General features: G+C 65.8%; 55 protein-coding genes, 1 tRNA gene, 4 pseudogenes and 1 other annotated feature (1 of these 61 running past the window's edge). Of the genes and pseudogenes, 34 read left to right on the top strand and 26 right to left on the bottom strand.

Going from position 1 to position 54,929, the window contains the following annotated elements; translation table 11 throughout:
- Window positions 1-330: the end of a tRNA pseudouridine(38-40) synthase TruA gene (truA, locus tag C8K14_RS13800; RefSeq protein ID WP_107717071.1), read on the top strand. The gene continues 420 nt to the left of window position 1, outside the view; 330 of the gene's 750 nt are visible here — the last part of the coding sequence; its start codon lies off the left edge, out of view; the stop codon is at window positions 328-330.
- A gap of 101 nt (window positions 331-431) precedes the next feature.
- Here the strand turns inward: truA and cobS are convergent, their stop codons facing one another.
- On the bottom strand, window positions 432-1,424 hold the full coding sequence (gene cobS, locus C8K14_RS13795; RefSeq protein WP_107717070.1) for a cobaltochelatase subunit CobS: 993 nt from the start codon (window positions 1,422-1,424) through the stop codon (window positions 432-434).
- 202 nt (window positions 1,425-1,626) lie between these two features.
- On the opposite strand from cobS, the gene C8K14_RS13790 reads away from it, so the two are divergent.
- From C8K14_RS13790 to C8K14_RS13760, 7 genes are all read left to right on the top strand, one after another.
- Window positions 1,627-2,430 (top strand): VOC family protein, encoded by an 804-nt coding sequence (locus C8K14_RS13790; protein ID WP_107717069.1) that lies wholly within the window; start codon window positions 1,627-1,629, stop codon window positions 2,428-2,430.
- Between the two features lie 33 nt (window positions 2,431-2,463).
- Window positions 2,464-3,012 (top strand): GFA family protein, encoded by a 549-nt coding sequence (locus C8K14_RS13785; RefSeq protein ID WP_233251088.1) that lies wholly within the window; start codon window positions 2,464-2,466, stop codon window positions 3,010-3,012.
- 213 nt (window positions 3,013-3,225) lie between these two features.
- Entirely contained in the window at window positions 3,226-4,365 is a 1,140-nt protein-coding gene (locus C8K14_RS13780) for an acyltransferase (RefSeq protein ID WP_158271916.1), read from the top strand.
- A gap of 316 nt (window positions 4,366-4,681) precedes the next feature.
- A complete protein-coding gene (locus tag C8K14_RS13775; protein ID WP_158271915.1) occupies window positions 4,682-5,305 on the top strand; it encodes a calcium-binding protein in 624 nt (207 codons plus the stop codon).
- Window positions 5,306-5,465: 160 nt separating this feature from the next.
- Window positions 5,466-5,822: a hypothetical protein gene (locus C8K14_RS13770; RefSeq protein ID WP_022677196.1), complete on the top strand. Its 357-nt coding sequence runs from the start codon at window positions 5,466-5,468 to the stop codon at window positions 5,820-5,822.
- A gap of 5 nt (window positions 5,823-5,827) precedes the next feature.
- Window positions 5,828-6,034, top strand: coding sequence for a hypothetical protein (locus tag C8K14_RS13765; protein WP_062785178.1), 207 nt, complete (start codon window positions 5,828-5,830; stop codon window positions 6,032-6,034).
- Window positions 6,035-6,189: 155 nt separating this feature from the next.
- The gene (locus tag C8K14_RS13760; RefSeq protein ID WP_062785180.1) at window positions 6,190-6,927 is read left to right on the top strand and encodes a bifunctional 2-polyprenyl-6-hydroxyphenol methylase/3-demethylubiquinol 3-O-methyltransferase UbiG; all 738 of its coding nucleotides are present in this window, start codon (window positions 6,190-6,192) and stop codon (window positions 6,925-6,927) included.
- A gap of 21 nt (window positions 6,928-6,948) precedes the next feature.
- Here C8K14_RS13760 and C8K14_RS13755 read toward each other — a convergent pair whose 3' ends face one another.
- Window positions 6,949-7,539, bottom strand: a complete 591-nt coding sequence (locus C8K14_RS13755; protein ID WP_233251087.1) for a J domain-containing protein — start codon at window positions 7,537-7,539, stop codon at window positions 6,949-6,951.
- Between the two features lie 39 nt (window positions 7,540-7,578).
- Here C8K14_RS13755 and C8K14_RS13750 point away from each other — a divergent pair, with 39 nt between their 5' ends.
- Both C8K14_RS13750 and C8K14_RS13745 read left to right on the top strand, forming a co-directional pair.
- The gene (locus tag C8K14_RS13750) at window positions 7,579-7,851 is read left to right on the top strand and encodes a BolA family transcriptional regulator (protein ID WP_062785183.1); all 273 of its coding nucleotides are present in this window, start codon (window positions 7,579-7,581) and stop codon (window positions 7,849-7,851) included.
- The gene (locus C8K14_RS13745) at window positions 7,848-9,155 is read left to right on the top strand and encodes a low temperature requirement protein A (protein WP_084390907.1); all 1,308 of its coding nucleotides are present in this window, start codon (window positions 7,848-7,850) and stop codon (window positions 9,153-9,155) included. The genes C8K14_RS13750 and C8K14_RS13745 overlap by 4 nt, the downstream gene beginning before the upstream one ends.
- Here the strand turns inward: C8K14_RS13745 and C8K14_RS13740 are convergent.
- On the bottom strand, window positions 9,146-10,252 hold the full coding sequence (locus C8K14_RS13740) for a DUF2332 domain-containing protein (protein WP_233251086.1): 1,107 nt from the start codon (window positions 10,250-10,252) through the stop codon (window positions 9,146-9,148). The genes C8K14_RS13745 and C8K14_RS13740 overlap by 10 nt on opposite strands.
- Between C8K14_RS13740 and hisG the strand changes: the two genes are divergently transcribed.
- The 3 genes from hisG to nusB are packed head-to-tail and all read left to right on the top strand — an operon-like array spanning window position 10,251 to window position 12,660.
- Window positions 10,251-10,925: an ATP phosphoribosyltransferase gene (gene hisG, locus C8K14_RS13735; protein WP_062785185.1), complete on the top strand. Its 675-nt coding sequence runs from the start codon at window positions 10,251-10,253 to the stop codon at window positions 10,923-10,925. The genes C8K14_RS13740 and hisG overlap by 2 nt on opposite strands.
- The gene (hisD, locus tag C8K14_RS13730) at window positions 10,925-12,214 is read left to right on the top strand and encodes a histidinol dehydrogenase (protein ID WP_022677204.1); all 1,290 of its coding nucleotides are present in this window, start codon (window positions 10,925-10,927) and stop codon (window positions 12,212-12,214) included. Before hisG ends, hisD begins: the two co-directional genes overlap by 1 nt.
- Entirely contained in the window at window positions 12,211-12,660 is a 450-nt protein-coding gene (gene nusB / locus C8K14_RS13725) for a transcription antitermination factor NusB (RefSeq protein ID WP_054132157.1), read from the top strand. The genes hisD and nusB overlap by 4 nt, the downstream gene beginning before the upstream one ends.
- A 48-nt stretch (window positions 12,661-12,708) precedes the next feature.
- Here the strand turns inward: nusB and fghA are convergent, their stop codons facing one another.
- From fghA to C8K14_RS13690, 7 genes are all read right to left on the bottom strand, one after another.
- The gene (gene fghA, locus C8K14_RS13720; protein ID WP_107717161.1) at window positions 12,709-13,548 is read right to left on the bottom strand and encodes an S-formylglutathione hydrolase; all 840 of its coding nucleotides are present in this window, start codon (window positions 13,546-13,548) and stop codon (window positions 12,709-12,711) included.
- A gap of 2 nt (window positions 13,549-13,550) precedes the next feature.
- A complete protein-coding gene (locus C8K14_RS13715; RefSeq protein ID WP_107717065.1) occupies window positions 13,551-13,931 on the bottom strand; it encodes a VOC family protein in 381 nt (126 codons plus the stop codon).
- 74 nt (window positions 13,932-14,005) lie between these two features.
- The gene (locus C8K14_RS13710; RefSeq protein ID WP_107717064.1) at window positions 14,006-16,609 is read right to left on the bottom strand and encodes an HWE histidine kinase domain-containing protein; all 2,604 of its coding nucleotides are present in this window, start codon (window positions 16,607-16,609) and stop codon (window positions 14,006-14,008) included.
- Between the two features lie 63 nt (window positions 16,610-16,672).
- A complete protein-coding gene (gene astD / locus C8K14_RS13705; RefSeq protein WP_107717063.1) occupies window positions 16,673-18,082 on the bottom strand; it encodes a succinylglutamate-semialdehyde dehydrogenase in 1,410 nt (469 codons plus the stop codon).
- Window positions 18,083-18,087: 5 nt separating this feature from the next.
- The gene (locus C8K14_RS13700) at window positions 18,088-19,098 is read right to left on the bottom strand and encodes an arginine N-succinyltransferase (protein ID WP_022677210.1); all 1,011 of its coding nucleotides are present in this window, start codon (window positions 19,096-19,098) and stop codon (window positions 18,088-18,090) included.
- A complete protein-coding gene (locus C8K14_RS13695) occupies window positions 19,098-20,318 on the bottom strand; it encodes an aspartate aminotransferase family protein (RefSeq protein ID WP_166643362.1) in 1,221 nt (406 codons plus the stop codon). The genes C8K14_RS13700 and C8K14_RS13695 overlap by 1 nt, the downstream gene beginning before the upstream one ends.
- A gap of 86 nt (window positions 20,319-20,404) precedes the next feature.
- A complete protein-coding gene (locus tag C8K14_RS13690) occupies window positions 20,405-21,445 on the bottom strand; it encodes a DUF1338 domain-containing protein (RefSeq protein ID WP_233251085.1) in 1,041 nt (346 codons plus the stop codon).
- A gap of 96 nt (window positions 21,446-21,541) precedes the next feature.
- Between C8K14_RS13690 and C8K14_RS13685 the strand changes: the two genes are divergently transcribed.
- Window positions 21,542-22,447: a LysR substrate-binding domain-containing protein gene (locus C8K14_RS13685; protein ID WP_107717061.1), complete on the top strand. Its 906-nt coding sequence runs from the start codon at window positions 21,542-21,544 to the stop codon at window positions 22,445-22,447.
- Window positions 22,448-22,461: 14 nt separating this feature from the next.
- Here the strand turns inward: C8K14_RS13685 and parC are convergent, their stop codons facing one another.
- Window positions 22,462-24,741: a DNA topoisomerase IV subunit A gene (gene parC / locus C8K14_RS13680; protein ID WP_107717060.1), complete on the bottom strand. Its 2,280-nt coding sequence runs from the start codon at window positions 24,739-24,741 to the stop codon at window positions 22,462-22,464.
- 105 nt (window positions 24,742-24,846) lie between these two features.
- Here parC and C8K14_RS13675 point away from each other — a divergent pair, with 105 nt between their 5' ends.
- Complete coding sequence (locus tag C8K14_RS13675; protein WP_107717159.1) at window positions 24,847-25,440, top strand: type 1 glutamine amidotransferase domain-containing protein; 594 nt, start codon at window positions 24,847-24,849, stop codon at window positions 25,438-25,440.
- On the opposite strand, the gene C8K14_RS13670 is transcribed toward C8K14_RS13675, so the two are convergent.
- Together C8K14_RS13670 and C8K14_RS13665 are read right to left on the bottom strand one after the other, a co-directional pair.
- Entirely contained in the window at window positions 25,437-26,549 is a 1,113-nt protein-coding gene (locus tag C8K14_RS13670) for an acyltransferase (protein ID WP_107717059.1), read from the bottom strand. The two genes, C8K14_RS13675 and C8K14_RS13670, sit on opposite strands and share 4 nt — an antisense overlap.
- A 109-nt stretch (window positions 26,550-26,658) precedes the next feature.
- Window positions 26,659-27,135 carry a cache domain-containing protein gene (locus C8K14_RS13665; RefSeq protein ID WP_022677217.1) on the bottom strand — a complete coding sequence of 159 codons (477 nt, stop codon included), beginning with the start codon at window positions 27,133-27,135 and terminating at the stop codon, window positions 26,659-26,661.
- A gap of 222 nt (window positions 27,136-27,357) precedes the next feature.
- Between C8K14_RS13665 and C8K14_RS13660 the strand changes: the two are divergent.
- Window positions 27,358-27,525: pseudogene (locus C8K14_RS13660) on the top strand (plasmid stabilization protein); the annotation flags it as partial.
- 36 nt (window positions 27,526-27,561) lie between these two features.
- Here the strand turns inward: C8K14_RS13660 and C8K14_RS13655 are convergent.
- The 4 genes from C8K14_RS13655 to C8K14_RS13640 are packed head-to-tail and all read right to left on the bottom strand — an operon-like array spanning window position 27,562 to window position 31,143.
- The gene (locus C8K14_RS13655; protein ID WP_107717057.1) at window positions 27,562-28,164 is read right to left on the bottom strand and encodes an ABC-type transport auxiliary lipoprotein family protein; all 603 of its coding nucleotides are present in this window, start codon (window positions 28,162-28,164) and stop codon (window positions 27,562-27,564) included.
- A gap of 36 nt (window positions 28,165-28,200) precedes the next feature.
- The gene (locus C8K14_RS13650) at window positions 28,201-29,139 is read right to left on the bottom strand and encodes an MlaD family protein (protein WP_022677220.1); all 939 of its coding nucleotides are present in this window, start codon (window positions 29,137-29,139) and stop codon (window positions 28,201-28,203) included.
- 3 nt (window positions 29,140-29,142) lie between these two features.
- Window positions 29,143-30,021 (bottom strand): ABC transporter ATP-binding protein, encoded by an 879-nt coding sequence (locus C8K14_RS13645; RefSeq protein WP_022677221.1) that lies wholly within the window; start codon window positions 30,019-30,021, stop codon window positions 29,143-29,145.
- 3 nt (window positions 30,022-30,024) lie between these two features.
- Window positions 30,025-31,143, bottom strand: a complete 1,119-nt coding sequence (locus C8K14_RS13640; RefSeq protein ID WP_107717158.1) for an ABC transporter permease — start codon at window positions 31,141-31,143, stop codon at window positions 30,025-30,027.
- Window positions 31,144-31,270: 127 nt separating this feature from the next.
- Between C8K14_RS13640 and C8K14_RS13635 the strand changes: the two genes are divergently transcribed.
- The 3 genes from C8K14_RS13635 (at window position 31,271) to C8K14_RS13625 (ending at window position 35,336) form a co-directional block, all read left to right on the top strand.
- Complete coding sequence (locus C8K14_RS13635; protein WP_107717056.1) at window positions 31,271-34,003, top strand: valine--tRNA ligase; 2,733 nt, start codon at window positions 31,271-31,273, stop codon at window positions 34,001-34,003.
- 131 nt (window positions 34,004-34,134) lie between these two features.
- Window positions 34,135-34,881: a 7-carboxy-7-deazaguanine synthase QueE gene (locus C8K14_RS13630; RefSeq protein ID WP_107717055.1), complete on the top strand. Its 747-nt coding sequence runs from the start codon at window positions 34,135-34,137 to the stop codon at window positions 34,879-34,881.
- A gap of 92 nt (window positions 34,882-34,973) precedes the next feature.
- Window positions 34,974-35,336: a hypothetical protein gene (locus C8K14_RS13625; protein ID WP_107717054.1), complete on the top strand. Its 363-nt coding sequence runs from the start codon at window positions 34,974-34,976 to the stop codon at window positions 35,334-35,336.
- A gap of 67 nt (window positions 35,337-35,403) precedes the next feature.
- On the opposite strand, the gene ssb is transcribed toward C8K14_RS13625, so the two are convergent.
- The 5 genes from ssb to C8K14_RS13600 form a co-directional block, all read right to left on the bottom strand.
- Window positions 35,404-35,958, bottom strand: coding sequence for a single-stranded DNA-binding protein (gene ssb, locus C8K14_RS13620; protein ID WP_107717053.1), 555 nt, complete (start codon window positions 35,956-35,958; stop codon window positions 35,404-35,406).
- A gap of 88 nt (window positions 35,959-36,046) precedes the next feature.
- A complete protein-coding gene (locus C8K14_RS13615) occupies window positions 36,047-37,906 on the bottom strand; it encodes a ferrous iron transporter B (RefSeq protein WP_107717052.1) in 1,860 nt (619 codons plus the stop codon).
- Window positions 37,903-38,148 carry a FeoA family protein gene (locus tag C8K14_RS13610; RefSeq protein ID WP_062785299.1) on the bottom strand — a complete coding sequence of 82 codons (246 nt, stop codon included), beginning with the start codon at window positions 38,146-38,148 and terminating at the stop codon, window positions 37,903-37,905. The genes C8K14_RS13615 and C8K14_RS13610 overlap by 4 nt, the downstream gene beginning before the upstream one ends.
- A gap of 112 nt (window positions 38,149-38,260) precedes the next feature.
- On the bottom strand, window positions 38,261-38,941 hold the full coding sequence (locus C8K14_RS13605; RefSeq protein WP_107717157.1) for a COQ9 family protein: 681 nt from the start codon (window positions 38,939-38,941) through the stop codon (window positions 38,261-38,263).
- Between the two features lie 48 nt (window positions 38,942-38,989).
- Entirely contained in the window at window positions 38,990-39,622 is a 633-nt protein-coding gene (locus C8K14_RS13600; RefSeq protein ID WP_022677229.1) for an ankyrin repeat domain-containing protein, read from the bottom strand.
- Between the two features lie 66 nt (window positions 39,623-39,688).
- Here C8K14_RS13600 and C8K14_RS13595 point away from each other — a divergent pair, with 66 nt between their 5' ends.
- The 6 genes from C8K14_RS13595 (at window position 39,689) to C8K14_RS13570 (ending at window position 43,755) form a co-directional block, all read left to right on the top strand.
- Window positions 39,689-40,339: an SCO family protein gene (locus tag C8K14_RS13595; protein WP_107717051.1), complete on the top strand. Its 651-nt coding sequence runs from the start codon at window positions 39,689-39,691 to the stop codon at window positions 40,337-40,339.
- A 4-nt stretch (window positions 40,340-40,343) separates the two neighbouring features.
- Window positions 40,344-40,856 carry a YcgN family cysteine cluster protein gene (locus tag C8K14_RS13590; protein WP_233251084.1) on the top strand — a complete coding sequence of 171 codons (513 nt, stop codon included), beginning with the start codon at window positions 40,344-40,346 and terminating at the stop codon, window positions 40,854-40,856.
- Window positions 40,853-41,596, top strand: a complete 744-nt coding sequence (locus C8K14_RS13585) for a M48 family metallopeptidase (protein ID WP_233251083.1) — start codon at window positions 40,853-40,855, stop codon at window positions 41,594-41,596. The genes C8K14_RS13590 and C8K14_RS13585 overlap by 4 nt, the downstream gene beginning before the upstream one ends.
- A 63-nt stretch (window positions 41,597-41,659) precedes the next feature.
- Window positions 41,660-42,148: a hypothetical protein gene (locus C8K14_RS13580; protein WP_183533829.1), complete on the top strand. Its 489-nt coding sequence runs from the start codon at window positions 41,660-41,662 to the stop codon at window positions 42,146-42,148.
- Window positions 42,132-43,109 (top strand): bifunctional diaminohydroxyphosphoribosylaminopyrimidine deaminase/5-amino-6-(5-phosphoribosylamino)uracil reductase RibD, encoded by a 978-nt coding sequence (gene ribD, locus C8K14_RS13575; protein ID WP_107717049.1) that lies wholly within the window; start codon window positions 42,132-42,134, stop codon window positions 43,107-43,109. The genes C8K14_RS13580 and ribD overlap by 17 nt, the downstream gene beginning before the upstream one ends.
- Window positions 43,110-43,131: 22 nt before the next feature.
- A complete protein-coding gene (locus C8K14_RS13570; protein ID WP_107717048.1) occupies window positions 43,132-43,755 on the top strand; it encodes a riboflavin synthase in 624 nt (207 codons plus the stop codon).
- On the opposite strand, the pseudogene C8K14_RS13565 reads toward C8K14_RS13570, so the two are convergent.
- From C8K14_RS13565 to C8K14_RS13555, 3 genes and pseudogenes are all read right to left on the bottom strand, one after another.
- A pseudogene (locus C8K14_RS13565) lies at window positions 43,746-44,797 on the bottom strand (NAD(P)H-dependent flavin oxidoreductase). The gene C8K14_RS13570 and the pseudogene C8K14_RS13565 sit on opposite strands and share 10 nt — an antisense overlap.
- Before the next feature lie 8 nt (window positions 44,798-44,805).
- A complete protein-coding gene (locus C8K14_RS13560; protein WP_107717047.1) occupies window positions 44,806-45,981 on the bottom strand; it encodes an amino acid aminotransferase in 1,176 nt (391 codons plus the stop codon).
- 139 nt (window positions 45,982-46,120) lie between these two features.
- Complete coding sequence (locus C8K14_RS13555; protein ID WP_107717046.1) at window positions 46,121-46,930, bottom strand: DUF1134 domain-containing protein; 810 nt, start codon at window positions 46,928-46,930, stop codon at window positions 46,121-46,123.
- Window positions 46,931-47,253: 323 nt separating this feature from the next.
- Between C8K14_RS13555 and C8K14_RS13550 the strand changes: the two genes are divergently transcribed.
- The 9 genes and pseudogenes from C8K14_RS13550 to C8K14_RS23040 form a co-directional block, all read left to right on the top strand.
- A tRNA-Ser gene (locus C8K14_RS13550) sits at window positions 47,254-47,346 on the top strand.
- A 164-nt stretch (window positions 47,347-47,510) separates the two neighbouring features.
- Window positions 47,511-48,839, top strand: coding sequence for an integrase arm-type DNA-binding domain-containing protein (locus tag C8K14_RS13545; protein ID WP_107717155.1), 1,329 nt, complete (start codon window positions 47,511-47,513; stop codon window positions 48,837-48,839).
- A 413-nt stretch (window positions 48,840-49,252) separates the two neighbouring features.
- Entirely contained in the window at window positions 49,253-49,435 is a 183-nt protein-coding gene (locus C8K14_RS13540; RefSeq protein WP_107717045.1) for a hypothetical protein, read from the top strand.
- Window positions 49,432-50,409, top strand: a complete 978-nt coding sequence (trbG, locus tag C8K14_RS13535) for a P-type conjugative transfer protein TrbG (RefSeq protein ID WP_107717044.1) — start codon at window positions 49,432-49,434, stop codon at window positions 50,407-50,409. Before C8K14_RS13540 ends, trbG begins: the two co-directional genes overlap by 4 nt.
- On the top strand, window positions 50,406-51,602 hold the full coding sequence (locus C8K14_RS13530; protein WP_107717043.1) for a TrbI/VirB10 family protein: 1,197 nt from the start codon (window positions 50,406-50,408) through the stop codon (window positions 51,600-51,602). The genes trbG and C8K14_RS13530 overlap by 4 nt, the downstream gene beginning before the upstream one ends.
- A 10-nt stretch (window positions 51,603-51,612) precedes the next feature.
- A complete protein-coding gene (locus C8K14_RS13525) occupies window positions 51,613-51,846 on the top strand; it encodes a DUF2274 domain-containing protein (protein ID WP_107717042.1) in 234 nt (77 codons plus the stop codon).
- On the top strand, window positions 51,843-52,064 hold the full coding sequence (locus tag C8K14_RS13520; protein WP_233251082.1) for an AlpA family transcriptional regulator: 222 nt from the start codon (window positions 51,843-51,845) through the stop codon (window positions 52,062-52,064). The genes C8K14_RS13525 and C8K14_RS13520 overlap by 4 nt, the downstream gene beginning before the upstream one ends.
- A 162-nt stretch (window positions 52,065-52,226) precedes the next feature.
- Window positions 52,227-52,667, top strand: a complete 441-nt coding sequence (locus tag C8K14_RS22400) for a hypothetical protein (RefSeq protein ID WP_133726816.1) — start codon at window positions 52,227-52,229, stop codon at window positions 52,665-52,667.
- A gap of 118 nt (window positions 52,668-52,785) precedes the next feature.
- Window positions 52,786-53,381, top strand: a pseudogene (locus C8K14_RS23040) (IS3 family transposase); the annotation flags it as partial.
- Window positions 53,067-53,183, top strand: a sequence feature (AL1L pseudoknot). Its footprint overlaps the pseudogene before it by 117 nt.
- Before the next feature lie 20 nt (window positions 53,382-53,401).
- Here C8K14_RS23040 and C8K14_RS13505 read toward each other — a convergent pair.
- A pseudogene (locus C8K14_RS13505) lies at window positions 53,402-54,835 on the bottom strand (IS66 family transposase); the annotation flags it as partial.
- Window positions 54,836-54,929: the final 94 nt, after the last annotated feature.

The following is a 54,929-nucleotide window of genomic DNA, read 5'->3' as shown; positions in this document are numbered from 1 at the left end:
ATGCACGAGGCGGCACAGGAACTGGTGGGCAACCACGATTTCACCACTTTCCGCTCGGTCCATTGCCAGGCGGCCAGCCCGGTGAAAACGCTCGACCGGCTCGACGTGCGCCGCGAAGGGGACATGGTGATCATCGAGACGGCGGCGCGCAGCTTCCTGCACCACCAGGTGCGCTCGATGGTGGGGTGCCTGGGCCTGATCGGCCAGGGCCACTGGACGCGTGCCGATCTGGTGGCCGCGCTCCACGCCCGTGATCGCCAGAAGCTGGGCCACAATGCCCCGCCCGAAGGCCTCTATTTCGTGAAGGCGGTGTATCCCGGCGAGGATTGAGTTCGCACGCGGGGGGCTTCGACAAGCTCAGCCCGAACGGATTTCAACTTCGGCTGCATCCGTTCGCCCTGAGCTTGTCGAAGGGCGTCAAGCGCCCAGCATCACGCCTTGTGCGCGACGCTTTCTGGCAGGTCCTTGGCAAACACCCGCTGATAATATTCGGCCACCAGCACGCGCTCGGCCTCGTCACACTTGTTGAGGAACGAGAGGCGGAAGGCAAAGCCGACGTCGTTGAAGATCTGGCTGTTCTGCGCCCAGCTGATCACGGTACGCGGGCTCATCACCGTGGAAATGTCGCCAGCCATGAAGCCCTTGCGGGTCAGATCGGCCACGCGGACCATCTGCGCGATCACCTGGGCATCCAGGCCTTGCACCTTCTTGGAAACCACGTCGATTTCGGTTTCCGCGGGCAGGTAGTTGAGCGCGACGACCAGGTTCCAGCGGTCCATCTGGCCCTGGTTGATCGCCTGCGTGCCGTGATAGAGGCCCGAGGTATCGCCCAGGCCCACGGTATTGGCCGTGGCGAACAGGCGGAAGAACGGATTGGGGCGAATCACCCGGTTCTGGTCGAGCAGGGTCAGCTTGCCTTCGGTTTCCAGCACGCGCTGGATCACGAACATCACGTCGGGGCGGCCTGCATCGTATTCGTCGAACACCAGCGCAGTCGGGGTCTGCAGCGCCCAGGGCAGCAGGCCTTCGCGGAATTCGGTCACCTGCAGACCATCGCGCAGCACGATGGCGTCGCGGCCGATCAGGTCGATACGGCTGATGTGGGCATCGAGGTTGATGCGCACGCACGGCCACTTCAAGCGCGCAGCCACCTGCTCGATATGCGTCGATTTGCCGGTGCCGTGATAACCCTGCACCATGACGCGGCGGTTGTAGGCAAAGCCGGCCAGGATCGCGAGCGTGGTATCGGGATCGAAGACATAGTTGTCATCGGTATCGGGCACGCGCTCGTCGGCCTGGGAAAAGGCCGGCACGGTCATGTCGATGTCGATGCCAAACACCTCACGCACCGAAACCTGGGTATCGGGCGCGGGCAGGACGGTGGTGGTGCCAGCGTGGGCCACGAGATTGGAAGTGTCGCTCATCATTTACCTGCCTATCCGCGCGGGCGCCGCGCTGCAACATGCTTTGGCATGCGCTTTTGGCCCGTCTTGCATTTGTGCCGGCCGAGCCCATGCGCAGTGGGCCTGGGCGGCCAAGCTGCTATGCTGCCGGCCACAACGCGCGAATCGAGAGAATGATGCGTGGGCCGCGATCGACCGGCCAACCCGCAGGAGGGATGCCAGCATGCCCCAAGGCCTGTTCGTGTGGTACGAGGTGACAACCGACGCCCCCGATGCGGTGCGCGCCTTTTACGAAGGCGTGATCGGGTGGCGGATCGCCGATCCCTCGCCCGGCCACGAAACCGCCGCGATCGATTATCGCCATATCTACCGTGCCGATGGCGCCGGACAGGGCGGCATGCTGGTCCTGCGCCCCGAGATGATCGCGGCCGGCGCGCGCCCATGGTGGGTGCCCTACCTGATGGTCGATAGCGTGCCGGACACGCTGGCCGCGATCACGGCCGATGGCGCGCGCGTGTGGATGCCTCCCACGACCATTGCCGAGGGCACCTTTGCCATGGTGGCAGACCCGTGGGGCGCGCCGTTCTACCTGATCGATCCAACCCCGCCGCCGGGGCAAGACACGCCGCCACCGCCGGTCTTTGCGATGGACATCACCCAGGCGGTCACCTGGAACGAGCTGTTCACCACCGATCTGCCCGGCGCGCGGACATTTTATGCGCGGCATTTCGGCTTTACCTATCCCGATGCCATGCCGATGGGCGCCTTTGGCGATTACCAGTTCATCGCCCATCCCCTGCAGGGCCGCGTCGGGGCGATGATGGCCCGCCCCAGCGCCGATGCGCCGCTGGGCTGGCGCACTTATTTCCGCGTGGCAGACGTGCGCGCGGCTGCCCAGGCGGTGCGGGATCTGGGCGGAACGCTGGAAGGCGATGTGCACGAAGTGCCTGGCGACGACCTGATGATCCAGGCCCGCGATCCGGCCGGCGCCTTTTTCGGGCTGGTCTCGCGCAAATCAGTCGCGTGATGCCACGGGTTTCCCTGCGCAAGGATACACAGCATGGATGACGCAATGCCGCCGGCCCATGCGGCGTCGGCCGACCGCCCCATGGCCGGCACGGCCGATCCCTTTGCCACCGGCGGATGCCGTTGCGGCACGGTACGCTATGCCCTCGCGCGGGCGCCCTATGTGGTGCATTGCTGCCATTGTCACGAGTGCCAGGTGCTGAGCGGCAGCGCCTTTGCCATCAATGCCGTGGTGGAGACAGAATGCCTCACGCTGTTGGCCGGCACAGTGGCACCGGTCGCCGTGCCGACGCACAGCGGGCGGGGGCAGACGATCATGCGCTGCACGGCGTGCCAGACAGCGGTATGGAGTCATTATGGCAGCCTGGGGCAAAAGGCTGCGTTCGTGCGCGCCGGCACGCTCGATTCGCCCGCGCTGTGCCCGCCAACCGTGCACATCTATGTGCGCACCCGGCTGCCATGGATCACGCTGCCCGATGGCATTCCCGCGTTCGACGGGTTTTACGCCGGCCGCGATGTGCCACAGATTTATGGTGCAGAAGGCGCCGCCCGGCTGGCCACGCTGCGCGCCCGCCCGGAATAGGCGGCTGGCAGCAAAGGATATTCTGCGCCGCAGCGCGCAATACGGTTTTCACTAAGCAGTAAACCGTATGAGTCCCCGTCGATAGTTTGGTTAATCATGCGTTAGTCACGATCACGCATGCCCTGCCCTTGCGGTGCACCGCGATATCGCGGCGCACCAATTCGGGCAGAAACGCCAGCGGGCCGCGCCCATTGGCAATGGGGGGCACAGCGCATGAACACGGCCACGCAGCAGGCCCGGCAGGGCGGGCGCTATGCCCTGCTCGATGAGATGCGCGGCATCGCGGCGCTGGCGGTATGCCTGTTTCACATTGGCACGCGGGCCACGGGGATCCAGTTGTTTCCCAACGGCTATCTTGCCGTCGATTTCTTTTTCATGCTCAGCGGCTTTGTCCTCGCCGAAGCCTATGAGGCGCGCCTGGTTGCCGATGCACCGGATCGTGCACCCGTGATGGACTGGGCCGGCTTTGCCCGGCGGCGGCTGGTGCGGATAGCGCCGGTGGCGGTGCTGGGCGCCGGGCTGGGTGGGCTCTATCTCGTCGCGCGTTGCCTGGTTTCCCCTGATCGGTCCGATCCGCTGGACCAGGTGCTGCTGGCCAATGCCCTCAATCTGCTGATCCTGCCCAAGCTATGGCATGGCGCGGCGACGGGGTGGGAACTGTTCCCGGCCAATGGCCCGCTGTGGTCGCTGTTCTTCGAAATCCTCGCCAACCTCGCCTGGGCAGCATTCCTGGTACGGCGCAGCACGGCGCTGCTCGCGGCCGGCGTCGCGCTCGCGGGGTTGGCGCTGGTTGCCTGCGCGCTGCGCCATGGCACAGTCGATCTGGGCTGGCAGGCCAGTTCGCTGGACGGCGGCCTGGCCCGGGTCTGCTTCGGGTTCGGCTGCGGCCTGCTGCTCCACCGCTTGCGCCACGCGCTCCCGGTAATGAACCGGGCCGCCGCAACCTTGGCCGCGCTGGCGCTGGTCTATGCCCTGGCGCTGCCGGTGCAGCACCTGCCGTGGACGTTGTTCATGGCCATGGCCTTTCTGCCCTGCGTGCTGGTGGTGGCGGTGGCAGCCGGCAGCCATCGCGCCATGCCCGGCGGCACCTGGCTGGGCCGTATTTCCTATCCGCTTTATGGCATTCACGTGCCTCTGCTCGCCATCGTATCGGGCGCAGCCAAGCGCATGCTGCAGGGTGAGCCGCTGGGCGCCTGGGGCATTGCCCTGGTCCCGCCCCTGCTGCTCGCGGCCTGGCTGGTGCTCACCCGCATCGACGAGCCATGCCGCGCCGAGCTCTCGCAGTGGTTCGATGGCAAGGCGCGTTCGGCACGGCAAACGACAACCGTGCGCCAAGGCTCAACCTGGGGCTGATGCAGGGAGGCGCCGCGCAGATTCAAACTTGCTCCAGATTGAACCGGTCTTGCCGCTGTTACCGCGTGAAAGCGCCAATATGAACGGGAAACACCGGCACGTTGCACCGCAATATCGCGTTATAACCAGGCAGGATCGGCAGCGATTCACACCTTGGCCGCCAGGGTGTTCGCGCAATTACCCATAAGACAAGTCAGGTCGCAATCATGACTTGCGTGGCCGAGGAACGCCTCTGTTCTTCCCGACCACACAGTATCCTCGAAAAATACTTGTGGATCAACTTTCCGCCCACACGGTGGAACGAAGGAGAATGAACATGGCAGTAATCAATGGCACCAGCGGCAACGACACCATCGCCGCGCCCAAGGGCAACAACATCATCAACGCCGGGGCTGGCGACGACGTTGTCACCGGCGGCTCGGGCAAGAACATCATCAGCGGCGGCGATGGCAACGACGTGCTCTACGGCGGCGGCGGCAACGACGCGATCTATGGTGGCGACGGCAACGACATTCTCAAGGGTGGCGGCGGCAAGGACGCGCTGACCGGCGGCGCCGGGGCAGACCAGTTCGTGTTCCGCTCGGGCGAAGGGTTTTCCTCGTTCGCCTTTACCGGTGGCCACGGCGTCACCAGCGTCTACCAGTGGGTGACGGTCGAAGATCTCAACTTTGCCGATCATGACGTGGTGCGCATCACCGGGTTCGACAGCATCTTCAACGCCATCGGCCTGACCGTGAAGGGCACCGGCTCTGCCTATATCGATTCGCAGGACGACGTGAACAAGCTGGCCGCCTATCTCAAGGCGCACCCCGATGCTGGCACCTATTTCGTCAACACCAGCGGGTTCGACGGCACCACGTTCATCCTCAACGATGGGCTCGGCCATCAGCAGGCCCTCACGCTCAGCCACATCATCGCCGACGATACCGTCGCGATCTGATCGCCCCGCGCTGGGGCATACAGCCCCGGCTGCTTGTCACCCTTGCGCCCTGCCATGGCTTGCCACGGCAGGGCGTTTTTTCTGGCAAGCGGGCATCATGGCGCGCTATCCCTGTGCCATGGGCCGCCGTATTGGCGCGCCAAGCAGAGGGACCAAAGCGATGAGCGTGTTCGACAGCATCCTGGGCCAGGTGAGCAGCGCGGTGGACGTGAAGAACCTGGCAGCAAAGCTGGGCATCGATCCCGCTCAGGCCGAAACCGCCATCGCCGCCTTGGCCGCGGGCCATCAGGCCAAGGGCGACACCATCGAAACCGCAGCTGCCAATACCGGGCTTGATGCTGGCCTGCTGCAGCAGATCGTCGGCCACATCGGCGGCGAAGGCGCACTGTCACAATTCGCCACGATCCTGGGTGATCATCCCGATGCGCTGGGCCAGGTCAGCAAGTTCCTCGACAAGGATGGTGATGGCAACCCGCTCAACGACATCGCCGGCCTGGCCAAGGGACTGTTCAGCTAAATCCCATGATGGATACGGTTCTTTCCCTGCTGGTGCTTGCCACCGTGGCGCTGATCGGTGGCGCAGTGTTTTTCTGGCGCCGTGGCGAGCGCAAGCGGCCAGCCCTGATGCTCGGCATGGCATTCCTGATCGCGGCCGATCTCGCCGTCTGGCTTACCCCGGTCGCCGGCGGCCCTTCGCTGATCGAAGTGGCGCATCAGGCACCGGATTGACGACAATCCCGCCCTGCGCAGACTAACCTTTATGTGTTCCCACCAAGATTGAAGCCTTTGCGGTGTGTTATTCGTTCAATCCCAAAGATTTTCTTTTGCACAAAGCGCAACTTGGGCCAGTGTCCCGAAACTGATTTTGGGGGCACTGTTCAAAGATGCGATTGCTGTTTCGGTCACGTTCCAAACCGCAACCCAGCCATTCGATTCGCGATTATCAAAGGGTGGTGCGAAAGAAGCTGAAGGCCATGCCACAAGAGCGCTCCCTTGCTCTTGCCCAGGCCATCGGCGCAGAAACGATGGAAAATTTCGTCGCACAGGGCGATGGCCATGTCGCGGTGTTGCGTCATTATGGCCTGAGCGATGGCATGGCCATTTATGATCTGGGCTGTGGCTGCGGGCGAACCGCCCAAGCACTGCAACGCTCTGGATGGCAGGGCGACTATACGGGCGCCGATGTCGTTCCCGAGCTTTTGCAGGAGTTGCAAAGGCAGTGCCCCACGTATCAGGCCATCATCAATTACAAGCCAACGATCGTGGCCCCGGATTCATCGTTGGACATGACGTTCAACTGGTCGGTCTTCACACATCTTTATCCAACCGAATCCTATCTTTATATCCAAGATAGCTTTCGTGCGCTCAAACCTGGCGGCAAACTGGTGTTTTCATTCCTGGAATTGGCCGAACCGGCCCATGACCGGATCTGGAATGCCTGCGTGGATCGCGTGCGCCGTGGGGAACGCGCCGAACAACTGGATTGCTTTTTGCACCGTGACTGGATCGCCCGCTTCGCCAAAGACGCGGGTTTTCTCCCGCCTGTTTTCACCGGCGGCTTGGACGACAGCAACCACCCCGCGTTCTGGCAGGCGCTGGCCATGCTGGAAAAGCCGGCCTGAGCGCGTTTTCACAGCCAGCTACTAGCGAAACGCGGCCGATTGCCGCAGGTGATCATAGGCCGCCACCACGCGCTGCAGCTTGTCTTCCAGGCTGCGATCCCCGCCGTTGCGATCGGGGTGATAGCGCCGCACCAGATCGGCGTAGCGGCGGCGCAGGGCGTGGCGGTCGGCGTCAAAGCCCAGGCCCAGCGCCTCGTATGCGGTGCGGTCTTCCGGGGTCAGGCCACGCCGGGCCGCATCCTGGGCGGCCTGGTGATCCATCTTGCGGGCACGGGCGCGCTGCGCGATCGCCTCGAGCGGATCGGCAAAATCGGCCCAGCGTGGCGCTTGGTCGATGCCGGCGTCCGGACGGAACGCGCGGGTGTGGGTATCCCATCCGGCCAGCGGCGATTGCGCGGCCATGATTTCATCGGCGCTCATGCCTTCAAAGAAATCATAGCCGGCGTTGAACGCGCGAATGTGGTCGAGGCAGAACCAGCGGTAATCACCAGGCCCGTCAAACCCGGAAGGCCGCACGCCAGGCGCACGGAATTCCCCCGGCGCATCGCACCCCGGGGCACTGCATTGGCGCCCGGTATCCGTGACGCGGCCATGGAACTTGTCATGCTTCACGCCATTGCACATGGTGCGTGCCAACCCGAAAGGAAAGAGATGACCGGCCCGATCGCCCAGGAAATTGAACGTAAACTTGTGGACGCCCTTGCCCCCACCCATCTGGCGGTGATCAACGATTCGGCCAGCCACAGCGGCCATCTGGGTGACGACGGCACCGGCGAATCGCACTTTACGGTGGAGATCGAAAGCGCCGCCTTTGCCGGCCTGTCGCGCCTGCAACGCCAGCGCTTGGTCAACCAGGCCCTGGGCGATCTGCCGGGCCAGCGGGTTCACGCCCTAGCGATTCGCGCCCGCGCGCCGGGCGAATGAGCGAGAAGGCCAAGCAGGAAGCCGAGGCGATTGCCGAGGCTGGCAAGCCCGCCCCCAAGGCCGAGACCGATGGGGTGCCCGCGCCAGCCACGCTCTTGCGCAATCACGAGGGCGGACACGCCCCGGTCAGCTATCTCGAGCTGTTTTTCGACCTGGTCTATGTCTTTGCCGTAACGCAGCTTTCCCATCATGTGCTGCACCATATGGGCGCGGCTGGCCTGGCAGAGGCACTGGTCCTGTTCCTGGCGGTATGGTGGGCGTGGATGTTCACCGCCTGGGCGGCGAACTGGACCAATCCCGAACGCGGCCCGGTGCGGATCATGCTGCTGCTGTCGATGCTGGCCAGCCTGGGGCTGGCCGTGGCCATGCCGCGCGCATTCGACGCTGTCGGCGGTGGCGATGCCATGCTGTTTGCCGCCTGCTATTGCCTGGTGCAGATCGGGCGCAGCGGGTTTGTCGCCTGGGCCATGGCCAAGAGCCGGCAGGAACATTGGCATGGCAGCGGTGCGCGCAACATGATCCGCATCACCTTGTGGTTCGTGGCCTCGGCCCCATTGTGGCTGGCCGGCGCGCTGGTCGATGCCCCGCTCGTGCGGCTCGGGCTGTGGGCGCTGGCGCTCACGGTCGATTACGGCGGACCGTTCATGGGCTTTGCCGTGCCGGGCATGGGCCGATCGCAGCCGGAAGACTGGGACATTTCCGGCAGCCACCTGGCCGAACGTTGCGCGTTGTTCATCATCATCGCGCTGGGCGAAGGCGTGGTGGTAACGGGCACCAGCTTTGCGCAGGAAACCGCCGACCTTGCCCGCAGCCTGGCCTTCGTGCTGGCCTTTGCTGGGTCTGCCCTGATGTGGTGGATCTATTTCGATCTGGGTGCCGAACGCGGCGCGCGGCACATTGCCCAGCATGCGCAGCCCGGCCGCGTGGCGCGCAGCGTCTATACCTATCTGCACATGCCGATCGTGGGCGGGATCGTGATCACCGCCGTGGCCGATGCCCTGCTGCTCGATGCGCCGCTGGCCGCGGCCAAGCTGCCGCTGGTTGCCACCCAGGCCGGGGGGCTGCTGGTGTTCCTGGCCGGCACTGGCCTGTTCAAGCGGCCATCCAGCCCGCATGGCAATTTTCCGCTGTCGCACTGGGTGGGTGGTGGCCTGCTGATCGTACTGGCGGCACTAACCCTGGCCTTTCCCCTGCCCGCGCCCGTGTTCGTAGGCGCCACGGTCTTGGCGCTGCTGGTGGTGGCAGTATGGGAATGGGCATCATACCATCACCACGGCAGCGCCCTGGCCGAGGATCAGGGCTGAAGCCATTCCACCCAGGCGCCATGGGCGTGGGCGGCCGCCAGGCACACCGGCGCGCCGCCATCGGGCCACAGCCGCACGGTCAATTCATGGCGGAACGTGGCACGATCGGTTTCCAGTGACAGCCAGGCCAGGCGCTGCCCCGGCGTGGCGCGCTGGCCGGCGGCATCGATCGCGGCGGTAATGCGCGCTTGCGTGGCGGGCGGCAGATATTGCCAGACGATGGAATGATAGATCACCCGCGTGCTGTCTTCCGGCTGCGGCGCGGCCAGCACGGCATCGACATAGTCGGCCGCGTCCATCGCCACCAGATCGGGCCGCCGTGCCTGCGCCAAGGCAATTGCCGCGTCCAGCCGCGCGATGCGCTCGGTCATCTCGGCCCAGACATAGCTCTTGAGCCGCAGCGCCTGGTCGGGATCGGCCAGATCGATCGGCGCGCGATCGCATCCGGCGATCGCCAGTACCTCGACCGGAACTTGCGGCGGCCGCCCGGTGCCGCGCCATTCGGGCGCGAGATGCAACGGCGAATCAGCCGGGCCGGCCTGCGTGCCACCCAGATCGAAGGCAAAGCGATCCATCATCGTGTTGACGCCGGCGCTCGCGCCCAACTCATGCAGCACGAAGCGCGGGCCCACCCGTGCCGATAGCCACAGCAGCCCGGCCATGATCGAAGCGGAACGGCCGGCTTCGTTGGTCTGGGGTGGCCCGTCGAGCCAGGGCAGCAGGCGGGTGGCAAAGCGATCCACCAGATCACCAACCAGCGCGTCGATCGCGGCCTGGTCGGTCAATTCCCCGCGATAGACCGCCGCGAGCCGCATGTCGACACCGGTCAGCACCAGATTGTGCAGCCCGCCGGCCAGGCGCAGCGGCAGCGCGTCTTCCAAGGGCTTGCCCGGCCAGGCCGCCATGCGCGCGCCCACCGCGCCGCCCGATGACAACAGGGGCAACTGGGCCCGCACCACGCGGCCCGTGGCCGGGGCGCCATTGGCCGCGGCGTGGTCTGCCTGCCAGGCGATGGCCTGTTCGACAGAAGCGATATCCATGATCGACGCCATGAGGTTGCCCTTTTCCCGCGCTTGCCATAGGGGCGAAGGCGTCATGACCACCGCCACCCCGCTCGTTTTCGCCCTGCCCAAGGGCCGCATTCTCGATGAGGCGCTGCCCTTGCTCGAACAAGCAGGCGTCGTGCCCGAGGCTGCGTTCTTCGACAAGTCCTCGCGCGCATTGTCTTTTGCGACCAGCCGGCCCGATGTGACGCTGATCCGCGTGCGCGCGTTCGACGTTGCCACGTTCGTTGCCCATGGCGCCGCGCAGGCCGGCATCGTGGGATCAGACGTGATCGACGAGTTCGACTATGCCGATCTCTATGCCCCGGTCGATCTCGATATCGGGCATTGCCGCCTGTCGGTGGCAGAGCCGGTGGGCGGCCTGGGCCAGGGCGATTGGCAGCGCGAAAGCCATGCCCGCGTCGCCACCAAGTATCCCAACCTTACCCGCCGCCATTTCGAACGGATGGGCGTGCAGGCCGAAGTGGTGAAGCTCAATGGCGCGATGGAACTGGCGCCGTCGCTCGGCCTGGCCAGCCGCATCGTCGATCTGGTCTCCTCGGGCCGCACGCTCAAGGAAAACGGCCTGGTCGAAACCAGCCAGATCATGCAGATTTCGGCGCGGCTGATCGTCAACCGCGCCGCGCTCAAGACCGATAGCGCCCGCCTGGGCGCGCTGGTCGATGCGTTCCGCACGCAAGTTGCCGCACGAAAGGCCGCCGCCTGATGCTCCGCCTCAAGACGACCGACGCCGATTTCGCCACGCGCTTTGCCCGGCTGGTAAAAGACCGCCGCGAAAGCGACGAGAACGTCAGCCGCGATGTCCAGACGATCATCGAAGACGTGCGGCTGCGCGGCGATGAAGCCGTGGCCGAATATACCCAGCGCTTCGATGGCCACCTGCCGCAGGGCGATGGCTGGCGTATCGATGCCGCCACCTGCCGCGAGGCGTTCGATGCCTTGGCGCCCGATCTGCGCGCCGCGCTGGAACTGGCCGCGCAGCGCATCCGCACCTATCACGAGGCACAACTTCCGCAGGACCGCGACTATACCGACGCGGCCGGCGTGCGCTTGGGCGCTAAGTGGCGCGCGGTGGATGGTGCCGGGCTCTATGTGCCGGGCGGCCGCGCCGCCTATCCCTCGTCGCTGTTGATGAATGCCATCCCCGCCAAGGTGGCGGGCGTTGGCCGGCTGGTTGTCACCACGCCCACGCCCAAGGGTGAGATCAACCCGCTGGTGCTGGCCGCCGCGCACTTGGCCGGGGTGGACGAAGTGTGGCGCGTGGGCGGGGCGCAGGCCGTGGCCGCGCTGGCCTATGGCACCAAGACGATGCGCCCGGTGGACGTGATCACCGGCCCGGGCAATGCCTGGGTGGCCGAAGCCAAGCGCCAGCTTTACGGCGTGGTCGGGATCGACATGGTGGCCGGGCCATCGGAAATCCTGGTGATCGCCGATGCCAAGAACGATCCGCAGTGGATCGCTGCCGACCTGCTGAGCCAGGCCGAACACGATCCGGCCGCACAGGCGATCCTGATCACCGACGATGCCGCCTTTGCCGATCAGGTGGTCGACATGGTCGGCGTGGAAATCGCCCTGCTGCCCACTGCCCGCGTGGCCAAGGCCAGCTGGGAAACCCACGGCACGGTGATCGTGGTGGAATCGCTGGACGAGGCCCCCGCCCTCGCCAATGCGCTGGCGGCCGAGCATGTGGAGATCGCCACTGACGATCCCGATGCCCTGTTTGCCCAGATCCGCCATGCCGGCTCGGTGTTCCTGGGCCGCATGACGCCCGAGGCGATTGGTGACTATGTCGCTGGCCCCAACCACGTGCTGCCCACCGGGCGCCGTGCACGCTTTTCCTCGGGGCTTTCCGTGCTCGACTTCATGAAGCGCACCAGCTTCATTGCCGTGAGCGATGCTTCCATTGGCGCAGTTGGCCCGGCGGCCATTGCGCTTGCCGATGCGGAAGGGCTTGCCGCCCACGCCCGCTCGATCGAACTGAGATTGGGAATATGACGAATAGCAAGGGCCAGGCCCGCTCTGCCGCGCGGCTTGCCGCTGTCCAGGCACTGTACCAAGTAGATATGGAAGGCACCGAGCTGCGCTTCCTGCTCGACGAGTTCCACCAGCACCGGCTGGGCGCGGAAATCGAAGACGTGGAATATGCCGCGGCTGACGTGGAGTTCTTCGATGACGTGGTCAAGGGCGTGATCGCCCGCCGCGAGGAAGTCGATGGGCTGATCCAGGGCCGCCTGGCCCAGGGCTGGTCGTTGGCCCGCCTCGACAAGACCATGCTGCAGATCCTGCGCTGCGGCACCTATGAATTGCTGGCCCGCACCGACATTGCCGTGGGCACGGTGATCAGCGAATACCTCGACGTGGCCCACGCCTTTTTCGACGCGCGCGAGGCCAAGTTTGCCAATGGCGTACTCGACGCCGTGGCCAAGGACGTGCGTAAGTAACACGCCCGTCCCCTCCCCATCGCCGATGGGGAGGGGGTGCAGGGCAATTTACAACCGCGCTGCGTGCCAGCGCAGGTGATCGTCCATGAATGTGGAAATGAAGTTGTAGCTGTGGTCATAGCCCGGCTGCAGCCGCAGCGTGAGGTCAACGCCCGCCGCTTCGCAGGCCGTGGCGAACAGGTCGGGCCGCAATTGCTCGGCCAGGAAGCTATCGGCATCGCCCTGGTCGATCAGGATGGCCCCCGCCGGGCGCTTGCCGTCTTCGACCAGCGCGGTGGCATCATGCGCGCGCCATGCGGCACGATCGTCACCCAGATAGCCGCCCAGCGCCTTGTGGCCCCAGGGCACCTGCCCCGGCGCCACGATCGGCGCGAAGGCCGAAAGCGACTTGAACGTTTCGGGATAGGTCAGCCCCAGCGTCAGCGCACCATGACCGCCCATCGAGTGGCCGGTGATGCCCATCCGCGCGATATCAACCGGGAAATGCGCGGCAAGCAGGGCCGGCAATTCCTGCGAGACATAGTCCCACATGCGGTAATGCGCGGCGTAAGGCTCTTGCGTGGCGTTGACGTAAAAGCCCGCCCCCAGGCCAAAGTCATAGGCACCGGCCGGATCATCGGGCACGTCCTCGCCCCGCGGCGAGGTATCGGGCGCCACGAAGATCAGCCCGAGTTCGGCGCAGAGGCGGCGATATTCGCCCTTGTCCGTCACGTTGGCATGGGTGCAGGTCAGGCCCGAGAGATAGAGCAGCACCGGCAGCTTGGCCCCAGCCTGCGCCTGGGGCGGCACGAATACCGAAAAGGTCATCGGCGTGGCCGTGGCGGCCGAGGCGTGCTTGTACACGCCCAGCACGCCACCATGGGCCTTGGTGGTGGAAACCGTTTCCAGCGTCATTGCACGGCGCCATAGTTGTGCAGCGCGCAGATCTTGTGGCCATCAGGATCGCGCAGATAGGCCAGGTAATAGGGGGTGCCATTGCGCACGCCGGGCGGGTCTTCGCAGGCGCTGCCGCCATGGGCGATGCCGGCGGCATGCCAGGCGTCGGCCTGTTCCGGAGACATGGCAAAGCCCACGGTAAAGCCGTTGGCGCACGTCGCCGGCTCGCCGTCGATCGGCTTGGTCAGGATGAAGATGCCGCCGTTGTGCACATAGATCAGCCGCCCCTTGGGATCGACGATGCCCTGGGGCCCACCGAACGTGGCGAAGGTGGCATCGTAAAAGGTCTTGGCACGGTCGATATCGTTCGTGCCGATCATCAGGTGGCTGAACATGGGCGTCTCTTCTCCCGGTGCAGCGCCCCATGCGCCGCATCGCGGGGCGGTGTGCCCGGCCCTGCCCCTGCCGGTCAAGTGCCCGCGTGGGGTGATTGCCGCACGGCTTGGGCCTGGCCCACGGCGGCGCGCAATTCCTTGAGGCCATAGGGCTTGTTGATCACCGGCACGCCGGGCCAGCGTTCGTTGCCAATGCCTTCGCCATAGCCGGTGGCAAAGGCAAAGGGCACACCCAGTTCGGTCAGCCGATCGGCGATCGGCGCGCTGGTATCCACACCCAGGTTGAAGTCCAGCAGGGCAAAGGCAAACTCGTTCCGCTCCAGCAGGCGCAGCGCATCGCGCACGGTCGGCGCGGTGCTGACCGCCGCCGCGCCCAGTTCGCGCAGCGCGTCTTCGCCATCGAGCGCGATGATCATGCTGTCTTCCACCAGCAGCACGTTGCAATCGTCCAGCGGCGTGGTCGCCCCGCCCAGGCTGATCGGCGTGGGACCGCTGTGCCGCGCCGCCGTTACCCCCGCCACACAGTGTTCGGGCAGGGTGAAGCGGGCATGCACGCCCGGTTCCAGATAGGCGATGTTGGCCGTGCCACCCAGGTCATAGGGGATCGAGCGTTCGATGATCGTGCTGCCAAACCCACGCCGGGTGGGTGGCGCCACGGGCGGACCATCGCGTTCCTGCCAATCGAGCACCAGCCCGCCGCTGCCGTCACGCTCCCACGAAATATGCACCGTGCCCTGCCCGGCGAGCGCGCCATACTTCACGGCATTGGTCATCAATTCGTGGATGACCAGGGCAATCGTGACGTAGGCGGTGGGATAAAGCAGCACGTTCTCGCCCTGCGCCACCACGCGTTCGGATTGCGCGCGCAAATAGGCGCCGGCTTCCACTTCTACCAGGTCAGCCAGCCGCGCCGGCCCCCAGCGATCGGCGGTGATCTGGTCATGCGCGCGGGCGAGCGAGCGGATGCGATCATCGAGCGTGACGATAAAGCCCGCCACATCGGCGGCGCCATCGCGGGTCTGCGCGATCAGGCCACGGATCAGCGAGAGGATATTGCGCACGCGGTGATTGAGTTCGGCAATCAGCAGTTCCTGCCGTTCCGACGCGCGGGCGCGCTCCACCCCGGCGGTTTCCGCCAGGCGCACCAGCACTTCCAGCATGCCCACGCGCAGCGCTTCGGCCACGCGGCGCTCGGCCGGAGTAAACGGCTGGCACGTGCCCTTTACCAGTTGCGCCCAGGCCTCGAAACTCTTGCGCGGGGTCAGGCGCGGGCCGTTGGGGCCGTGCACCATTTGCTTTTCAGGCTTTCCGCCCCAGCGCACCTCGCGCAGGCGTTCTGCCCGGAACAGCACGATGTAGTCACGCGGCTCGCGCGACAGCGGAATCGCCAGCATGCCGGCTGCCACATCGGCGTGATCGGCCGCGGCTGGCAGCAGCTTGGCAATCGTTTCGGTGGCAAAGACCTGCCCAGAAGAGACCCGGTTGAGCAGGCGCACGATGCTGTCAAACTGGTCGTCATTGGGGGTCAGCCCCACCAGCGAGGTCTGCCCGCGCACATGCACGCCGATGCCATCGGCGGGAATGGCATCACCGATCACGTCGGCCAGCCATTGCGGATTGTCGAGCAGGTCATTGTCCTGCGCCACGGTGGCCAGCAAGCGATCGGTAACGGCGCGACCGCGCGCTTCATACTCGCGAGCCTGGGCGTTTTCCCGCGCGTCGAGCATGAGCGAGAACATCTGGCCAAACAGTTCGGCCGCGCTGCGTGCGGCCATGCTGGGCAGGCGCGGGGAATAGTGATGGCAGGCAAACAGCCCCCACAGCTTGCCGCCCACCACGATCGAGATCGACAGCGACGCGCATACGCCCATGTTGTGCAGGTATTCGATGTGGATTGGCGACACTGCGCGCAGCACGGACAGCGACTGGTCCAGCAGCAGGCCATCGGGATCGCGCTGCGGCACCAGGGGCACCGGTGTAGACCCAACGTCAGCGATCACGCGAAACGTATTGCGCAGATAGAGCTGGCGCGCCTGGGCCGGAATATCGCTGGCGGGATAGTGCAGCCCCAGGAAGCTGTCGATGCCATGCCGCGCGGATTCAGCGACGACCTCGCCCGATTCCTGCGCATCGAAGCGATAGACCATGACCCGGTCAAACCCGGTGATTGCCCGCACCTGGCGCGCGCCTTCCCGCAGGAACGCGGGTAGGCCTTCCACCTGTTGCAACCGGCCGATCATGCTGCGCACCACCGAGGTCGCCTCGATCGGCTCCAGCGCGGCTGGCTCTGCCTCGATCACGATCTCGCGGCCGGCGAAATGCAGCGCCACGTCGAACGGCGGCTTCCCGGCCAACAATGGCAGGGCGAAAATCCGCTCTACCGCATCGGCGCCACGCAGCGTGGTCAGCCGGTTGCGGATGGTGTGGATTGCCTCGCGGTCGAGCAGATGGGTAAGCGGCTGGCCCAGCACGTCGTGCGCAGCCATGCCGGTAAATTGATCAATGTTTTCAGAGACCCGCGCAACCATCCAATCGGGCGTGATGGCGACGAGAAATCCGAAGGGCTGAATGATGCCCAGAACATGGATCGGCTCGCGGTCGCAATTGCTGAGATCCACGGCAAAGGCTTCCGCCTGCTCGGCAGGAACCTGGCCGCTTGATTCAGTTTGCTGGGTCATCCGTAGCGCCAATAACGCACGACCGAAAAAAAGGTGCCGAATATTTTCGGCACCTTTTGCAATTTATGACGGAATGCCCGGCACCGGCTGTGCCGCAATCGTCGGCGCCTCGAAACTGGCCATCGGCCAGGCGCAATAATCCGCGGCGTAATAGGCGCTGGGGCGGTGGTTGCCACTGTCACCCAGCCCGCCGAAGGGCATGTTGGCCGCAGCGCCCGTGGTCGGGCGATTCCAGTTGACGACGCCGGCACGCACCATCAGGCGGAACTCGTCCCATAGCGCAGGATCAGCCGAGACCAGCCCGGCGGAAAGACCGAACGCGGTATCATTGGCACTGCCCAGCGCGGCGGCGAAATCGGCCACGCGCCGCACGCTCAGCACCGGGGCAAAGACCTCGCGATCGGGCACGGCAAGGCCGGTCACATCGAGGATCACCGGCGCAAAGAATGCCTCGCGCCGTCCTTCCTGCACGGCTTCGGCCAGGATCGGCCGGGCGCCGGCGGCCACCAGGTCTGCCACGGCCGCACGGGCCGCGCGGGCCTGGGCATCGCCCACCAGCGGGCCCATGAAAGCCTCACCGGGCTCGTCCCACGCCGCGATCGGCAGGCGCTGCGCCAGATCGACCAGCGCCGCGATCACCGCATCGCCCCACGCGCCCTCGGGCAGGATCAGGCGGCGCGCGCACGAACAGCGCTGGCCACTGGTGACGAACGCCGAATGGACGATGAGGCTGGCCACCGCCGCAGGATCGCCATCCCAGGCCACCAGCGGATTGTTGCCGCCCAGTTCCAGCGCCAGGATCACATCGGGGCGATCGGCAAACTGGCGGCGGAAAATCTGCCCGGCGGCGGCAGAGCCGGTGAACAGCAGCCCGTCGATCCGACCCTTGAGCAGCGCCTCACCAGTTTCGCGCCCACCCTGCACGATATTGAGCACGCCATCGGGCAGCCCGGATTCACGCCACAGGCCCACCATGGCAGCGCCAGTGGCCGGCGTCAGTTCCGAAGGCTTGAACACCACGGTATTGCCCGCCAGCAGCGCCGGCACGATATGCCCGTTGGGCAGGTGGCCGGGGAAATTGTAGGGACCCAGCACGGCCATTACACCGTGTGGGCGATGGCGCAGGGTGGCGCTGCCGAACGGCATATCGGCGCTACGCGAACCGGTGCGTTCGGCTTGCGCCGCGATCGACACCGCCACCTTGCCGGCCATGGAGGCCTGCTCGGTGCGCGTTTCCCACAGCAGCTTGCCGGTTTCAGCGGAAATCAGCTCGGCTAGCGCCGGGCTGGCCTTGACCAGCGTGGCATAACGCTCGGCAATCGCCACGCGCTCTTCGAGCGGGGTACGTGCCCAGGCCGGGAACGCGGCATGTGCCTTGGCCAGCGCAGCGGCGCAGGCCGCCTCGTCGGCCACTTCGCCTTCCCACACCACGCGGCCATGGGCCGGATCGAACGACTGGAGCCTTTGGGTCACGGCAATCAACTCACGATCAGAGGGTCACCCGGGCGGATGCCCAGGGCGGCCAGGGTTGCTTCGGGAACGACCAGGGCATCATCGGTGATGCGGGCCGGAGTCAGCGTGGCGCGGAACGTGGCAAGGCCGGGCACCGCCACCAGATGCAGCCGCTCGTCGGCCGCCGGTTCCACCACGCCGGCCGCTGCCGGCAGGGTCTGCGCATTGCGCACGGTGCGGATCTGGTCGCGCGGCGCCGTTACGGTGGGGCCACCATCGAAAATGTCGATCAGGCCCGAACGGGTAAAGCCTTCGTCTTCGAGCATCGCCAAGGCGCGCGCGCCGTGGCGATGAACCTTGGCAATCGCCTCGCGCGCGGCGGGATCGACCAATTCCAGGTAGATCGGGTGGCGCGGCGCCAGATCGAGGATGAACTGCCCGTCGGTGGCGGTGATCATGCGATCCGCGTCCTCGAACGGCAGGCGAAAGAACTTGGCGGCGATGCCGTGCCAGAACGGGCTTTCATCGCGCTCGTCGAACCAGCCGCGCAGTTCGGCCATGATCGTGGCGGCAAACAAATCACGGTTGGCACCGATCAGCGCATAGCGCGCCCGGGCCAACAGCGATCCCGCCCCGCCCTGCCGCTTGCGCGGGCGCAGGAACAGCGATCCCACTTCCGACGATCCGGTGCATTCGTTGACCAAGACCAGCGCCTGGTGATCGAACCGCGTGCCGGTGGCCGACGAATATTGCGCCAGAGTCATCACCCGGAATGAAAAATGCGGCCGATCGAGCCCGACCGCACCCTTGATCCCGGCCACACCCTCGATCACGCCGGTCTCGGTGTCTTCGAGCATCAGCGTGTACCAGGCATGCTGCGGCGACACTTCCCGCGCAAAGCTTTGCGCGGAAAGCGCCAGCCGCTCGGCCAGCACGGCGCGGTCTTCGGGCAGGCTGGTAAAGCCCTTGCCCGAAAGGAACGCCAGATCGAGCAGCGCGTCGATATCGGCCGGCCCGGCCGGCCGCACCACCAGCATCAGGCGGCTACCGCGCTGGCAGCGTCGACCTGGCCCCAGCCGCGTGCACGCGCATCAGCCAGCGTGGCATCGAGGCGGGCAAGCGCTTCATCCACTTCTTCCGCCGTGATCAACAGCGAAGGCAACATGCGCACGCAGTTTTCGCCGCCGCCGGCCACCAACAGGCCATGCTCGCGGGCCAGGGCCATGACCTCGCGGTTGTTGGCATGAAGCTTGAGGCCCATCAGCAGCCCCTTGCCGCGCGTTTCCACGATCTGATCGGGATAGCGCGCCGCCAAGGCGGCAAAACCGGAATAGAAGCGATCTGACATGGCGCCAACATGCGCCAGGGCAGCGTCCTGCGCAATCACGTCGAACACGGCCAGGCCCACGGCCATGGCCAGCGGATTGCCGCCAAAGGTGGTGCCATGCACGCCGGTGACCATGCCGCTCGCCGCCTCTGCGCTGGTCAGGCAGGCGCCGATCGGGAAACCGCCACCCAGCGCCTTGGCAATCGCCATGATGTCGGGCTCGGCGCCCGGGAACCACTGGTGGGCAAACAGCTTGCCGGTGCGGCCCATGCCGCTTTGCACTTCATCGTGGATCAGCAGCACGCCGTGCTCACGCGTCAGGCGGCGCAGTTCCAGCAGGAATTCGCCCGACAGCGCGCGGGCACCGCCCTCACCCTGCACCGGCTCCACGATCACGGCCGCCGTGGTGGGGCGGGCAATCGCTTCGGCGAGCGCAGGCAGGTCATCCACCGACATTTGGTGGAAGCCGGGCAGGCGCGGGCCGAACCCTTCGAGATAGGTGGGATTGCCCGAGGCGTTGATCGCCGCATAGGTGCGCCCGTGGAACGACCCGGCAAAGCCGATCACGTCGATCCGTTCAGGATTGCCCTCGGCAAAGTGATAGCGGCGCGCGGTCTTGAGCGCGGCTTCAACCGCCTCGGTGCCGGAATTGGCGAAATAGACCAGATCGGCAAAGGTGGCGCCGGTCAGCTTTTCCGCCAGCTCTTCCTGGCCGGGAATGCGGAAGATGTTGGAAACATGCCACAGCTTGTGCGCCTGCGCGGTAAGCGCGGCGACCAGCCCGGGATGGGCATGCCCCAGGCTGCACGTGGCGATCCCCGCCACGCAATCGAGGAAGCGGCGGCCGTCGCGCGCTTCCAGCCACACACCTTCACCACGCTCCACTTCGATCTGGGCACGGGCATAAAGCGGCATCAAGGCTTGAGACATGACGATTTCTCCCCGCAATCGAGATGCGGAACTGGTGTTGTTGTTATGAATGGACCACCCCCGCGCCATGGCACGGGGGCAAACTCTCAGGCGGCGGCCGTCATCTTGAAGATGCCGGTGGCATTGCCGCTGTCAAACGTGAGATCGAGCTTGCCCGTGGCCGGATCGGCGCGGCGCGTGATGAACTCGAAGAACGAACCCGGCACGGTCTGCGCCGTCAGCGTGCCATCCTCGGCCCGGAACGAGCGCTTGACCTGGGCTGCGCGCAGCGCGGTCTGCCGCACCCGGCCCGAGGCGGACACTTCCACCTTGTCCTTGATGCTGCGGCCGGCCACGCGTTCACCCTGCGCGGTTGCCTCGACATCGGCAACGCGATCGGTCACGTGGTTGAAGGCATTGCCTTCGGTGGCGATCCACGCGGCCTCGGCGCTTTCGGCGCGCAGGATCTCATAGTCGCTTTCGAACGGCACCGGGTGCTGGCGATCGAACAGGCCCATCACCACCTTGAGGGCGGCCACGGCATCGTCCTGCGGCACGCTGCCACCGGCGGCAAAGCGCGACAGCACCTGCGCCGTGGCGGCATCAAGCCGATCGAGCGCCGGGCCGAACACGCGCACCGCCGCCTTGGCAAAAGCGGGCGAGAACTGATCGACGTGCAATTCGCTGACAAAGAACTGCGGCATGGTTTCGGGCAGCTTGGCATGGCACCACACATGGCCGGTCATCTTGAGACGCGGCAGCGGATAGATGCCCACTTCGATATAGCCGAGCGGTTCAAGCACGCGGCGGAACGCTTCCACGCCCTGCGGCATGGCGCAGCGCGCGCCCTGCGGCAGCAGCACCGTGCGCAGCGCCCCGTGGTCAAGCACGATGCGGCGGCCCTGGGCCACGCATTCGTCCACGTATTCGGCGCCTTCGGGCACGCGCTTCAAAAGATCGGCAAAGAGCACGAGATTGAGCGCCTCGGCAAAACGCAAGGCATCGATACCGTTGACCGGGGCATGACCGCCGGTGGGCACCATCGGGGCAGCCAGCGCACGAATCTTTGCCGCAGCTGCATGGCCCAGGACATTTTCAACAAGATCCGCAGCACCGGTTTGTTCGATGGTTGCCAAGTTCTGCATCATGCGCTCTTTCGATCTAATATCGTCCCAAGCCGCAATTTATGATAGGAAAGCCGGGTATCAAAACGGGTAAGCATCATCTGTTGATCGGGTTTTGGAATGAGTGAATCACGCCGCGAGCTTCCCTCGATGACCGCGCTGGCCTGCTTCGTGGCCGCCGCGCGCGAAGGCGGTTTCTCTCGCGCTGGCGCGCAGCTGGGCCTGACGCAAAGCGCAGTCAGCCGCCAGATCGCGCTGCTGGAAGAAAGCCTGCAGACCCCACTGTTCCAGCGCCACGGCCGCCGCGTTACCCTGAACGAGGCCGGGCGCGCCTATGCCGAGGATATCGAGCCGGCACTGCGCCGCATCCGCATGGCCACCGCCAAGGCCATGGACCGGGGCAGCCGCCGCGACCTGACCATCGCCACGCTGCCCAGCTTCGGCATGCGCTGGCTGGCCCCACGCCTGCCCGGGCTGACTGCGCGACACCCCGAACTCACGGTGAATTTCGCCGCGCGCTCGTTCCCGTTCGACTTGCGCGAGGAACGGTTCGATGCCGCGATCCACTTCGGCGCGGCCGATTGGGACGACGCTGAAATGATCCCTCTGTTCACCGAACAGGCCGTGGTGGCCTGCGCGCCATCGTGGCTGGCGGCCGAAGGGGTGCAGCAGCCCGCCGACCTCCTGGGCAAGCCACTGCTGTTCCAGATCTCGCGCCGCAACGCCTGGAACCGCTGGTTCGCGCTGGCCGGCATCGATGGCCTGCCGCCACTCAAAGGCGCGACCTTCGAACACTTCCTGATGCTGGCCCAGGCCGCCGCCGCCGGATCGGGCGCCGCTCTGCTCCCCCGCTTCCTGATCGAACCGGAACTGCAATCAGGCGCGCTCGTCACCCCGTTCGCCACCGCACTGGTCGACGAGGGGCAATACTACCTCGTCCTGCGCCCCGACTGGCGCGATCACCCCGGCCTCGTCAAATTCCACGATTGGCTGGTCGACGCCGCCAAGGAACAGGGCGCGGCTTAAACGCCCGTACCTGCCTAGAACGTATTATCCCGCGGGAAGCCAACAGGTGGCAAACGTCCGGCGGCGCCGCGGGCGACCTTCCAGGGGAGGAGGTCCTTTTCCACGCGGGTGCGGCCGGTTTCGCCGCCCATCGCCCAGGTCAGACCGTCTTCCAGCTTGAGCGTGATGGCGTCCGACAAGCCGCCATCGCGATAGCGTTGCAGCGTCACCCCCTGCCCCTTGGCCAGGATCGGTACTTCCGACAGGGCAAAGATCACCAGCTTGCGGTTTTCGCCCACCACGGCGACGTGATCATGTTCGGGCGCGATTTCCCGCACGATCTTGAGGCTGACACCGGGCTTGGTCGATACCACGCCGCGCCCTTTCCGGGTTTCGGCCAGCAGTTCGTCCATCTCGGCGGCAAAGCCGCGCCCGGTATTGGCGGCCAGCAGCAACTGCCCCTTGGGCCGATAGACCACCAGCGCCATAATGTGCGCGTCGGGATCGATATCGACCATGGTGCGGATCGGCTCGCCAAAGCCGCGCGCACCGGGCAGCTTGTCGGCGCCGAGCGTGTAGAACCGCCCATTGTCGAGCGCGACCAGCAGCTTGTCGGTGGTCTGCGCGTGCAAGACCCAGGCCGGGCCATCGCCTTCCTTGAACTTGAACTCGGTATCGAGCGGCAGATGCCCCTTGGCCGCGCGAATCCAGCCGCGCGCGGAAAGGACGACAGTGACCGGCTCCTTCTCGATCATCGCATCCATTGAAAACTCGCGCGTCGGCGCGGCTTCGGCAATCGTGGTGCGGCGGCGGCCCAGCGCGGTTTCCGGGCCATATTCCTTGCGCAGCGCCGCCAGTTCACGCTTGAGCCGGGTGCGCTGGCGCGCGGGGCTTTCCAGCAGCTTGTTGAGATCGTCCTGCTCGGCCAGCAGGGCGTCGTGCTCGCGGCGCAGTTCCATCTCTTCCAGCTTGCGCAAGCTGCGCAGGCGCATGTTGAGGATCGCCTCGGCCTGGCGATCGGTCAGGCCGAATTCGGCCATCATCACTGGCTTGGGCTCGTCCTCGGTGCGGATGATCTCGATGATCCGATCGAGATTGAGATAGGCAATGATATAGCCTTCGAGCAGTTCGAGCCGCGCGGCGATCTTGTCCAGCCGGTGCTGCGTGCGGCGCAGCATGATGTCGATCTGGCTGACCACCCATTCCTGCAACAGCAGTTTCAGGCCCAGCACACCCGGCGTGCGCTGCGAATCCAGCACGTTGAGGTTAAGGCCAAAGCGCGTTTCCAGATCGGTCAGCCGATAGAGCGATTCCTTGAGCAGCTCGGGATCGACATTGCGGCTCTTGGGCACAAGCACGATGCGGATGTGTTCGTCGCTTTCATCGCGCACGTCTTCCAGGATCGGCAGCTTCTTGTCGCCGATCAGGGCCGCGATCTGTTCGATCAGCTTGCCCTTCTGCACCATGTAGGGAATTTCGGAAATCACCAGCTGCCACTGGCCGCTGCCCAGCCGCTCGATCCCGCTGCCTTCCCAGGCGCCATCCTCGGCCCGGCCGGTCGAAAAGCGCCCGCGCACGCGGATCGAACCGCGCCCGGTTTCATAGGCAGCCGAAATCGCCGCCGGGCTATCGACCACCACGCCCCCGGTGGGAAAATCGGGGCCGTGGAACACCTCCATCAACTGGGCATGTTCGGCGTGGGGATTGTCGATCAACAGCAGCGTGGCATCGACGATCTCGGCCACGTTGTGGCTGGGAATATTGGTGGCCATGCCCACGGCAATGCCGCTGGCGCCATTGGCCAGCAGGTTGGGAAACAGCCCGGGAAAGATTTCCGGTTCCTGCTCCTCGCCATTGTAGGTCGGCAGGAAATCGACCGTGCCTTCGTCGAGCCCGGCCATCAGGCGGATCGCCGTCGCGGTCAGCCGCGCTTCGGTATAGCGATAGGCCGCCGCGTTATCGCCATCGATATTGCCGAAATTGCCCTGCCCCTCGACCAGCGGATAGCGCAGCGCGAAATCCTGGGCGAGGCGGACCATCGCGTCATAGACGCTGGCATCGCCGTGCGGGTGATACTTGCCGATCACATCGCCGACCACGCGCGCCGATTTCTTGAACGCGCCGTTGGGATCGAGCTTCAACTGCCGCATCGCCCACAGCAGGCGGCGGTGCACCGGCTTCAAGCCATCGCGCAGATCGGGCAGCGATCGCGCCGTGATCGTGGACAGCGCATAGACCAGGTATCGCTCCGACAGGGCGGAGTCGAAGGGGGCATCGACGATAGCGTCGAACGGATCTTTGAAATCATCGGCCATGGCCGAATCCGTGTAGCAATACCGTGAACAAAACGAAACCTCCGGAACTGTCATCACGGCGGGCCATTGTGGGCAAGTATCCCCCCGATTTGACGGAGAATGACCATGGCCAAACGCGTGCTGATCCTAGCCACCGACGGCTTTGAACAATCCGAACTGCTTGAACCGAAAAAGGCGCTGGAAGCAGCCGGCATCGAAACCGTAGTCGCCAGCCCCAAGACCGGCTCGATCAAGGGCTGGAACCACACCGACTGGGGCGAAAGCGTCAAGGTGGACATGCGCCTCGATGCCGTGGAAGCCGATGACTTCGACGCCCTGCTGCTGCCCGGCGGCCAGATGAACCCCGATGCGCTGCGGCTCGAATCCCGCGTGATCGAGCTGGTCGAGGAATTCGACGACATGGACAAGCCGATCGCGGCGATCTGCCACGGCCCCTGGCTGCTGGTGGAAGCCGACATCATCGATGGCCGCACGGTAACGGGCTGGCCCTCGATCCGCACCGACCTGGAAAATGCCGGGGCCGATGTGGTGGACCAGGCCGTGGCCATCGACGGCAACCTCATCACCAGCCGCAAGCCCGATGACATCCCGATGTTTGCCCAGGCGCTGATCGATGCGCTGGAGGAAGACGAGGAAGAAGAGGACGAAAAGGGCTGGGAGGAAGAGGAAGGCCTGCTGGAAGACGAAGACGAAGACTAACGCTGCAAGGCCAGACGCCCGCCGCTGAGCCATTGCGCCAGCGGCGGGCTGATGGCCACCAGCAGCCTGCCCAGCAAGAGCGTGGCGCCCAGCGCCAGCAGTGGCTGGGCCAGCAGGAACAGGGGATAGGCCGGCGCTCCCAGCGGGCCAGTCAGGCGGCCGATGGCAGGGCCAGCGCACCAGATCAGGATCAGGTGGCAGCAGAACAGCAGGAACATCGCCGGCTCCAGCCGCAGCAGCACGCCCCCGGCGCGCGTGCCAGCGAGGCGCCAGGCCAGCGCCCAGAAACACAGCGCCGTGGCGCCGCGCATGGCCAGGTCAACCACCGCCATCAGCAAGGGCGACGCCAGCCCCTGCGCTTCGCCATAGAGTTCCAGCCAGATTTTCACCCCTGACAGCGCCAGGTAGGGCGCCAGGATCAGAACCAGCGGCGCGCCGGCAATCCGCGCAGCCGCATCGTGCCGGCGCACCAGCATGCCCAGGACAAAGAAACCCAGGATAGACGGGCGCTGCAACAGCGGGAAAACCGGCGGCGCCAGGCTCCACGCCAGGGCGGCGACCGCCACCCCCGCCAGCGTGCGATCGCCCTGCCGCACCAGCAGCGGCGCGGCGAGCAGGCAGACGAACAGATCGCGCAGGAACGGCATCTGCACGTTGATCTCGTTCGGGTGGGCAAGGCCGGTCAACTCGTTGGCCAACCAGCCCCACGACGTGGGCTGCGGCGCATAGAGCAACCCAAGGTAGGCAGCGCCCGATACCACGACGATGGCAATGGCATTCCATGCCAGCATCGGTACGACCACGGTGCGCGCCTTGCCGGCAAGGAATGCCCGCGCACCGCGCCGCGCCAGCGACGGGCCCACCAGCCAACCCGACACCAGGCTGAGCAGCGGCACCGACGAGCGCGCCAAAAGTTCGATCAGGCCCCAGCGCAACAGGCCCTGCGGCGTGTGGTCGAGCGCGGTCAGCGCCGGGCCATAGAGCCCGGTCCAGGCGTGGACATAGACAATACCCAGGATGCACAGCACGCGGGCCAGGCCGATCGCGCGCGAAGTGCGGACGCGGGTATCGGCAAACGACTGGCTTTCCTGAAACACGGGCGCTGACATCCTTCATCGACGCCCCGCCACGCGATGAACGCGGCGGGGCCGTGGATGTCAAACCCGTCAGGCGGCCAAACGTGCCCCGCACGCGGCCAACCCCGATCAGCCCTGGTTATCAACCGGCATAGTATCCCACGCCAACGATGTGGTCGCCCACGCGCTGGACCAGCGAGCGCTTGTGCTCCACCCGGTTGTCCACACGGTTGAGCCAGACATAGTCCACCCGACCGCCGTCCTTGGCCTTGGCGAGCGCGATCATGTCCTGCACGAAGGGGCGGCCTTCGGCATCGGTCATGGCGCTGGCATCGCTACCGGCGAGCTTGGGATCGGCGCCCGACGCTTCATAGCGGCCGGTCATGCTGAACACGAAAACGTACAGCTCGCGGGTGTGGAACGGGCCGTTGGGATCGTTGAATTCGGCAAAGGCCTTGGGCGCGCCAACGCCTTTCACTTCGGCCACCGCGCGTGAGAGCAGCGCCTGGGCATCGGCCGATCCGGCATGGGCGGCAGCCTGGGCCGGCACGGACGCCAGCGGCACGGTAACACAGGCCATGGCACAGGCCAGGATCAGGCGGGGAAACGTGGGCAACATTGGTCGAGCCTCCTTGGACGCATGGGTCAAACGCCCCGGAAGGAACGCCGCGCGGCGGACTATCGCGCGATCCCCCTTGGGTGAGGCCGGATGTGCCATGCGCTGGCGGCGGTGTCGGTGCGATAGATCAATTGGCGCAAATTTGCCGGAACCATCCAGCACCCCGCCCCTTGATCAGGGACTGGCAGGCAGTGCCAATGACTTCGGCCCAGGAGAACGACGATGCCGCAGGGCAGCAAAGACGCCTATACCGACAAGCAGAAGCGCAAGGCGGAGCACATCGAGGAGAGCTATGAAGCGCGCGGCGTAGAGCCCAAGGAAGCCGAAGCGCGCGCCTGGGCCACCGTCAACAAGCAGGACGGCGGCGGCAAGAAATCGGGTTCGGGCCGCAAGCACGGCTGACCACAGCCGCGCCCCGGCGCCCGATCACCCCAGCCAGTCAACCACCTGGCGCGCCACGTCGTTGGCGGCCTGGTTCAAGGCTGGGCCGATGGCGGCGGCATCGTCGCTGACATTGGGCACGCGCGCCTCGAACCGGCGGGTTTCGATCTGCCCGCCCGGTGCTTCCTTCACGGCGTCAAAGCGCACCACGGCGCTGTGACTGGGCAGGTCATAGCCCATGGCCAGCAGGCGGCCCGACAGGCGCTGTTGCCACTGGTCGATATCGCTTTCCACCACCAGGCGGCCGCCCTTGGCGCGCAGGGTTTCGGCGATCAGGTGCTGCAACTGGCGCGCCGGGCGTTCGACCCACTGCGTCTTCTTGATATAGGCCACGTTGCTGGCATCGATCTGCACCGGCACGCGCAGCACCGAGACGCGCGCATCGGCCGAAGGCTCCATCACCACGACAGACTTGGCCAGCGTGCCCGAGGCGCCCTGCCCGGCCGGAACCGTGGCATCAGAGCTGAGCGCCAGCAGCGTGGCAGGTGCCTTGCCACCGATGCTGACACAGCCCGACAGGCTGAGAGCGGCCACCAGCAGCGCACCGATGGCCGGGCGCGAGGCGGGGATGAGCGGGCGAAACGGCATGTCAAATTCCCCCAGTGGAGAGCAATGGCGCAACGATCAGTGCTTGTAGTCGGGCAGCTTGGGGCTGCCGACCACGCTGCTGACGCCGCGATCGTTGATGCGATCGGTCAATTCACGCAAGGACCGGGTGGTGGCCTGAAGATCGCGCAGCGCCGCATCGGCTGCCGGGAGCGTCTGCTGGTCAAACCGCTTGAGCCCCGGCTGCGCCGACTTGGCCGTATCATTGAGCGCATCGGCCGCCGCCTGGGCAGACTTGAGCGTATCGCGCAGCTGCTTGGCCAGGCCATTGCCCTGGTCGTTGAGCAGGTTGTCGGCCGAACCGGCAACCTTTTCAAAGGCCGACAGGGTATAGGTCGCCTGGCGCAGCGTCGATTGCAGCTCGGCCAGGGTGCGCTGCACCTGCGGCGAGGCATCGGCCAGGTTGGCGGTCATCTTGTCGGTATGGGCCAGGATGTTCTCGATCGACTTCTGGTTCTTGTCAGACAGCACCATGGTCAGGCGCTCGGTCAGGGTGGCCAGGCGCTCCAGCAGCAGCGGCGCGTTGGACAGGATTTCGCCCAGGCCCGAACGCTTGGTCGGGATCACGGGCGCCCCTTCCGGTCCAGGCTGGTCAATCGGCGGCGCGCCCTTGACGGCGCCGGCCAGCTGGATCGTGGAAACGCCGGTAAAGCTGCCCTGGATGCTGGCAGTGGTGCCCATCAGGATCGGCACGCGCTTGTCGATGGCGATGCGCACGCGCACGAACTCCGGGTCTTTCTCCCACAGTTCGATATCTTTCACCTGGCCCGAGGGCACGCCCGAAAACGACACTTCCGATCCCTTGGCCAGGCCATCGACCGATTGCTTGAAGAAGATGTCGTATTCGTTCTGCGCGTTCTGGTTCAGCCGCGCGATCCAGATGGTGAGCACCGCCGCGCCGATCAGCAGCAGCAGCGTGACGGCCCCGACCCAGATATGGTTTGCCCGCGTTTCCATCGCTTATTCCTGTTCCATCGCGGAGGTGGCCGCCTCGGGATTGGGTTTTACCACATGGGCCGCTTCGCGATCTTGCGCATCCTTGGCCGCCCGGCCGCGCGGTCCGTTGAAATATTCCTGGATCCACGGGTGATCCAGCGCCAGCAGTTCGGGGATCGTGCCCACGGCAATCACCTTCTTGTCGGCGAGCACTGCCACCCGATCGCAGATTTCATAGAGCGTATCGAGATCGTGGGTGATCAGGAACACGGTCAGCCCCAGGGTTTCCTGCAGGCTGCGGATCAGGGTATCGAACGCGGCAGCCCCGATCGGATCGAGCCCGGCGGTCGGCTCGTCCAGAAACAGCAGTTCGGGATCGAGCGCCAGCGCGCGCGCCAGGCCAGCGCGCTTCTTCATGCCGCCCGAAAGCTCTGACGGATACTTGCTGGTGGCATTGGCCGGCAGGCCCGACAGCAGCACCTTGTAGCGCGCGATTTCGTGGCGCAGTTCGTCGGTGATCTCGGGATAGAATTCGCGCAGCGGCACCTCGACGTTTTCCGCCACGGTCAGCGTGGAAAACAGCGCCCCGCCCTGGAACAGCACGCCCCACTGGCTGCGGATATCGATATCGTCATCATCGCGCGCGTCGGTGATCGAGCGGCCGAGCACTTCGATCGAACCTTCCTGCGGGATCTGCAGGCCGATGATCGAGCGCATGAGCACCGATTTGCCGGTGCCCGAGCCACCCACCACGCCGATGATCTCGCCCCGCTTCACATCGAGATCGAGACCGTCGTGGATCACATGGTCGTCAAAGCGATTGACCAGCCCACGCACGCGGATCGGGTAATCGCCTTCGAATTCGTCGGGGATCGGCGCCAGGTGCGCCTGGGGATCATGCATAGCTTACCCCCAGCCGATCTTGGTGAAGAACACCGCAAAGAAGGCGTCGAGCACGATCACCGTAAAGATCGCCAGAACCACGGCAGAGGTAGTGCGCGTGCCCACCTCTTCGGCATTGGTCTTGACCTGCATGCCTTGGTAGCAGCCGGCGAGTGCGACGATCAGACCGAACACCGGCCCCTTGACCAGCCCCACCCACACGTCGTGGATCGGCACCACTTCCTGGATACGCGCCAGGAAGGTGAGGAACGGAATGCCCAGCGACACCGATCCCAGAAACGCGCCGCCGATGATGCCCAGCACCGACGAATAGATGCCCAGCAGGGGCAGCATGATCATCGTGGCCAGAATGCGCGGCAGCACCAGCGCCTCGGTCGGCGAGACGCCGATCGTGCGCATGGCGTCCACTTCCTCGGTCAGCTTCATCGTGCCCAGCTGCGCGGCAAAGGCCGATCCCGATCGTCCGGCGACCATGATCGCGGTCATCAGGATGCCCAGCTCACGCAAGGTCAGGCGGCCGACCAGGTTGATCGTATAGATTTCCGCGCCAAACTGCTGCAGCTGCACCGCCCCCTGCTGCGCGATCACCACGCCGACCAGGAAGCTCATCAGCCCGACGATGCCGAGCGCGTTGACACCCACCAGTTCCATCTGATGGACAAGCGCGAGCCCGCGAAAGCGGCGCGGATGGCGCAGCGTCGTGCCGATCGCCGAAATCGCCTGGCCCAGGAAGCCGATGATCTGCAGGAACCCCACCGCCAGCGCAATGACCATCTTGCCCACTTCATCGGGCACGCGCTCAATCAGCGGCAGGCGCGGAGCGCGGATGCTTTCGCGGTTTTCGTCGGTCTTGCTGATCGCGTTGATCAGGCGTTCGGCCTCGTCGCGGCAATTGACGATCTTGGCGCCGAGCTGCTGTGACAGGCGCCACACCGTCCAGGCGCCAACGGTGTCCATGCGTTCCACGTCGCTGACGTCGATCTCGTCCACCGGATCGGCGATCTGGCGCAGGCGCCGGTCGACCAGACCCAGGGAAGATACCACCATCGGGCCGCTGAAATGCAGCACATTGCCGCCACCGCCCTGGCCCGGCTCTATCGTGAAATCGGCTAAGGCTCTCATCCTGCCCACTTCATGGGCGAAAATGGAGGGGGCGACAAGTGCATCACGTGCGGCGAAACGCAGGAAGCGGCTTTTCCGTTCCCGCCGCCGCTTGCGATAGTGGGCGGCAACTGGCAAGGCGCCAGCCATGAGCGAGACCACTACGCAGCAGGAATCGGGCCAGGACCAGCTGGCCAAGACGTTCGAACCGGGCGCTATCGAGGCGCGCTGGTATGGCCATTGGGAAGGCAAGGGCCTGTTTCGCCCGGAACGCCCCGATGCCACCCCGTTCACCATCGTGAACCCGCCGCCCAACGTAACCGGCTCGCTCCATATCGGCCATGCGCTGGACAACACGCTGCAAGACATCGTGATCCGCCACGAACGCCTCAAGGGCAAGGACGCGCTGTGGGTGGTGGGCACCGACCACGCCGGCATCGCCACGCAGATGGTGGTGGAACGCCAGCTGGAAGCGAACCAGGACAAGCGCACCAACTACACGCGCGAGCAATTCGTCGACAAGGTGTGGGAATGGAAGGCGGAAAGCGGCGGCACCATCACCCGCCAGCTGCGCCGCCTGGGCTGCTCGATGGACTGGGGCCTGAACTCCCAAGACAACAATGGGCAGTTCACCATGGACCCGCACTTCACCCGCGCGGTGGTCAAGGTCTTCGTTGACCTGCACAACCAGGGCCTGATCTACCGCGACAAGCGGCTGGTCAACTGGGACCCCAAGCTCAAGACCGCGATTTCCGACCTGGAAGTGGAAACGCGCGAGGTGCAGGGCCATTTCTGGCGCTTCCGCTATCCGCTCGCCGATGGCGTCACGCTCGACAGCGGGGCCGATCATATCGTGGTGGCCACCACGCGCCCGGAAACCATGCTGGCCGACATGGCGGTGGCCGTGCACCCGGACGACGAACGCTACAAGAGCGTGATCGGCAAGCATGTCGTGCTGCCGCTGACGGGCCGGCGTATTCCGATCGTGGCGGATGAACACGCCGATCCGGCGCTGGGCACCGGTGCGGTGAAGATCACCCCGGGTCACGATTTCAACGACTTCGAAGTGGGCAAGCGCGCCGGAATCGAAGCGCGCGACATGCTCAACATGCTCGATGCCGAGGCCAAGGTGGTACAGACCGTCGATGGCCTGATCCCCGACGCATTCGTCGGCCTCGATCGCTTTGACGCGCGCAAGGCCGTGGTCGAGGCGCTCAAGGCGGCAGGCCTGCTCGTGCCCCATGTCACCAAGGACAAGGACGGCAACGAGACCGAGCACGACGCCGAACCTCGCACGATCCAGACGCCCTATGGCGATCGCGGCGGCGTGGTGATCGAACCCTGGCTGACCGACCAGTGGTATGTGAATGCCGAATTCCTTGCCCGCAAGCCGATCGAGGCGGTGCGCTCGGGCGCCATCGAAATCGTGCCCAAGTCGTGGGAAAAGACCTTCTTCAACTGGATGGAAAACATCCAGCCTTGGTGCGTCTCGCGCCAGCTGTGGTGGGGCCACCGCATTCCGGCATGGTATGATGCCGATGGCAAGGCCTATGTTGCCGAAACCGAGGAAGAGGCGCAGGCCCTTGCCGGCAACAAGCCGCTCACCCGCGACGAAGACGTGCTCGACACGTGGTTCTCGTCCGCGCTGTGGCCGTTTGCCACGCTGGGCTGGCCCGACGATACCACGCTGGTGCAGCGCCACTACCCCAACGACCTGCTGGTTTCGGGCTTTGACATCCTGTTCTTCTGGGATGCCCGCATGGCCATGCAGGGCCTGCACTTCATGAACGAAGTGCCGTGGAAGCGGCTGTACCTGCACGGGCTGGTGCGCGCGGCCGATGGGCAGAAAATGTCCAAGTCCAAGGGTAACGTGGTCGATCCGCTGGGCCTGATCGACAAGTATGGCGCCGATGCGCTGCGCTTCTTCATGGCGGCGATGGAAAGCCAGGGCCGCGACGTGAAGATGGATGAGAAGCGGGTGGAGGGCTATCGCAACTTCGCCACCAAGCTGTGGAATGCAGCGCGCTTTTGCCAGGCCAACGGCATTGCCGCCTCCACCACGCTGGAAGCCCCGCAGGCGACCAGCGCGGTCAACCGCTGGATCGTGGGCGAAGTGGTCGAAACGGTTGCTGCGCTCGACCAGGCGATGGCCGACCTCCGCTTTGATGCGGCAGCCAACACGATCTACCACTTCGTGTGGGACACGTTCTGCGACTGGTACATCGAACTGATCAAGGGTTCGTTCGACGATGAAACCCGCGCCGTGGCCGGTTGGGTGCTCGACCAGATCCTGGTCATGCTCCACCCGTTCATGCCCTTCGTGACCGAGGAACTGTGGCACGCACTTGGCGCCCGCGACAACGAACTGATCGTTGCTCGCTGGCCCGCGCCGCAGGCCAGCGTCGACGCCGATGCCAAGGCCGAAGTGGAATGGCTTATCGCGCTGGTTTCCGCGCTGCGCACCGCCAAGAACGAACTGGGCATCGCGCCCGGCGCCCGGCTCGATGCCTATCTGGCTGCGCCGAGCGAGCGCACCGCCGCGATCATCGCCGCCAACCCGGCCGCGATCGAACGCCTGGCGCGCCTTTCGGCGATCCACTTTGCCCCGGCGCCGGCCGGCGCTGCCATGCAGATCGTGGCAGGTGACGCCACGCTGGTCGTGCCGCTGGAAGGGATCATCGACATCGCCGCGGAAAAGGCCCGCCTCGAAAAGGCCCTGGCCGCCGCGCAAAAGGAAGCCAAGGCCCTGGAAGGGCGCCTGGGCAACCCCTCGTTCGTCGAACGCGCCAAGCCCGAAGCGGTGGAAAAGGCCCGCGCCGACCACGCCCACCACAGCGCGGAAAGCCAGCGCCTGGCCGCCGCGCTGGCGCGGCTGGGGTAACAAACCGCCGTGCTGAGCCTCGCATCACCCCCAACCCCCTCCTCTGAAGAGGAGGGGGCTTTGACCTCGGTGCTCCCCCTCCTCTTCAGAGGAGGGGGTCGGGGGGTGGTGCGAAGCCACCAGCAACGCCCATGACTCTCGCCCTTGCCACCACCACCCCCGGCGAGCCAGAAATCTTCGCCTCCTTGCAAGGCGAAGGGCCATCGGCGGGGCGGCCGTCGCTGTTCATTCGCCTGTCGCGCTGCAACCTGGCCTGCCAGTGGTGCGACACGGCCTATACCTGGCGCTTTACCGGGGACAATCGCCCCCACCGCGATGGCCAGGCGTTCGAGCGCAGCAACAACCAGCTGATCCTGCAGGAAGACGACGTGGTCGCCCGCCTGCTGGCCTTTCCGCAAGACCGTGTGGTGGTGACCGGGGGCGAGCCGCTGTTGCAGGCCGCCGCGCTGGCCCGCGTGCTGGCCGCGCTCAAACAGGCGCGGCCTGGCCTGCATGTAGAGATCGAGACCAACGGCACCGTGGCCCCCACACCCGCGATCGATCCGCTGATCGACCAGTTCAATGTCTCGCCCAAGCTGGCGCATTCGGGCAACCCGGCGGAACTGGCGCTGATCCCCGAGCGGTTGACCGCATGGGCGGCTGACACGCGCGCATTCTTCAAGTTTGTGGTGGCCAGCCCGGCAGATTGTGCCGAAGTCGCCGCGCTCCAGGCCCGCTACGGCATTCCGGGCGAGCGGCTGTTCGTGATGCCCGAGGGCACTGATAGCGAAACCCTGCGCGGTCGCGAAAAGTGGCTGTCTGCGCTCGCCCTGGAGAATGGCTGGCGCATGACCGACCGGCTGCACATTCACCTCTACGGCGACACGCGCGGAACCTGAGACCAACTGCGGAACCATTCGTCGCAAGCGCTCTGCCCGCCGGTTCCCCACCTTGCTATGCCTTTGCCGGGATACGCAAAGGGACAAGAACCATGAGGGTCACTCCACTACTGGCTGCGGCGCTGATCGCCGCAGCGCTGCCTGGTGCAGCACGCGCCGATGATCCGGCTGATCCGTCGATGCGCAGCAGCGCCGCGCGGATGCGCGATCATGAGGCAATCCGCCGCATGAACCAGGCCCAGCTGGACTATGTGCGCCAGCGCGATGCCCGCTGGGCCCGCGAATATCGCCAGCAATCCTCGCGCAGCCAGAGCAGCGGCTATGGCGCGGGATATGGCTATAACAATGATGGCGGCTATGCCCAGGCGCAGGCGCAATACCAGCGCGATCTGGCCGCCTGGCGCCAGGCTGTGGCCGATTGCCGCTCGGGCTATTACGACGCCTGCGGTCGCTGACGCGGGCATAAAAAATCCCCCTCCTTGAACCAAGGAGGGGGCCGGTCATCGCGTGCAGATGGCGCGATCAGAACGGGATATCGTCGTCCAGATCGTCGGCGAAGCCGCCGCCGCCACCGCCCTGGTTCCAGGTGCTGCCGCCGCCCGAGGACGAACCGCCGCCAAAGCCACCGCTGCCGCCACCACGCGAACCGCCGCTGCTCGAGCCGCCCTCGTTCCAACCGCCGCCGCCAGAGCGCTGACCGCCGCCACCACCGCCTGCACCGCCCTGCGGGCCGTCGAGCATCGTCAGCGCGCCGCCGATGCCGGCCACGACCACTTCGGTGCTATAGCGGTCATTGCCGCTCTGGTCCTGCCACTTGCGGGTGCGCAGCTGGCCTTCGATATAGACCTTGCTGCCCTTGCGCAGGAAGCGCTCGACCACGCCGATCAGGCCATCGCCGTTGATCACGACGCTATGCCATTCCGTGCGCTCCTTGCGCTCGCCGGTGTTGCGGTCTTTCCAGTTTTCCGAGGTGGCAATGCGCAGGTTCGCAATCTTGCCGCCGTTCTGGAACGACTTGATCTCCGGGTCGGCCCCCAGGTTGCCGATCAGAATGACTTTGTTGACGCTGCCTGCCATCGAATCTCGTCCCTATGGAATTCAGGCGCGGACATTAGCGCATCCCGAACTTGCTGTGCGAGTCTGTCGCACAAGAAAGGCGGGGAAACTACCCCAGACCGAACGCCACGGCGGTCCAATAGGTGATCCCGGCAAAGGCGTAGGCTAGCGCAAAGAGATAGCCCAGCATGAAGCCAGGCCACTTCCAGCCGTTGGTTTCACGCCGGGTCACCGCAATGGTCGACATGCACTGCGGCGCAAACACGAACCACGCCAGGAACGCCAGCGCGGTCGCCAGGCTCCAGTGGTGCTTGAGCTCGTCACCCAGGGCGCGGCCCTGCGCATCCTCGTCGCTGTTGTCCACCGCATAGCTGGTGGCGAGCGAGGACACCGCCACTTCGCGCGCGGCCATCGACGGGATCAGGGCCAGCGCGATATCGCGGTTGAAACCGATCGGTTCGACCACCACGGCCAGGCCATTAGCAATGTGCCCGGCGATCGAGGCATCGACCTGGCTCTTGCCCGGCTCGGCGCGCGGAAAGTTGAGCAGCAGCCACAGCACCACCGTCACGGTAAAGATCATCGTGCCGGCGCGGCGCAGGAATACCCAGGCGCGCTGCCACAAGCCCAGTGCCAGATCCTTGACCGTGGGCAGCTGATACTTGGGCAACTCCATAATGAAGCCCGAGGCCGCGCCCTTGGTGATCGAGCGGCGCAGCACCAGCGCCACGACCATGGCACCGACGATGCCGGCAACGTAGAGCCCGAACAGCACCAGCCCCTGCAGGCCCACGCCCGGCAGCACCCGCGTATTGGGAATGAACGCGGCGATGATCACGGCATAGACCGGCAGCCGGGCCGAACAGGTCATCAGCGGCGCAATCAGGATCGTGGTCAGCCGGTCCTTGGGATCGGTGATGCTGCGCGTGGCCATGATGCCGGGAATGGCGCAGGCAAAGCTCGACAGCAGGGGGATGAAACTGCGCCCGGACAGGCCCACGCCGGCCATCATCCGGTCCATCAGGAACGCGGCGCGCGCCATATAGCCGGTCGCCTCCATCACCAGGATGAAGAAGAACAGGATGAGGATCTGCGGCAGGAACACGATCACCGCCCCCACCCCGCCAATGATCCCATCGGTCAGCAGATCGCGCAGCAACGAGGCGGGCAATTCGCTGCGCACCAGATCCTGCAGGGCAGAGGCGGCGCCATCCAGCCCGTCCTGAAACGGCTTGGCCCAGGTGAACACGGCCTGGAACACCACGAACAGCAGGGCAAAGAGCACCGGCGGGCCCAGCCAGGGATGCAGCAGCAGCCGGTCCATGCGCGCATGGATGCGATGGCGCGCGGTTTCGGAAAGCGTGGCGCCCTGCGCCATCTGCCGCGCCAGCAGCCGCCGTTCGGGCAGCGTCACATGCACGCGTGCCACCGGGGTTTCATCGCCAGCAGCCGTGTCTCGCGCCACGGCGATGGCCGCGGCCAGTTCGGCCAGCCCCTTGCGCCGCACCGCCACGGTTTCAATCACCGGCACGCCCAGTTCGGCGGACAGCGCATTGGCATCGATCGTCAACCCATCGCGCGCGGCGAGATCGACCATGTTCAGCGCGACCACGGTGGGCCGGCCCAGTTCCAGCACTTCCTGGGCAAAGACGAGGTGCTGTTCCAGGTTGGAGGCATCGAGCACGATGACCAGAACATCAGGACGCACCTGGCCAACCTGCTCGCCCATGATGACCTTGCGGGTCACTTCCTCGTCAGGGCTGGTGGCGGCAAAGCCATAGGAACCGGGCAGATCGACCAGTTCGACCGGCTCGCCGCTGGGCAGCAGCAGGCGCCCGGCCTTGCGCTCCACCGTCACGCCCGGATAGTTGGCGATCTTCTGGCGTGCGCCGGTCAGCGCGTTGAACAGCGCGGATTTGCCGGCATTGGGATTGCCCACCAGGGCGGCAACGAAAGGGCCCCTGCTCATGCCGCCAGCTCTTCCACGTGCATCGCGCGGGCATGGATGCGGCGCAGGGCCACGGTCATCCGCCCGATCTCGATCGCCAGGGGATCGCGGCCCAGGAACACCCCGCGATAGGCAAGGCGCACCTGCGCCCCTTCGTCAAAGCCCAGCGCGCGCAGGCGCTGCGCCTCTTCAGGCACCAGCGCGGCCCAATCGACCGAGGCGATTCGGGCATCGTGGCCCAGCGGTAGTTCATCGAGCGTCACAGCAGCCCCGCTGCCATAGCCCAGCCGCTTATGCAAGTCGTTCGCAAGAAGATTGATCGCGATCAATTCATCAAACGGCCTGGCGGCACGCGCGAACGGGTGAGCGATCGGGTCAGCGGGCGGGATAACGCAGCCGGCCAAGCAGGCGCACCGGGCTGAACCGCTCGCCCTCACGCTTGAACAGGCCGGCTTTCAGCTTTTCAAAGCGCATCACGCCCTCGATCCGGCGATCGAGGAACGCGCGCGTGTCGGCATGGTCCTCGCTGCGATCCTCGGCAAAGACGGCCAGCGTGGCGGCATAGAGCGCGGCCAGCGTCGCGCGCTTGCTGTAATGGTTGAGATCGGTGGCGGTATCGCCCGCCAGGCACCACATGGCGTCCGCGCTGTGCCAGCCCAGCTTGAGCGTCTGCGCGCTGTTGCGCGGGCGGGCCATCTCGATCAGGGCGCGGCGCAGCGCCTCTTCCATGCCCGACAGGGCATCGAGGCGGAACTGCACCAGGCGGCGGATACGCTCGCGAATCTTGAGTGTGGCCAGTTCGCTGGCCGGCAGGGCACGCGCCATGTCGGCATCGATCCGCGCGATCCACGCGGCGATCATCGTCATCGCCGCGCCGCTTTCGCCCACGCCATAGGCCAGGCGCGCCACCGCGGGATCGAGCCCGACGGCGAGCGCAGCACTATCGACCGCCGCGCCGGTCCACCCGTCGAACATGGCCGCTTCGGCCACCAGCGGCGCGAGTTCGATGCGCAGCTGATCGAGATCGAGCGTTTCCAGCGTGGCCGCGTCGGGCATGGCGATCATGGCAAGTCTCCGGGTTGGAATATCAGCGCAGTCTAAGATTTAGAACGTGGGACCATAGGTTTGCGCCGCCTTGCCGGTCTGGCGCTTCTTGGCGGCGGCCTCAAGCTCGTCGGAAATCGCCTCCGCATGGTCGAGCGTGGCATAGTCGCGGGCCGAACGGCCGGAATTGTCGGGCCGATCGGGGTTGGCGCCGGCCTTGAGCAGCGCGCGCACCATGGCGAGGTTGTGGCCGTGAACCGCCGTGATCAGCGGCGTTTCGCCGGTGTTGTTGGGATCATCCACCCGCGCGCCCACCGAAATGAGGAAGTCCACGCCTTCCAGGAAATTGAGGTTGGCAGCCACCACCAGCGGCGTGACGCCCTTGTTGTCGCGCGCGTTGACGTTGGCACCCTTGCCCACCAGGAACTGCATCCACAAGAGGTCGCGCCGCTGCGTCACGATATGCAGCGCGGTTTCGCCGGTCGATACGTCCTTGGTGTTGACGATCTGGCTGGCAGGATTTTGCAGCGCCTCGTTCACCTTGTCGCCGTCCTTCTTGCGCACGGCATCGAGGAACTTGTAGCTTTCGGAGAACTGGGCCAGTGCCGGGCCGGCCGGCAGCAGCACCGCAGCAGGCGCCAGGGCGCACAGGGCAAGAGCGATGCGGCGCGAATTGGCCCTCTTGATCGACACGGCTGCATTCCTCCTCTGGCGTGGCCACGGTGCACGTGGCCCTTGCAAGCGCGCTGTTAGCAGAGCATGAACCGCCACGCCATGGATCACCCCTCGTTCTTGCCGATTATTGCCCGCAAGTGCCTGTCGGCACTGGCGCTGGCCACCGCCCTCACCCTGCCGCTAGCGGCCTGCAACAATGCCGCGCCGGCATCGGATGCGCCGCTGGCCGGCGCACAGCTGGGGGGCGATTTCACTTTGGTGAACGAGGCCGGCAAGACCGTGCATGCCGCCGATTTCGCCGGCAAATATACCGTGTTCTATTTCGGCTATACCTATTGCCCCGATGTCTGCCCGCTCGACACCGCCAACCTGATGCAGGGCTATCACGCCTTTGCCAAGGCGCACCCGGACAAGGCCGCCCGCCTGGTGCCGATCTTCGTCTCGATCGATCCGGCCCGCGATACGCCGCAAGTGTTGGCGCAGTTCACCGGCAATTTCGGCAAGGAACTGGTCGGGCTTACCGGCAGCCCCGACCAGATCGCCACCGTGGCCAAGGAATTTGCCGTCTATTACCAGAAGCGCGCCGCACCCAAGGGCGCCGCGCCACAGGCCTATCTGATGGACCATAGCCGCGCGGCCTATCTGATGGGGCCCGATGGCAAGCCGATTGCCCTGCTGCCGGTGGAACAGAACGGCGAGGCCGTGGCCGCCGAACTGACGCGCTGGGTGCGCTGAGGCCATGGCCATGCCCCCCAATGCCGGCGCGCCGCAGGATCGCTTCTGGGACCGCCCGATCGAAACGCTGTCGCGCGATGAATGGGAAGCGCTGTGCGATGGCTGCGGCAAGTGCTGCCTGCACAAGCTGGAAGATGAAGACACCGGCGAGGTCTATCACACCAACGTGGCGTGCCGGCTGCTCGACACCAAGACCGCGCGCTGCAGCGACTATCGCCACCGCCGCGCGATGGTGCCCGATTGCCTGCGGCTGACCCCGCGCCTGGTGACGCAAGTGGCCTGGCTGCCGGCGACCTGCGCCTATCGCCTGCGCGCCGCCGGCGAGCCGCTGCCCGCCTGGCACTACCTGGAAAGCGGCGATCGCCAGGCCGTGCACCGCGCCGGGGTTTCGGTGGTGGGCAAGGCGATCAGCGAAGTGGTGGCCGGCCCGCTGGAAAACCACATCGTCAGCGATGTGGAATGGGATGGCGACGCGCCTGGCAGCCCGCGTGCGCCGATCGGCTTTCGCCTGCCGTGATCGACTGGCTGCGCCGCGCTGCCGAACCGGAAGCGGCCCAGGCACCTGCGCCGGTGGTCAACGTGGCCGGCCGCGCCCTGGCCGTGGAAGTGCGCCGCCTGCGCCAGGCCCGGCGGATGACCTTGCGGCTGGCGCCCGATGGCAGCGCCGCGCGCGTCTCGATGCCAACTTGGGCGCGCACGGCCGATGCCCTGGCCTTTGTGCGCGAGCGGGCCGACTGGCTGGCCGCCCAGCTCGATCGCCTGCCGCCGCCGCTGGACCTAGCGCCGGGTTGCGCCCTGCCCTTTCGCGGCGACGTGCTCACGGTGTCGTGGGATACCCGCAACCCGCGCCGCCCGGTGGTGGACGACGGCGCCTTGCTGGTCGGTGGCCCGGCCGAACAGTTGCCCGCACGCGTGCAGCGCTGGCTGGCGGCAGAAGCGCTGCGGCTGTGCACCGCAGACCTGGCGCACTATTGCGCGCGCGCCGGGGTGGCCGTGCCGCCGCTGGGGCTGTCGAGTGCCAAGCGGCGCTGGGGCAGCTGCGCGTCCGATGGCACGATCCGCATCAACTGGCGCCTGATCATGGCGCCTGATGCCGTGCGCCGCTCGGTCGTGGCGCACGAGGTGGCCCACCTTGTCCATTTCGACCACAGCCCGGCATTCCATGCCCTGCTCGCGCAGCTGTTCGAAGGCAGCGTCACGGCCGCCAATCGCTGGCTCAAGGCCGAAGGGCGCGGGCTTTATCGCCTGTTTGGCTAGGGCGAACCGGCAAAACCGGCGACTCATTTGCCATCCGTCGTTCCGATCCCTATCTGAGGCGCAATGAAAGGCTTTTTCCGCAATGTCTCCCCGCTGCGCGCAGTGCGGGATTTCTGGCAAGTGCTTGGCGCGCCCAGCGAATACCGCACGCGCGCGCTGATTATGGCCGGGCTGGTGACAGGGGGCATCTTCTACCTGATGACCCAGCAGGAAGGCCGTGGCCTGCCGCGCCCACCGACGATCATCTATTTCGAATCCTGGCGCGCCGATCGCAGCGATGCCGATATCATCAAGGGCAACATCGCCGCGCAGAAAAAGGCTGACGCCGAGGAAGCCGCCGAAGAGCAGCGTCAGGAAGACATCCGCAAGATGTACAAGGCCGTCGGCGCCGCGACCGGCATCGATACGCAAAAGATGTATGACGACGGCACCAAGGAACGTGCCGCCGAAAAGAAGGCCGAGGCCGAAAAGAACGCCGCGCTCTATCGCCAGATCACCGGCAAGCCGGTGCCGACCGTACCCACGCCCGCGCCTGATGCCACCAAGCCCTGAAGACGATGCGTGCTGGCTGGCAACGGCCGCCGCGCTCTCTGCCCGTGGCCGCCCGCTGAGCGCGCCCAACCCCGCCGTGGGCTGCATCATCGTGCGCGCCGGCCGCGTGATCGCGCGTGGTTGGACCCAGACCGGCGGCCGCCCCCATGCCGAAGCGATAGCGCTGGCCTCGCTCGGTGGCGATGCACGGGGCGCCACCGTCTATGTCAGCCTTGAACCCTGCGCCCACACTTCTGCCCGCGGACCGGCCTGCGCCGATCTGCTGGTGGCCGCCCGCCCGGCGCGGGTGGTGGTGGGGCAAACCGATCCCGATCCGCGCACCGCTGGCGCCGGCATCGCGCGGCTGCGCGCAGCAGGCATTGCCACAGATCTCGTGCCATCCGCGCCCTGTGCGACGGCGCTGGCCGGCTTCCTGCTGCGCACCACGGCGGGCCGCCCGCACGTTACCCTCAAGCTCGCACTGACACTCGATGGCGCGATCGCGCTTGCCAACGGGCAAAGCCAGTGGATCACCGGGCCAGAGGCGCGTGCCCATTGCCATGCCGAGCGCGCGCGGGCCGACGCCATCCTGGTGGGCGGTGGCACGCTGCGCGCCGATGTTCCCCGGCTCGATGTGCGGCTGCCCGGGCTGGAAGCCCGCAGCCCGCAGCGCTGGGTCTTGACCCGTGGCTCCGCGCCCCAGGGCTGGCGCGCCGTGGCCGATATTACCGCGCCCGGCGCCTTTGGTGATGCGCAGTGGTTGTTCGTTGAAGGGGGCGCGGGCGCTGCCGCTACGTTCCTCAAGGCCGATATGGTCGATCGCCTGCTGCTCTATCGCGCGCCGATCCTGGTCGGCCCCGGCCTTGCCGCCGTGGGCGATCTCGGGCTGGAAACGCTGGGCAATGCCCATGGCCGATGGGACATGGGCCCCGCATGCCGGCTTGGCAGCGACACCCTCACCGTCTACCACCGCCGCCGCTAACGCATAAGGAAAGCCAAGCGCCATGTTTACCGGGATCGTCACCGAAGTGGGCAACGTGATTGCCATTGCCGACAAGGGCGACAAGCGCGTGACGATCTCCTGTGCGATGGACCCGGCGCGCATCGCCATCGGCGCCTCGATCGCCTGCTCGGGCGTGTGCCTCACCGTGGTGGAAAAGGGCGGCGTTGCCGGCGAGGCCTGGTTTGCCGTCGACGTTTCGGGCGAAACCATCAGCCGCACTGCCCCGGTACAATGGCAGGCCGGCGCGCCGACCAATCTAGAGCCGGCGCTGCGCCTGGGTGATGAACTGGGCGGGCACATCGTGACCGGCCATGTCGATGCGCTGGGCGAGATCGCCAGCATCACCCCCGAAGGCGGTAGCCTGCGCGTGATCATTGCCGCCCCGCCAGCCCTTGCACCCTATATCGCGCCCAAGGGCTCGATCACCGTCGATGGTGTGTCCCTGACGGTGAACGAGGTGGCCGACCAGAGCGACGGCACCTGCCATTTCGCACTCAACATCATTCCCCACACCGCGCAGATCACCACGCTGGGCCAGTTTGCGCCCGGGCGCCAGGTCAACCTCGAGATCGATGTCCTGGCCCGCTATCTGCAGCGCATGCAAAGCCTGTCGCGTCAGGCCTGAGCCATCTCGCGCACCAGTTGCGCCACCAGGTCTGCGGCGGGCATGGCCCGCGCCTGGGCCACGCCGCTGCCGGCCCATTGCGCGCCAAAGCCGTCTTCACCGTGCGCCTGGGCGGCGGCATCCAGCGCCTTGCCGGCGGCATAGGCACGGGGATAATCGGGCACCGGTGGCAAGTGTTCCAAGGCGGTGAAGCGGTTGGCCAGGCACCGTGCCGGGCGGCCGGAAATGGCGCTGGTCATCACCGTGTCGCGCGCGGCCAGCAGCGCCGCGCGATAGCCGGGCCGTGCCGCGCTTTCCGGGCAGGCGACAAAGGCCGTGCCCAGTTGCGCGGCCATCGCGCCATCGGCGCGCGCATGCCCTGCCCGGTCATGATACCACCGGCGGCCACAACCGGCAGCACAGTTTCGCGGCGCACGGCACGCACCAGGTCGCGCGTCGGCAGCCTGGCATCGGGCGCCGCAGGATCGAACATGCCGCGATGGCCGCCGGCCTCCCAACCCTGCGCAATGATCAGGTCAAGGCCCGCATCGGCGATCGCGCGGGCCTCGGCCACGTTGGTCGCGGTGGCCGCCAGCACGCACCCTGCACCACGCAGGGCCGTCAGTACATCGCCGGCAGGCAGCCCGAAATGAAAGCTGACCATCGGCGGCGCCAGTTCCACCAACAGCGCCTGCATGGCGGCATCGTCGGCAAAGCTGCGATAGATGGTGGCCAGTTCTTCGGGCGGCCGCGCCCCGAACGCGGCGAATTGCAGCGCCAGCGCCGCGCACCAGGCTGCCTCGCGCACGGTGTCGACGCGCGGCGTGGCATGGACGAAAACATTGACGTTGAATGCAGCGCCAGTGGCAGCCCGCAGGGCGGCGATCATGGCGCGTGCGCCGGGCGCATCGGTGGCGCCCACCGCGATCGAGCCCAGGCCGCCGGCATCTGACACCGCCGCCGCCAGGGCCGGCGTGGATACACCCGCCATCGGTGCCTGGATCAGGGGAATGCGCAGGCCGAGACGCTGCCACAGGTGTGTTGCAGCATCCCGGCCCGCCATCGGTTGCATCAGGCCGTGGCGACGTCGCGCAGGGCTTCGATGAACTGGGCGATGTTGCCCGTCGTAAGGCCGGCGATGTTGATACGGCCAGTGCCGGCCATATAGACACCATGGCGCTCGCGGATCGTCAAGATCTGCTCGGGCGACAGCGGCAGCATCGAGAACAGGCCGTTCTGCGTGCCCAGCACGTTCATGGCGATGGGGCCAACCTGGCCGGCGGCGGCCAGCTGGTCACGCACCCAGCGCATGCGGTCGCGCATTTCGTCCAGCTCTGCCAGCCACAGCTTGGTCAGTTCGGCATCCGACAGGACCAGGCGCACGGCAGCCGCACCATGATCGGGCGGCATCGACCACGAAGCGCGGGCAATGGTGGCACCGTTCGACATGGCCTTGGCAAGGGCGTCCTTGTCTGCCGTCACGGCATAGAAGGCGCCAACGCGATCGCGATAGAGGCCAAAGTTCTTGTCGCACGAATAGGCGACCAGCGCCTCGGGCACGGCGGCAAGCACCTTGCGCAGGCCATAGGCATCGGCTTCCATGCCCTCGCCCAGGCCCTGATAGGCCAGGTCGATCAGCGGCAGCACGCCCTTGGCCGCCAGCAGCGGAGCGATTTCGTCCCACTGCGCCGGGGTGTAATCCACGCCGGTGGGGTTGTGGCAGCAGCCGTGCAGCAGCACCAGGTCGCTCGCCTCGGCCTCTTCCAGCGCGGCCTTGAGCGCGGCGAGATCGGCCGTGCCATCGGCGGCGGTGTGCTTGAAGGTCTTGAGTTCGAGCCCGGCGGCCGCCACGATCTGGGCGTGGTTGGGCCACGAAGGGGTGCCCATCCACACGCGCTTCACGCCCGCGCGCTTGGCCACTTCGATCGCCAGCCGCACCGCGCCGGTGCCGCCCGGCGCCTGCATGCCATCTACCTTGGCGGCATCGAAATCGGCGCCAAACACATAGGGGACCAGCGCGTTGACAAAGCCCATGTCGCCTTCAGGGCCAAGATAGGCCTTGGAGTCCTGCTCGTTGAGCAGCTTGGCTTCGGCGGCCTTGATCGCCTTGAACACCGGGGTTGCGCCATCGGCGGTGCGATAGACGCCCACGCCAAGGTCGATCTTGGTATCGCGCGGATCGGCATTGTGCAGCTTGATTAGCGCCAGCAAGGCATCGGCCGGTTGCGGAGCCAGGTTTTCGAGCATGGGGATTTTCTTTCACGGCTGTCTGAAAGGAACGCCGCCCCCATGCCGCCGCCGGCGCCCCGGCGCAAGAGGGTTTGCACCCCGCTGCGCCAAGGCGCCAGGCAATCAGAACGGCAACGCGCTTAGAATGGCATCCCCCTTAGAACGGCATCCACGTCTGCTTGCGGCTGAACTTCATATAGCCCGCGTTGATGCCCAGGCGCAGGCCCGCGCCCATGCGCACCGGGATCAGCACCACATCACCGCGGCGGAGATAGCTGACATTGAAGCCGCCGATCAGATAGGCCTGCCCCTCGCCCGCGCCAAAGCGATGGTACATGTCGGCCGTGTCATAAAGATTATAGACCAGCACAAAGGTATTGCCGGCATTGGCCCCGGCATCGAATCCCACCGAAGGCCCGGTCCAATAGACCGGCATGTCGCCCTCCACCTTGTGGTGCAGCGTGCCCGAGCCATAACGCAGCCCGACCACCAGGGCGCCGCCGGCTTCGCGCCCGGTGATATAGCCCACCGGCTCACCCTGCTTTTTCAGGATGTCGCGGATCATCATGGCCAGGCCCTTGGCGCCCTTGCCGAACACGCCCTCGGCCGCGCCGATCAGATCGTCTTCATGCCAAGATTGCCCGGCCGCGCCCGGTTGCGCACCGGCAGTGCCGGCCGGCGGCGGGGCGGCGCCCATCGGCGCGGGGCTGGCATAGGGCGCGCCACTTGCCGGCGGTGTCGCTGGCGGCGGGGTGTAGGGCGCTGGCGTGGCGGGGGCTGGGGCCGGGTTGGGTTGCACCGGCGTGGCGCGCGGTGCGGCCGGCGTGGTGCCGGGCTGTGGCGCCAGATCGCTGTCGATCGCCGAATTGGGATCGATCGTCTGGACCTGCGCCTGGGCCAGCGGGGCGGCAAGCAGGGAAAGACCCGCCAGCCCCAGGGCCAGGCGATATTGGATGGCACGCTTCATCTTGTTTCCCGTCCCCTAACTGCGAGCGCCGATTGCGGCAGTGACCCGGCTCAATGGTGGTTCGACATGGCGCCAAGGTGGCGCCACGGCAATCCGATTGTTTCCATCCGCCACAGGTTTGCCCCACCACAATGAACGGGCGATGAGCCGAGTCGAAATTGCGCCCAACCGGCCACGCACCGCGCCAGCCAGCCGAAAGGGCGGCACCACACTGCCACACAAAGCTGTCCACAGCCCTCTGCGCCAGCCTGGGGAAAAATCACAAGACAGCGCTTGCCCCGCCCCACAACCCCCGTTATAGGCCGCCCTCGCCGCTGCGATCCGGAGACGTGGGTGAGTGGCTGAAACCAACGGTTTGCTAAACCGTCGTACTGGTAAATCCGGTACCGAGGGTTCGAATCCCTCCGTCTCCGCCAGCCCCCCGTTCCCAGGGGTCCCCAGAAGTCCACTGGGATTGACAAAACCCTTATAAAATCGAGGATTTCCCGCTTCGGCTCGTTCCTATCGGTTCGTGCCCCTCCGCTGGTCGTGAGGTATGAAAACGGGGTATCGGGTCTCAGAAATGGGGTATCCGAACGCCATGTTGAACGACGCCAAAATCCGCGCGGCAAAGCCCGGGCCAAAGGCCTATAAGCTTGCGGATGCGCACCAGCTTTATCTTTACGTTTCACCCCAGGGCGCGAAGCTCTGGCGGATGAAGTTCAAATTCGACGGGAAAGAGAAGACGCTGTCCCTGGGGCCCTACCCCCTCGTCAGCTTGATCGCGGCGCGGGAGAAGCGGGACGACGCGCGTCGGCTGCTCGCCGAAGGCCTGGACCCCACGGTCGAGAAGAAACTCAAGATCAAGGCCAATGTCGAGGCTTCGCGCAACACGTTCGAGAAGGTCGCGCGGGCCTGGCACGAGATCAATGCGCCGCAATGGGCCAAGGTTCATGCCGCCGACGTCATCCGGTCGCTGGAGCGGGACATCTTCCCGGCCATCGGTTCGTTGCCGATCACGGCGATAACGCCACCCAAGATATTGGAAGTGCTGCGCGCCATCGAACAGCGCTCTGCCATCGAGACAGCCAAGCGCGTGCGGCAGCGGATTTCTGCGATCTACGCTTATGCGATCGCCAGTGGCATTGCCCAATCCGATCCTTCCGAGAAAGTTGGCGCCGCGCTAAAGCCGATGCCCAAGAAAGGGCGCCAACCCGCGATTACGGATATTGCCGAACTGCGCCGGATGCTGGCGAAGGTGGACGATGACTTCGCGCGGCCCATTACACGCCTCGCGCTTCGCCTGATCGCGCTGACGGCAGTGCGCCCGGGTGAACTGCGCGGTGCAATGTGGCCGGAGTTCGAAAATCTCGATGGCCCACTGCCCCTCTGGCGCATTCCGGCTGCGCGCATGAAGGGAGACCGGGACCGCAAAGACGAGGCCGGGGGCGATCATCTGGTGCCCCTCGCCCCCGAGAGCGTCGCCGTACTGCGCGCAGCGTGGAAGCTGAGCGGTCGCGGCGAACTGGTTTTCCCAGGCAATCGCCAGGCCCATCGCCCGATGAGCGAGAACGCCTTGTGGTATTTGCTCAATCGGGCGGGGTATCATGGCCGCCATGTGCCCCACGGCTTTCGCGCTGCCTTTTCGACGATCATGAACGAATGGGCCAAGACGCATGGGCGCCCCGATGATCGCGAGGTCATCGATCTGATGCTGGCGCATGTCCCGACCAACAAGGTTGAGGGCGCTTACAACCGAGCGGCCTATATGGAACGGCGGCGGGAACTGGCGACCATCTGGGCAGGACTGGTTACGCGGGGGCTGATCGAGCCAGACGCCCTGCTCCCGCTTCCCAGCAAACTCAGCCCGTTCAAACGATCGGCCCCACCATCAACGCCAGTCCGGCCCATGCTGCGGCTGGTAAAATGAACCACTCAGCCCTTACCTTCCTACCGCGAACTATCGCGACTGCACCGGAATTCTCATCAAGCACGATCTCGCCGGGCATTGCGCAAAAACCGCCTATGATTTTGAACATGAGCGCTTTTTCAGGGGCTTGCGTCGGCGCGAGCGAGCGGTAAGCTGTGCGTGCGCCATGGTTGCATGGCGCCGAGGCGTGAGAACCTCGTGCGAGACGAAATCGATCCGCCATCACCAGGCCGGGTGGCCGACGCGCATGTCCAAGCCGTTCGCGGCCAAAGGCGTTGGCGCATGTTCTCGTCTCAAATGGGTCGAGACCGCCTATGAGCGCGGCGCCCAGGCAGGAACCGCGCATTGGACCGCGATCCTGACAATCCTGATGGTGCCCGCCGACCAGCGCCGATACGCTGCGGAAGAACCCATTGGAAATCTATGTCGATGCCATCGACTGGAGCCGCGAGCTCGAACCGGTTGCTTCGTCCCCAGCACCACCAACGGCTATCACGCCGACGCGCGGTGCGCTGCCGCCGCCGGCCAGCATCCCCACCAGCTCGCCGCTCGATCCCAATCTCGGTGCCGCCGCCAATCAGGAGCCCCAGCCATGAAAACCGCTTTTCTCGCGGTGACGGCACTGGCCGTCGCTGCTCCCGCCGCCCCCCAGACCACATCGACCGCTCCGTCACTGCCTGCCAAGGCAGCCGCGCCATCGGCCGTTGTCGCAAAGCCGCCGAGCGGACCTGTCGTTCCGCCACCAAAGGCTGCCACGCCGGTCCCGCGTCGCCGTCCTGTCTCCCCTTCCCCCGCCGAACGGCGTGTCCGGGCCGCCAATCACGCCGCGACACTCGAACCGGCGACCGGCAGCTATCTCAATGCCGTGCAGGTCTTTCCCTACAGCGACGGCGTGATCTACCATGTGCTGACCGCGCCCGAGCAAGTGACCGACGTCGCGCTCCAGCCCGGCGAGGGACTGGTAGCGGTCGCGGCGGGCGACACCGTACGCTGGGTGATCGGCGACACCACGTCCGGAGGGAATAGCAGCGGTTCGGGTGAGCCCAAGCGTACCCATGTGCTGATCAAGCCATTTACGGCCGGGCTCGCCACCAATGTCATCATCACCACCGATCGGCGGACCTATCATCTGGCGCTGAGCAGCACCGCGCACACCGCCATGGCGGCACTATCGTGGACCTATCCGCAGGACGCGCTGATCGCGCTCAAGGCTGCCGCCGAAGCGGCGCGCGCGGCGCAACCGGTGGCAACCGGGCTTGCCGTCGACCAGTTGCACTTCGGCTACGCCATCTCCGGCGACACGCCGGCCTGGCGACCGCTGCGCGCGTTCGATGACGGGCGCCAGACGTTCATCGAGTTCCCGGCCAGTCTCACCCAAAGCGAGGCGCCGCCCTTGTTCCTGGTCGACGCCAAAGGCAAGGCCGAACTGGTCAACTACCGCGTGCAGGGGCGCTACTACGTCGTCGACCGGCTCTTCGATGCGGCGGAGCTGCGTCTTGGACTCAAGCATCAGGACGTGGTGCGGATCAGCCGGACCGGTGAAGCGACCAGCAAGCGGAGGCCGTCGTGACCGAAGCAGCCGCGACACCGCCTGCCAAGCTTGACCCCGAGAGCCTGGCGCTGCGTGCGCGACCGCCGCGCGCGATCCGGTTCAAGCGCAGCGTCATCATCGCTATCGCGGCCGTAGGATCGATCGGCCTCGTGACGGTGACCTGGCTGGCGCTGAAGCCGCGCCTGTTCCACGGTGCCGCGGGCCAGGAGGAACTCTCCCAGCCCGATCAGCGTCCCGCCAGCGACACGTTGAACGGATTGCCGGCAAGCTACGGCGATGTGCCACGGCTCGGGCCGCCCCTGCCCGGCGATCTTGGCAAGCCGATCCTCGATCGCCAGCAGCAGCTTGCGACCGCGATCGACCCGAGCGACCAGCAGCGCCAGCAGGCCGAAGCGGCTGAGCGTGAACGCCAGCTCGCCGAGGTGAAGGCAGCGCGCGAGTCCGGTCTGCTGGTGCAGAACCGGCAGGCAGCGGCTTCCGCCGAGACACCGGCGGTGAGCGTATCGGCCGCAGAGAGCGCCCAGCCCAGTCCACTCCAATTGACGCTCGATCCTGCAACCGATCCCAATGCGCAGGCGCGCAAAGAGGCATTCGTCGGCAACCTCGATCCACGCGGCGAAGTCAATCCTCATGTCCTGACGCCACCACCATCACCATATACCCTGTCGGCGGGCAGCGTGATTGCGGCAAGCCTGATTACGGGGCTGCGTTCCGACCTGCCGGGGCTGGTCACCGCCCAGGTCACCGAAAACACCTATGACAGCGCCACGGGGCAGATCCTGCTCATTCCGCAAGGCGCGCGGCTGATCGGCAGCTACGATTCGGTGGTGGCCTTCGGGCAGAGCCGTGCGCTGGTCGTCTGGCAGCGGATTGTCATGCCTGATGGCAGCTCGATCCGGATCGACAACGTGCCGGCTACCGATCCGTCGGGCTATGCCGGCCTGGCGGACAAGGTCGATCGGCACACCTGGGCACTGCTTAAGGGTGTGGCAATCTCGACCATGCTCGGCGTAGGGTCGAACCTGACATTCACCGGCGAGAGCGACCTCGTCCAGGCGATCCGGGAATCGACGCAACAGAACGTGTCCCGTGCCGGCGACCAGATCACATCCCGCAATCTGCAAATCCAACCCACGATCACGATACGGCCCGGCGCGCCCGTGTGGCTTGTCGTCCATCGCGATCTGATCCTGGCACCCTGGAAGCCATAGGAGGCCTTCGATGCCCGAACTCAAGCTGGCCCGCATACCGGATCGCACACCGGTGAAGCTGACGGTCATGGTGATGCCCGACCTGCACCTTGCCCTGACCGATTATGCCCGGATCTACGCCGACACCTATGGCCGCGAGGAACCCGTCGCCGAGCTGATCCCGGCAATCTTGTCCGCGTTTCTGGACAGCGATCGCGGCTTCGTCCGCGCCCGCGAGGCCCTTGCCCGCGAGAAGTCAAAATGACGCTGTCGCCGGAGGGATGCGATCGGCTGCTGCGGATCGACGAGGTGAAGCGCCGCGTGGGCCTCGGCAAGACGATGATCTACCGGCTGATCAAGCGGGCGGATTTTCCAGCACCCTACAAGCTGTCGCCCTTCACGGCCCGTTGGAGCGAGCGCGAGATTGTCGCATGGATTGATCGCGTCAAGGACGGCTTCGAGGGCAAGAAGCGCCGATGGTAGAGCCACAACCCACAACAATGTTTATTGTTTTCAATATCTTGATGCAATTTCAAAATCTGGGGTATGCGAAGGGGCGTAAGCGTACGGTCTCGCGCGTGGAGGGGCGACAGGTTTCGATAGCGTTCCGTTGTGTGTATTCCGGAATTGCGCTTATGTGTCGCTATGGACGATTTCGATAGGTTCGCTCGGGCTGCCACTGCATTGCTGGGTGGTGAGGCAGAAGTAACGGTTCGCCAAGGAAGGCGAGCCGAATACCCCGGTTCACCGCGTGAAGCAGCGGACTTATTTGTCAAAAAACTCGGCTTTACGCCAATTGGCGATGGTTGGGTCGATCTCGGTGAGAAGGGATCTGATCCAGCAGGCTATCTAACCAATATTCTTAAAAGAGACCTTGTCGGTCACAATATCGATTGGCTACCTGACGGCGAGGCTAGGAACTGTTCCGAGGGCTTCTATTCGCTATTCAAAGGCTCGGCGGTGACCAATCTGGCCAATGTTGTAGGAAACGAGTGGAATCCTATAACGACCTCAACTGTCGAAGCGGCTTACGTCAGCATGGACGATGATCGCATCGGTTTGTTTCTGTTGGAGGCTGAGGATTAATATGGACGCCAGTTCCAAGGCAACAGCTCATCGATCCGGCTGATCGGATGGCCCTTGCCGATACGGTCTGATGCGCCCCGGGATTGCCGGAGACCTGAACTCCTGAGAGGACAGGTCTATGAGCAAGACGACGAACAAATTTGCCCCTGAAGTGCGCGAGCGTGCTGTGCGCTTGGTTTTGGAGGGGGAGAAGGAGCATGTTTCCCGCTGGGCAGCGATGGTGTCGGTGGCGGAGAAGATTGGCTGCTCGACCCACACCCTCAATGAATGGATCAAGAAAGCGGAGGTCGAGAGCGGTCAGCGTGCGGGCGTGCCAAGCGAGATAGCGGCGAAGCTGAAGGCGCTGGAGCGGGAGAACCGTGAACTGCGGCAAGCCAACGAGATCTTGCGCAAGGCGTCAGCATATTTTGCCCAGGCGGAGCTCGACCGCCCGTTCCGCAAGTGACTGCATTTATTGACGATCATCGTGCTGAGTATGGGGTCGAGCCGATCTGCCGGACCCTGCAGGTCGCCCCATCTGGCTATCATGAACGCGTGGCGCAGCGCCGCAATCCGGCACGCCGTTCGGTGCGAGCGCGCAAGGATGATGCACTCAAGCCAGATATCCTGCGTATCTTTGCCGAGAACTTCAACGTCTACGGCGCACGCAAGGTATGGCGGCAAATGCAGCGCGAAGGCTTCAAGGTCGCACGTTGCACGGTCGAGCGACTGATGGCCGATCGTAAGCGGTGTTCTCAGCCCACGTCGGTCCATGGCATGAGTTGGCCGACGCTGTTTGCGGGATGGCCGTTGGCCAGCTTGGTGAGGGTTTTGGTCAGCCAGGTGTGAGGATTTATGCCGGAGAGCTTGCAGTTCTCGATGAGCGTGGCGATGACGGCCCAATTGTCGCCGCCCTCATCGGAGCCGGCGAACAGGGCGCTCTTGCGATTGAGGGCCAGGGGCCTGATGCTGCGTTCCACAGAGTTGCTGTCGAGGTCGATACGGCCGTCGTCGAGAAAGCGGGACAAGCCCTCCCAACGGGTGAGCGCATAGCGGATTGCCTCGCCGAGCTTGGCCTTAGCGCTGACCTGGCAGGCGCGGGCCTCGAGGTGTCGGTGTAGATCGTCGATGATGACGCGACTGCGCTCGTTGCGAACGTCTCGGCGCTGGTGGGCCGATTGGCCGCGCACTTCCTTCTCAACGAGATAGAGCAGGGTAATGCGGCGCAGCACTTCGGTCGCGACCGGGGACGTGTCGGCCAGTTCGAAGAATTTGCGTCTCACGTGTGCCCAGCAGAACGCCAGGCTCACCTGTTGGCGACGCTTGGCGAGTGCGGCATAACCGCCATAGCCATCGACCTGCAGGATGCCGGCGAAGTCGCCAAGATGGGCTTCGGCTCGCTCGCTTTTGCGGTCGGCGGCATAGACATAGGCGACCATTGGCGGATCGCCGCCGCCCCATGGCCGATCGTCGCGGGCATAGGTCCATAGCTGGCCGGTCTTGGTCCGACCGCGCCCGGGATCGAGCACCGGTGCCGTCGTTTCGTCGGCAAACAGCCGCTCGGATCGTCGCAGTCGTTCGAGGGTATGATCGCGTAAAGGTCGCAGATACCAGGCGGCCCTCCCGACCCAGTCGGCCAGGGTCGAGCGATCGAGATCTATGCCCTGCCGGGCGTAGATCTGCGCCTGGCGGTACAATGGCAGGTGATCGGCGTACTTGGCGACCAGCACTTGCGCGATCAGGGCTTCGGTGGGGATACCGCCTTCGACGATCCGGGCCGGCGCCAGAGCCTGCACGACCGCGCCCTCGCATGAGCGGCAACCATAACGCGGCCGGCGCGTAACCAGCACGCGGAACGTGGTCGGCACGACGTCCAGGCGTTCGGACACGTCCTCGCCGATCTGGTGGAGTGTGCCGCCGCAGCATGGGCATGGCCGGATGCCATCGACGCTCTCGACATCCACGATCTGCTCGATCCGTTCGAGATGCGCGGGCAGCGAACCCCGGTTGGTCTTGCGCGGCCGGTCGGACCCGGCATGTCCTGCCGCGGCCTCGCGCGCGGCACGGGCCTGGCCGAGCGCTGTCTCGACATCTTCGAGGCCCAGTTGCAATTGGTCGGGATCGAGCTGTTCGGAACGAGCGCCATAACGATGCCGCATGAAGGCATCGATGATCGACTGCAGGCGCTTGTCAACGGCGGAGCAAAAACCGGCCACTGTGGCGGAGTAAAAGTAGGCCACTGACGTTGCGGCAGATTCAAAGCACAGGGGCCCCGATCGGGGC

It is taken from the genome of Novosphingobium sp. GV079 (assembly GCF_003058045.1).
Lineage (GTDB): Bacteria > Pseudomonadota > Alphaproteobacteria > Sphingomonadales > Sphingomonadaceae > Novosphingobium > Novosphingobium capsulatum.
The sequence above is the reverse complement of the archived record's forward strand: the minus strand, read 5'-3'. Positions and strand labels throughout refer to the sequence as shown.

What these genes read in the sequence shown, in the direction of transcription:
- cobS (WP_107717070.1), bottom strand. Translation starts at nt 1,424, where the DNA reads ATGAGCGACACTTCCAATCTCGTGGCCCACGCTGGCACCACCACCGTC.
- C8K14_RS13790 (WP_107717069.1), top strand. Translation starts at nt 1,627, where the DNA reads ATGCCCCAAGGCCTGTTCGTGTGGTACGAGGTGACAACCGACGCCCCC.
- C8K14_RS13785 (WP_233251088.1), top strand. Translation starts at nt 2,464, where the DNA reads ATGGATGACGCAATGCCGCCGGCCCATGCGGCGTCGGCCGACCGCCCC.
- C8K14_RS13780 (WP_158271916.1), top strand. Translation starts at nt 3,226, where the DNA reads ATGAACACGGCCACGCAGCAGGCCCGGCAGGGCGGGCGCTATGCCCTG.
- C8K14_RS13775 (WP_158271915.1), top strand. Translation starts at nt 4,682, where the DNA reads ATGGCAGTAATCAATGGCACCAGCGGCAACGACACCATCGCCGCGCCC.
- C8K14_RS13770 (WP_022677196.1), top strand. Translation starts at nt 5,466, where the DNA reads ATGAGCGTGTTCGACAGCATCCTGGGCCAGGTGAGCAGCGCGGTGGAC.
- C8K14_RS13765 (WP_062785178.1), top strand. Translation starts at nt 5,828, where the DNA reads ATGATGGATACGGTTCTTTCCCTGCTGGTGCTTGCCACCGTGGCGCTG.
- C8K14_RS13760 (WP_062785180.1), top strand. Translation starts at nt 6,190, where the DNA reads ATGCGATTGCTGTTTCGGTCACGTTCCAAACCGCAACCCAGCCATTCG.
- C8K14_RS13750 (WP_062785183.1), top strand. Translation starts at nt 7,579, where the DNA reads ATGACCGGCCCGATCGCCCAGGAAATTGAACGTAAACTTGTGGACGCC.
- C8K14_RS13745 (WP_084390907.1), top strand. Translation starts at nt 7,848, where the DNA reads ATGAGCGAGAAGGCCAAGCAGGAAGCCGAGGCGATTGCCGAGGCTGGC.
- hisG (WP_062785185.1), top strand. Translation starts at nt 10,251, where the DNA reads ATGACCACCGCCACCCCGCTCGTTTTCGCCCTGCCCAAGGGCCGCATT.
- C8K14_RS13740 (WP_233251086.1), bottom strand. Translation starts at nt 10,252, where the DNA reads ATGACGCCTTCGCCCCTATGGCAAGCGCGGGAAAAGGGCAACCTCATG.
- hisD (WP_022677204.1), top strand. Translation starts at nt 10,925, where the DNA reads ATGCTCCGCCTCAAGACGACCGACGCCGATTTCGCCACGCGCTTTGCC.
- nusB (WP_054132157.1), top strand. Translation starts at nt 12,211, where the DNA reads ATGACGAATAGCAAGGGCCAGGCCCGCTCTGCCGCGCGGCTTGCCGCT.
- C8K14_RS13715 (WP_107717065.1), bottom strand. Translation starts at nt 13,931, where the DNA reads ATGTTCAGCCACCTGATGATCGGCACGAACGATATCGACCGTGCCAAG.
- C8K14_RS13710 (WP_107717064.1), bottom strand. Translation starts at nt 16,609, where the DNA reads ATGACCCAGCAAACTGAATCAAGCGGCCAGGTTCCTGCCGAGCAGGCG.
- C8K14_RS13700 (WP_022677210.1), bottom strand. Translation starts at nt 19,098, where the DNA reads ATGCTGGTGGTGCGGCCGGCCGGGCCGGCCGATATCGACGCGCTGCTC.
- C8K14_RS13695 (WP_166643362.1), bottom strand. Translation starts at nt 20,318, where the DNA reads ATGTCTCAAGCCTTGATGCCGCTTTATGCCCGTGCCCAGATCGAAGTG.
- C8K14_RS13690 (WP_233251085.1), bottom strand. Translation starts at nt 21,445, where the DNA reads ATGATGCAGAACTTGGCAACCATCGAACAAACCGGTGCTGCGGATCTT.
- C8K14_RS13685 (WP_107717061.1), top strand. Translation starts at nt 21,542, where the DNA reads ATGAGTGAATCACGCCGCGAGCTTCCCTCGATGACCGCGCTGGCCTGC.
- parC (WP_107717060.1), bottom strand. Translation starts at nt 24,741, where the DNA reads ATGGCCGATGATTTCAAAGATCCGTTCGACGCTATCGTCGATGCCCCC.
- C8K14_RS13675 (WP_107717159.1), top strand. Translation starts at nt 24,847, where the DNA reads ATGGCCAAACGCGTGCTGATCCTAGCCACCGACGGCTTTGAACAATCC.
- C8K14_RS13670 (WP_107717059.1), bottom strand. Translation starts at nt 26,549, where the DNA reads ATGTCAGCGCCCGTGTTTCAGGAAAGCCAGTCGTTTGCCGATACCCGC.
- C8K14_RS13665 (WP_022677217.1), bottom strand. Translation starts at nt 27,135, where the DNA reads ATGTTGCCCACGTTTCCCCGCCTGATCCTGGCCTGTGCCATGGCCTGT.
- C8K14_RS13655 (WP_107717057.1), bottom strand. Translation starts at nt 28,164, where the DNA reads ATGCCGTTTCGCCCGCTCATCCCCGCCTCGCGCCCGGCCATCGGTGCG.
- C8K14_RS13650 (WP_022677220.1), bottom strand. Translation starts at nt 29,139, where the DNA reads ATGGAAACGCGGGCAAACCATATCTGGGTCGGGGCCGTCACGCTGCTG.
- C8K14_RS13645 (WP_022677221.1), bottom strand. Translation starts at nt 30,021, where the DNA reads ATGCATGATCCCCAGGCGCACCTGGCGCCGATCCCCGACGAATTCGAA.
- C8K14_RS13640 (WP_107717158.1), bottom strand. Translation starts at nt 31,143, where the DNA reads ATGAGAGCCTTAGCCGATTTCACGATAGAGCCGGGCCAGGGCGGTGGC.
- C8K14_RS13635 (WP_107717056.1), top strand. Translation starts at nt 31,271, where the DNA reads ATGAGCGAGACCACTACGCAGCAGGAATCGGGCCAGGACCAGCTGGCC.
- C8K14_RS13630 (WP_107717055.1), top strand. Translation starts at nt 34,135, where the DNA reads ATGACTCTCGCCCTTGCCACCACCACCCCCGGCGAGCCAGAAATCTTC.
- C8K14_RS13625 (WP_107717054.1), top strand. Translation starts at nt 34,974, where the DNA reads ATGAGGGTCACTCCACTACTGGCTGCGGCGCTGATCGCCGCAGCGCTG.
- ssb (WP_107717053.1), bottom strand. Translation starts at nt 35,958, where the DNA reads ATGGCAGGCAGCGTCAACAAAGTCATTCTGATCGGCAACCTGGGGGCC.
- C8K14_RS13615 (WP_107717052.1), bottom strand. Translation starts at nt 37,906, where the DNA reads ATGAGCAGGGGCCCTTTCGTTGCCGCCCTGGTGGGCAATCCCAATGCC.
- C8K14_RS13605 (WP_107717157.1), bottom strand. Translation starts at nt 38,941, where the DNA reads ATGCCCGACGCGGCCACGCTGGAAACGCTCGATCTCGATCAGCTGCGC.
- C8K14_RS13595 (WP_107717051.1), top strand. Translation starts at nt 39,689, where the DNA reads ATGAACCGCCACGCCATGGATCACCCCTCGTTCTTGCCGATTATTGCC.
- C8K14_RS13590 (WP_233251084.1), top strand. Translation starts at nt 40,344, where the DNA reads ATGGCCATGCCCCCCAATGCCGGCGCGCCGCAGGATCGCTTCTGGGAC.
- C8K14_RS13580 (WP_183533829.1), top strand. Translation starts at nt 41,660, where the DNA reads ATGAAAGGCTTTTTCCGCAATGTCTCCCCGCTGCGCGCAGTGCGGGAT.
- ribD (WP_107717049.1), top strand. Translation starts at nt 42,132, where the DNA reads ATGCCACCAAGCCCTGAAGACGATGCGTGCTGGCTGGCAACGGCCGCC.
- C8K14_RS13570 (WP_107717048.1), top strand. Translation starts at nt 43,132, where the DNA reads ATGTTTACCGGGATCGTCACCGAAGTGGGCAACGTGATTGCCATTGCC.
- C8K14_RS13560 (WP_107717047.1), bottom strand. Translation starts at nt 45,981, where the DNA reads ATGCTCGAAAACCTGGCTCCGCAACCGGCCGATGCCTTGCTGGCGCTA.
- C8K14_RS13555 (WP_107717046.1), bottom strand. Translation starts at nt 46,930, where the DNA reads ATGAAGCGTGCCATCCAATATCGCCTGGCCCTGGGGCTGGCGGGTCTT.
- C8K14_RS13545 (WP_107717155.1), top strand. Translation starts at nt 47,511, where the DNA reads ATGTTGAACGACGCCAAAATCCGCGCGGCAAAGCCCGGGCCAAAGGCC.
- trbG (WP_107717044.1), top strand. Translation starts at nt 49,432, where the DNA reads ATGAAAACCGCTTTTCTCGCGGTGACGGCACTGGCCGTCGCTGCTCCC.
- C8K14_RS13525 (WP_107717042.1), top strand. Translation starts at nt 51,613, where the DNA reads ATGCCCGAACTCAAGCTGGCCCGCATACCGGATCGCACACCGGTGAAG.
- C8K14_RS13520 (WP_233251082.1), top strand. Translation starts at nt 51,843, where the DNA reads ATGACGCTGTCGCCGGAGGGATGCGATCGGCTGCTGCGGATCGACGAG.
- C8K14_RS22400 (WP_133726816.1), top strand. Translation starts at nt 52,227, where the DNA reads ATGGACGATTTCGATAGGTTCGCTCGGGCTGCCACTGCATTGCTGGGT.